At 73.5% G+C, this 57,671-nt stretch carries 36 protein-coding genes and 1 pseudogene (1 of these 37 running past the window's edge); 14 read left to right on the top strand and 23 right to left on the bottom strand.

Annotation, left to right across the window (positions count from 1 at the left end):
• Positions 1 to 91 precede the first annotated feature (91 nt).
• The 3 genes from HUT16_RS28175 to HUT16_RS28165 form a co-directional block, all read right to left on the bottom strand.
• A complete protein-coding gene (locus HUT16_RS28175) occupies positions 92 to 313 on the bottom strand; it encodes a DUF397 domain-containing protein (RefSeq protein WP_176190851.1) in 222 nt (73 codons plus the stop codon).
• A gap of 179 nt (positions 314 to 492) precedes the next feature.
• The gene (locus tag HUT16_RS28170; protein WP_176190850.1) at positions 493 to 714 is read right to left on the bottom strand and encodes a DUF397 domain-containing protein; all 222 of its coding nucleotides are present in this window, start codon (positions 712 to 714) and stop codon (positions 493 to 495) included.
• Positions 704 to 1,537, bottom strand: a complete 834-nt coding sequence (locus HUT16_RS28165; protein ID WP_176190849.1) for a helix-turn-helix transcriptional regulator — start codon at positions 1,535 to 1,537, stop codon at positions 704 to 706. Before HUT16_RS28165 ends, HUT16_RS28170 begins: the two co-directional genes overlap by 11 nt.
• Before the next feature lie 129 nt (positions 1,538 to 1,666).
• Between HUT16_RS28165 and HUT16_RS28160 the strand changes: the two genes are divergently transcribed.
• From HUT16_RS28160 to HUT16_RS28150, 3 genes are all read left to right on the top strand, one after another.
• On the top strand, positions 1,667 to 2,149 hold the full coding sequence (locus HUT16_RS28160) for a hypothetical protein (protein WP_176190848.1): 483 nt from the start codon (positions 1,667 to 1,669) through the stop codon (positions 2,147 to 2,149).
• 63 nt (positions 2,150 to 2,212) lie between these two features.
• Positions 2,213 to 2,581 (top strand): hypothetical protein, encoded by a 369-nt coding sequence (locus HUT16_RS28155; RefSeq protein ID WP_176190847.1) that lies wholly within the window; start codon positions 2,213 to 2,215, stop codon positions 2,579 to 2,581.
• Positions 2,578 to 2,859, top strand: coding sequence for a hypothetical protein (locus HUT16_RS28150; RefSeq protein WP_176190846.1), 282 nt, complete (start codon positions 2,578 to 2,580; stop codon positions 2,857 to 2,859). Before HUT16_RS28155 ends, HUT16_RS28150 begins: the two co-directional genes overlap by 4 nt.
• A gap of 94 nt (positions 2,860 to 2,953) precedes the next feature.
• On the opposite strand, the gene HUT16_RS28145 is transcribed toward HUT16_RS28150, so the two are convergent.
• Positions 2,954 to 3,817 carry a LysR family transcriptional regulator gene (locus tag HUT16_RS28145; protein WP_176190845.1) on the bottom strand — a complete coding sequence of 288 codons (864 nt, stop codon included), beginning with the start codon at positions 3,815 to 3,817 and terminating at the stop codon, positions 2,954 to 2,956.
• 93 nt (positions 3,818 to 3,910) lie between these two features.
• Here HUT16_RS28145 and HUT16_RS28140 point away from each other — a divergent pair, with 93 nt between their 5' ends.
• From HUT16_RS28140 to HUT16_RS28120, 5 genes are all read left to right on the top strand, one after another.
• Positions 3,911 to 4,648, top strand: a complete 738-nt coding sequence (locus HUT16_RS28140; RefSeq protein WP_176190844.1) for an SDR family oxidoreductase — start codon at positions 3,911 to 3,913, stop codon at positions 4,646 to 4,648.
• A gap of 183 nt (positions 4,649 to 4,831) precedes the next feature.
• Positions 4,832 to 5,158 (top strand): DUF1330 domain-containing protein, encoded by a 327-nt coding sequence (locus tag HUT16_RS28135; RefSeq protein WP_176190843.1) that lies wholly within the window; start codon positions 4,832 to 4,834, stop codon positions 5,156 to 5,158.
• A gap of 316 nt (positions 5,159 to 5,474) precedes the next feature.
• The gene (locus tag HUT16_RS28130; RefSeq protein ID WP_217712101.1) at positions 5,475 to 6,716 is read left to right on the top strand and encodes a sensor histidine kinase; all 1,242 of its coding nucleotides are present in this window, start codon (positions 5,475 to 5,477) and stop codon (positions 6,714 to 6,716) included.
• Positions 6,701 to 7,369: a response regulator transcription factor gene (locus tag HUT16_RS28125; protein ID WP_176190841.1), complete on the top strand. Its 669-nt coding sequence runs from the start codon at positions 6,701 to 6,703 to the stop codon at positions 7,367 to 7,369. The genes HUT16_RS28130 and HUT16_RS28125 overlap by 16 nt, the downstream gene beginning before the upstream one ends.
• A 212-nt stretch (positions 7,370 to 7,581) precedes the next feature.
• Positions 7,582 to 7,863 (top strand): DUF6269 family protein, encoded by a 282-nt coding sequence (locus tag HUT16_RS28120; protein ID WP_176190840.1) that lies wholly within the window; start codon positions 7,582 to 7,584, stop codon positions 7,861 to 7,863.
• A 17-nt stretch (positions 7,864 to 7,880) separates the two neighbouring features.
• Here HUT16_RS28120 and HUT16_RS28115 read toward each other — a convergent pair whose 3' ends face one another.
• Together HUT16_RS28115 and HUT16_RS28110 are read right to left on the bottom strand one after the other, a co-directional pair.
• Positions 7,881 to 8,654, bottom strand: coding sequence for a LuxR family transcriptional regulator (locus tag HUT16_RS28115; protein ID WP_176190839.1), 774 nt, complete (start codon positions 8,652 to 8,654; stop codon positions 7,881 to 7,883).
• A gap of 95 nt (positions 8,655 to 8,749) precedes the next feature.
• Entirely contained in the window at positions 8,750 to 9,451 is a 702-nt protein-coding gene (locus HUT16_RS28110; RefSeq protein WP_254898020.1) for a helix-turn-helix transcriptional regulator, read from the bottom strand.
• Between the two features lie 707 nt (positions 9,452 to 10,158).
• Between HUT16_RS28110 and HUT16_RS28105 the strand changes: the two genes are divergently transcribed.
• The 4 genes from HUT16_RS28105 to HUT16_RS28090 all read left to right on the top strand — a co-directional run bounded on the left by HUT16_RS28105 (position 10,159) and on the right by HUT16_RS28090 (position 14,591).
• Positions 10,159 to 12,918 carry a non-ribosomal peptide synthetase gene (locus HUT16_RS28105; RefSeq protein ID WP_217712100.1) on the top strand — a complete coding sequence of 920 codons (2,760 nt, stop codon included), beginning with the start codon at positions 10,159 to 10,161 and terminating at the stop codon, positions 12,916 to 12,918.
• On the top strand, positions 12,915 to 13,910 hold the full coding sequence (locus HUT16_RS28100) for an NAD(P)-dependent oxidoreductase (protein ID WP_176190836.1): 996 nt from the start codon (positions 12,915 to 12,917) through the stop codon (positions 13,908 to 13,910). Before HUT16_RS28105 ends, HUT16_RS28100 begins: the two co-directional genes overlap by 4 nt.
• Positions 13,911 to 13,923: 13 nt before the next feature.
• Positions 13,924 to 14,352: a nuclear transport factor 2 family protein gene (locus HUT16_RS28095; RefSeq protein ID WP_176190835.1), complete on the top strand. Its 429-nt coding sequence runs from the start codon at positions 13,924 to 13,926 to the stop codon at positions 14,350 to 14,352.
• Between the two features lie 89 nt (positions 14,353 to 14,441).
• Positions 14,442 to 14,591 (top strand): hypothetical protein, encoded by a 150-nt coding sequence (locus tag HUT16_RS28090; RefSeq protein WP_176190834.1) that lies wholly within the window; start codon positions 14,442 to 14,444, stop codon positions 14,589 to 14,591.
• Between the two features lie 35 nt (positions 14,592 to 14,626).
• Here the strand turns inward: HUT16_RS28090 and HUT16_RS28085 are convergent, their stop codons facing one another.
• The 3 genes from HUT16_RS28085 to HUT16_RS28075 all read right to left on the bottom strand — a co-directional run bounded on the left by HUT16_RS28085 (position 14,627) and on the right by HUT16_RS28075 (position 18,419).
• Entirely contained in the window at positions 14,627 to 16,555 is a 1,929-nt protein-coding gene (locus HUT16_RS28085) for an AfsR/SARP family transcriptional regulator (RefSeq protein ID WP_254898019.1), read from the bottom strand.
• Between the two features lie 92 nt (positions 16,556 to 16,647).
• Positions 16,648 to 16,854, bottom strand: coding sequence for an acyl-CoA carboxylase epsilon subunit (locus tag HUT16_RS39870; RefSeq protein WP_368662746.1), 207 nt, complete (start codon positions 16,852 to 16,854; stop codon positions 16,648 to 16,650).
• A 23-nt stretch (positions 16,855 to 16,877) separates the two neighbouring features.
• Entirely contained in the window at positions 16,878 to 18,419 is a 1,542-nt protein-coding gene (locus HUT16_RS28075; protein WP_176192905.1) for an acyl-CoA carboxylase subunit beta, read from the bottom strand.
• A 318-nt stretch (positions 18,420 to 18,737) separates the two neighbouring features.
• Here HUT16_RS28075 and HUT16_RS28070 point away from each other — a divergent pair, with 318 nt between their 5' ends.
• Positions 18,738 to 20,891, top strand: coding sequence for an MMPL family transporter (locus HUT16_RS28070; protein ID WP_176190832.1), 2,154 nt, complete (start codon positions 18,738 to 18,740; stop codon positions 20,889 to 20,891).
• A 100-nt stretch (positions 20,892 to 20,991) separates the two neighbouring features.
• On the opposite strand, the gene HUT16_RS28065 is transcribed toward HUT16_RS28070, so the two are convergent.
• From HUT16_RS28065 to HUT16_RS28040, 6 genes are all read right to left on the bottom strand, one after another.
• Complete coding sequence (locus HUT16_RS28065; protein WP_176190831.1) at positions 20,992 to 22,035, bottom strand: polyprenyl synthetase family protein; 1,044 nt, start codon at positions 22,033 to 22,035, stop codon at positions 20,992 to 20,994.
• Positions 22,036 to 22,235: 200 nt separating this feature from the next.
• Positions 22,236 to 22,448: an MbtH family protein gene (locus tag HUT16_RS28060; protein WP_176190830.1), complete on the bottom strand. Its 213-nt coding sequence runs from the start codon at positions 22,446 to 22,448 to the stop codon at positions 22,236 to 22,238.
• 62 nt (positions 22,449 to 22,510) lie between these two features.
• Entirely contained in the window at positions 22,511 to 23,152 is a 642-nt protein-coding gene (locus tag HUT16_RS28055) for a 2-hydroxychromene-2-carboxylate isomerase (RefSeq protein ID WP_176190829.1), read from the bottom strand.
• A 135-nt stretch (positions 23,153 to 23,287) separates the two neighbouring features.
• Positions 23,288 to 23,998, bottom strand: coding sequence for an IclR family transcriptional regulator (locus tag HUT16_RS28050; RefSeq protein ID WP_176192904.1), 711 nt, complete (start codon positions 23,996 to 23,998; stop codon positions 23,288 to 23,290).
• Positions 23,999 to 24,071: 73 nt separating this feature from the next.
• Positions 24,072 to 24,821 carry a thioesterase II family protein gene (locus HUT16_RS28045; RefSeq protein ID WP_176190828.1) on the bottom strand — a complete coding sequence of 250 codons (750 nt, stop codon included), beginning with the start codon at positions 24,819 to 24,821 and terminating at the stop codon, positions 24,072 to 24,074.
• 253 nt (positions 24,822 to 25,074) lie between these two features.
• Positions 25,075 to 25,893, bottom strand: a complete 819-nt coding sequence (locus tag HUT16_RS28040) for a LuxR family transcriptional regulator (protein WP_176190827.1) — start codon at positions 25,891 to 25,893, stop codon at positions 25,075 to 25,077.
• A 1,283-nt stretch (positions 25,894 to 27,176) separates the two neighbouring features.
• Between HUT16_RS28040 and HUT16_RS28035 the strand changes: the two genes are divergently transcribed.
• A complete protein-coding gene (locus HUT16_RS28035) occupies positions 27,177 to 27,656 on the top strand; it encodes a YbaK/EbsC family protein (RefSeq protein WP_176190826.1) in 480 nt (159 codons plus the stop codon).
• 115 nt (positions 27,657 to 27,771) lie between these two features.
• Here HUT16_RS28035 and HUT16_RS28030 read toward each other — a convergent pair whose 3' ends face one another.
• The 8 genes and pseudogenes from HUT16_RS28030 to HUT16_RS27960 all read right to left on the bottom strand — a co-directional run.
• Entirely contained in the window at positions 27,772 to 28,962 is a 1,191-nt protein-coding gene (locus HUT16_RS28030; RefSeq protein ID WP_176190825.1) for a macrolide family glycosyltransferase, read from the bottom strand.
• Between the two features lie 40 nt (positions 28,963 to 29,002).
• Entirely contained in the window at positions 29,003 to 30,223 is a 1,221-nt protein-coding gene (locus HUT16_RS28025; protein WP_176190824.1) for a cytochrome P450, read from the bottom strand.
• 80 nt (positions 30,224 to 30,303) lie between these two features.
• Positions 30,304 to 31,092 (bottom strand): ABC transporter permease, encoded by a 789-nt coding sequence (locus tag HUT16_RS28020; protein WP_176190823.1) that lies wholly within the window; start codon positions 31,090 to 31,092, stop codon positions 30,304 to 30,306.
• Entirely contained in the window at positions 31,089 to 32,114 is a 1,026-nt protein-coding gene (locus tag HUT16_RS28015) for an ATP-binding cassette domain-containing protein (protein WP_254898018.1), read from the bottom strand. The genes HUT16_RS28020 and HUT16_RS28015 overlap by 4 nt, the downstream gene beginning before the upstream one ends.
• A 94-nt stretch (positions 32,115 to 32,208) precedes the next feature.
• Positions 32,209 to 33,207 (bottom strand): hypothetical protein, encoded by a 999-nt coding sequence (locus HUT16_RS28010; protein ID WP_176190821.1) that lies wholly within the window; start codon positions 33,205 to 33,207, stop codon positions 32,209 to 32,211.
• A 1-nt stretch (position 33,208) separates the two neighbouring features.
• On the bottom strand, positions 33,209 to 48,397 hold the full coding sequence (locus HUT16_RS39380) for a non-ribosomal peptide synthetase (RefSeq protein WP_303392108.1): 15,189 nt from the start codon (positions 48,395 to 48,397) through the stop codon (positions 33,209 to 33,211).
• Between the two features lie 40 nt (positions 48,398 to 48,437).
• A pseudogene (locus tag HUT16_RS27965) lies at positions 48,438 to 51,290 on the bottom strand (amino acid adenylation domain-containing protein); the annotation flags it as partial.
• A protein-coding gene (locus HUT16_RS27960) for a non-ribosomal peptide synthetase (protein WP_303392107.1) crosses the window boundary here: on the bottom strand, positions 51,287 to 57,671 show its 3' end. It continues 10,751 nt past the right edge of the window; the window shows 6,385 of its 17,136 coding nt (coding positions 10,752–17,136); its start codon lies off the right edge, out of view; it ends in the stop codon at positions 51,287 to 51,289. The gene HUT16_RS27960 and the pseudogene HUT16_RS27965, both read right to left, overlap by 4 nt.

Raw genomic sequence — 57,671 nt, 5'->3', positions numbered from 1 at the left:
CGCCGGGGGGCCCGATCCGCCAGAACCTCCCGGGCAGCAGAACGCCCCCTCCGAGGAGGGGGCGGCCCGGCTGAACGGAGTTGACCGGAGGTCAGATCTCGCCGAACTCACCGGCGGCGGTGGCGGCGCAAAAAGCGGCCCAGGCTGCCGCCGGGAAGACCAGCACCGGCCCGCCCTGGTCCTTCGAGTCACGCACCGGCACGATGCCGTGGGCCGCGTGCAGGTTCGTCGCCGGCTGGATGCACTGACCGCCGTTGTCGCTGTAGCTGGAGCTGCGGAACTCCGCACCGCTCAGGTCGTGGTCACGGTCCATGGTGTCCCTCCCGAAGGCCGTCGGCTGTCGCCGCGGAAGCCGACATGCCGTCGGCTCCCACCTGACGCCGATGCTAGTTCCTCCGCCGCACCGGGAGGGCCCGATCCGCCAGAACCTCCCGGACAGCAGAACGCCCCCTCCGAGAAGGGGGCGCCCGGCTGAACGGAGTTGACCGAAGGTCAGATCTCGCCGAACTCACCGGCGGCGGTGGCGGCGCAGAAGGCGGCCCAGGCCGCCGCCGGGAAGACCAGCACCGGCCCGCCCTGGTCCTTCGAGTCACGCACCGGCACGATGCCGCGCGCCGCGTACAGGTTCGTCGCCGGCTGGATGCACTGACCGCCGTTGGCGCTGTAGCTGGAGCTGCGGAACTCCGCACGGCTCAGGTCGTGGTCACGGTCCATGGTCTTCCTTCCGAAGCCTGCTGATCTTCGCCACGGAAGCCGACGTGCCGTGGGCTTCCACCTGGAGCCGATGGTAGTCCCTCTCCCACGGTCGGACGGTCTCGATTTCACGCGTGAGGATGCCCCGGTGCTGGGATTCCGTGTACGCGAGTACGGATCGATCGGCCATGGTCAGCAGGGTCACCGACATGTAGAACGGCACAATCTCTCCCAGGCTGTACGGGGCGAGCTGCAGGGTGACGTTCGGTCGGTCCGACAGCTCCACGAGATGGTCGAGTTGAGCCGCCATCACCTCCCGGCCGCCGATCGGACGCCTGATGCAGCTCTCGTCCAGGACGACGTGCAGCAGCGGCGGCTTCGACTGGTCGAACAGGCGTTGGCGGGCCGCGAGGAAGTCCATCCGCTCGTCCGCCTGCGCCTGGGTGATCGCGCCGCGCTTCACAGCGGCCTGAGCCACCGCCCGCGCGTAGGCCGAGGTCTGTAGCAGCCCCGGGACGATGCCCAGTTCGAACAGGCGGATCTCCACCGCCTTCGCTTCCTCCGCCGCGTACTCGGGGAAGCCCTCCAGCAGGCTCTGGTTCTTGAGGCTCCACCACATCAGCCCCAGCGTCCCGCCGGTGGCCAGCGCCTCGTCGGCCCGGGCCGCGAAGTCAGCGGTGGGACTGCGGGTAGCTCTTTCGATGCACGAGATGAGGGTGTCGCTGTACCCCATGAGGTCGCCGAGCTGCACCTGGGACAGGTTCCGTATCTCCCGCGACCTGCGGAGCTGTAGGCCGAAAGCAGCAGCGGGAGATGACGAGGGGTCAAGTTCCGTACGACGCATGCTCGATCACTCTTTCGACGCCGAGTCCCCCACGGGACAAGAGTCAAGTGCGGAAGGCTTCCGATGCTACGCCCGAATGCCGATCCTGATGACACATTGGCGAGAACAGGGAACGGGCGGTGACCATCGGTGGGCAACTCCCTGCTTGACCGGCTGGACAGGAGCGAGCGCGCCTTCGCGTACAAGGTGCGCGACGCGGTCCGGGACGCCTTCAACTCGGCGGGCCTCAGGCTGCCTTCGCTGGCGGTGGAGAAGACCGCCACCGGCGCCTACCTGGTGCAACTCGGCGGCGTCGCCCCGTACGTGGCGGGCGAGTTGGCCACCCTGGTCTGGACGGGCGCGCCCTACGTGCACGCCGTGCGCGGCGGGGAGTTCACCGGGGCGGCCGGGGTCGAACGACTTTACGAATATGGCGAGTTGCTGTTCGACACCGCGACCGGCCGCATCGGCGAGCTCTCCCGGGTGACCGAGCAGGGCGAACTGCTGCTGCGCCCCGTCGGCCCGGACGGGGGCGAGCCCTGGCCGGTCGGCCGGGGCGGGGTGCGCCATCCGGCGTTCGCGGACCTGGTGCGGGCGGGAATCGTCCGGCCCGCGGGTCGGCCGTCGAGCTGACCGGCCTCCATCCACATCCACACTCACATCCACATCGACACCGACATCGAGGCGAGGAAGCACGTGCGGTACACCGGACAGCCGTTGGAGGAGGGCGACGTCCTCCAGCGGTTCCTGCGCGGCAGGTTCACCGAGCCCGAGCAGGCCGCCGATCTGCTGGAACAGGCGTTCAGAGCAGCCCGGTTGGACCCGCCGGCCGGGTTGTCGCCCGTCTACCGGGACGACGTGCTGCCGGAGTTCGGGGCCCTCGCGCTGGGGTGCGTCGGCCTGCCCTGGGTGCAGAAGCTGGCCGAGGCCCTGGCCGAACTCGCCTACCTGCGCGGCGAGTTGCCCGCCGCTCCCCCACCGGAGCGCTCACCGGCGCGCCCGCCGCTCGGCCCCGCCGCCCGTCCCGCCCGTCCCGCCCGTCCCGTCCTGGGCGCCGCCTCATGAGCGGCACCGCACGACAGCGCGCCTGGGAGATCGCCGAACGGCTCTCCCGGGCCGGCGGCGGCGACGCCAAGCTCGCCACCACCCCCACCGGCTACCGGATCGAACTCACGATCACCCGCCCCGACGACACCGCCGACCACCGGGCCGTCCTGGACGCCCTCGCCCTCGGCGACCACTGGGGGCACCACTACTCCCCGCCCTCCCGCAACAACGGCACCGCCCGCGAGGTCGTCTGGGCCGAGGTGCACAGCAACCCCGGCGAACGGGAAGGGAGTTGACCCGCACACCGGGCGGTCGCCCGTCCCGCGCAGGCCGGGCGGTGACCGGCGGGCCGGGGCCGGGTGGGCCGGGGCCGGGCGGGCCGGGGCCCGGTCACAGCCGGGTGGCCGTGCGGACCAGGCCGGCCAGGGCGAGGGAGCGGCTGTGCGCGGGCCAGGCGAGGTGGGTCACGACGAGGGGCGCGTCGGTCAGCGGGACGGCCGCGTGCTCGGCCCAGAGCCAGGAGCGGGCGGAGTCGGGGACGACCGCCACCGTGCGTCCCAGGGCGATCAGTTGGGCCAGCTGGGTCTGGTCGCGGATCTCCGGGCCCGGGCCGGGGGCGTAGACGCCGTGGGAGGGCCAGCGGGCCAGCGGCAGGTCGGGGACGTCCCCGATGTCGGCCAGCGACAGGCTCGCGCGGGCGGCCAGCGGGTGCCCGGCCGGCAGCAGGGCGACCTGCCCCTCGGTGACCAGTGGCTCGCTGTCGAATCCGGCCAGGGAGTTCCACGGCGTGTGCATGAGCGCGGCGTCGGCGCGCCCGTCGCGCAGCAGTTCCTCCTGCTCGCACATGCCGCACAGCAGCACCTCGACCTCGGCGCCGCCGGGTTCGGCCGCGTGGGCGTCGAGGAGCTTGCGCAGCAGTTCGTGCGAGGCGGCCGCCTTCACCGCGAGCACCAGCCGCCCGCCGGGGCCGCCCGGGCCGTCGGCGCCCCCGGCCCGCCGGGTGCGGCGGACGGCGGCGGCCGCCGCGTCGAGGGCCGCCCGGCCCTCCCGGAGCAGCACCTCCCCGGCGCCGGTCAGCCGGACACCGCGGCGGTTGCGCTCCAACAGGCGTACCCGCAGCCGCCGTTCGAGCTGCTGGATGGCCCGGGACAGCGGCGGCTGGGCCATCCCGAGCCGCTCGGCGGCGCGTCCGAAGTGCAACTCCTCGGCCACGGCCACGAAGTACGCCAACTCGCGGGTCTCCACGGTGTCCACGGCCGACAGCCTACGCGGTGATACCCGCCGGGTATCACAGGGCACCGTACCGGTGTTGGCCGCACCGCCCGCCCAGCGGCCAGCATCGTCGGCATGAGCGAAACGAAGACCGCGCTGGTGACCGGCGCGAACAAGGGCATCGGCTACGAGATCGCGGCCGGACTGGGCCGCCTCGGCTACCGCGTCGGCGTGGGCGCCCGCGACGCGGCCCGGCGCGAGGCCGCCGTCGACCGGCTGCGCGCCGACGGCGCGGACGCGTTCGGGGTGCCGCTGGACGTGACCGACGACCGCAGCGTCGCCGCCGCCGCGGCCCTGCTCGAACGGCAGGCCGGACGGCTGGACGCCCTGGTCAACAACGCGGGCGTGTCGGGCGAGATGGGCCCGGGATGGTTGCAGGACCCGACCGTGCTGGACCTGGAGGTGGTGCGCGCCGTCGTGGACACCAACGTCCTGGGCGTGGTCCGGGTGACCAACGCGATGCTGCCGCTGCTGCGGCGCTCCGCCTCCCCCCGGATCGTCAACGTCTCCAGCAGCGTCGGCTCCCTGGCCCGGCAGGCGGACCCGGACACCGAGGTCGGCCCCGTCATGGCGGCCTACGCGCCGTCGAAGTCCTTCCTCAACGCCCTCACCCTGCAGTACGCCCGGCAGCTCGCCGGGACCGGCATCCTCGTCAACGCCGCCTGCCCGGGCCTGGTCGCGACCGACTTCACCGGCTTCCACGGCCCCCGCACCCCCGCCGAGGGCGCGGCCACCCCGATCCGGCTCGCCACCCTCCCGGACGGCGGCCCGAGCGGCGGCTTCTTCGAGGACGCCGGCGTCGTCCCCTGGTGATCCACCGGCCCGCCGGGGGGCCGTGAAGGGTCTCGCGGGGTGTACCGATACGTGACCGATTCGCCGACGGGCCCGCACCGCCTACCGTCGGAGGCAGCGGACGGCACACCCCGCGAGACCCTTCACGACAGCCCTCCCGACGCCCTTCCCGACACCCCTCCCGACACACCCCAGGAGCGCCGCATGACCGCCTACGCGCTGGCCCAGATCCACTCGGTCGAGTTCGGCCCCGACATCGTCGAGTACCTGGAGCGGATCGACGCCACCCTCGACCCCTTCGGCGGCCGGTTCATCGTCCACGGCGGCAGGTCCGAGACCGTGGAGGGGAGTTGGGGGCAGGGCGGCACGATCGTCATCGAGTTCCCCGACCACGAGCGGGCCCGCGCCTGGTGGGACTCCCCCGCCTACCGGGAGATCCTGCCGCTGCGCACCCGGCACATGACCGCCGACATCGTCCTCGTCGAGGGCGTGCCGTCCGGCTACCGCGGCGCGGACTCGCTCGGCCACTGACCGGCCCCGCGCACTGACCGGCCCCGCGCGGGATGCGGCCGGGGCTGCCCGTACGCGGAGGTGGGGCCAGGCCCACCTCCGCGTACGGGCAGCCCCATGTCCGGGACGGGCGGGCGGTCCGTAGCCTCGGGAGCGCGCCGTTCGGGCCCTTCCGACCGGCGGCATCGGTGACCGCGGCGAAAGGAGCCCTCCGATGGGCGGGGCGGACAGGGCGGACAGGGTGGGCAGGGCGGACCGGACGGGCCGGGCGCCGGGGGGCGGGCCCGCGGAGTGGGCGGCCGCGGTCGGGACCGGGGCGTGGCGCTCCGCCGTACTGGTGGGGCTGACCTGCCCGTTCGCGCTGGTGGCGGTGCCGGTGGGGTGGGCGGGGTCGGCGCTGGCGTACTCGTGGTCGGCGGGGACGACGGCGGCGTGGCCGCTGCGGGCGCTGGCGGTGTTCGGGGAGACGCTGCTGGTGGCGGTGTGGGTGGCGGTCGCGGTGTGGACGGTGCACCCGTTCACCAGCCGGGCGCTGGCGGGGGCGGCCCGGCGGTGCGCGGGGCGCTGGCTGGGGCTGGAGTCGGCAGTGGTGTACCGGGAGCCGAAGCCGGTGACCAGGATGGCGACCGGCTTCTGGTGGGACGGGCAGGAGTACCACCGCTCGGAGCGGGAGGCCCGGCGCCGGGCCCGGGTGCACGCCAGGTTCCACGACCCGCAGCTGCACTGGGACGGGGTGTGGGTGCTGGCGGCGTCGGTCACCGTGCTGCCGGTCGCGGCGCTGCCGCTGCTGGCGCTGGTGCTCGGCGCGCTGCTGGCGGCGGACCGGCCGGTGTCCGGGGCGGTGCTGTGCGCGGCGGGGCTGGCGGCGGCGCCGTTCGCCTGGCGGGTGCTCGGGCCGGTCGGACGGTGGCTGCTGGGGCCGGTGACGTCGACCCGGCTGGGCTGGCGGGTGGCCGAACTGGAGGAGATCCGGGCGGACTTGACGCAGACCCAGGCCGCCGAGCTGGAGCGGATCGAGCGCGGCCTGCACGACGGCGCGCAGGCCCGGCTGGTGGCGCTGGGCATGTCGATGGGCGCCGCCGAGCACCTGGTGGACAGCAACCCGGAGGCGGCCAAGCGGCTGCTCGCCGAGGCCCGGGCCAACTCCGCCGGGGCGCTGGCCGAACTGCGGGCGCTGGTGCGCGGCATCAACCCGCCGGTGCTGGTCGAACGCGGCCTGGTCGACGCCGTCCGGGCGCTGGCGCTGGACGCGGTGGTCGAGGTCGACGTGGTCAGCCGGGTGCCGGCCCGGCCCGAGCGGCCGGTCGAGGCGGCGCTGTACTTCTCGGTCGCCGAGTTGCTCACCAACGCCGTGAAGCACGCGCACGCCGACCGGGTGGGCGTCGAACTGTCGTACGCCGGACGGACGCTCACTGCTAGCGTGAGCGACGACGGGATCGGCGGGGCCACCGCGGCTCCCGGCTCCGGACTGGACGGCGTGCGGCGCCGGATGGCGGCCTTCGGCGGACGTCTGGAGATCGACAGCCCCACCGGGGGACCGACTCGCGTCACTGTGGCGGTACCGTGCGAATTGTCGTAGCCGAGGACCTCTTCCTGCTCCGGGACGGGATGGTGCGCCTGGTCGAGGCGTACGGCCACCAGGTGGTGGCGGCCGTGGACAACGGGCCGGCCGCGCTGGAGGCGCTGCTCGCCCACCGGCCGGACGTGTCGATCGTCGACGTCCGGCTGCCGCCGGCCTTCTCCGACGAGGGCCTGCAGGCCGCGCTGACCGCCCGCCGGGCGGTGCCCGGGCTGCCGGTGCTGATCCTGTCGCAGCACGTGGAGCAGCTGTACGCGCGCGAGCTGCTCGCGGACGGGCACGGCGGCATCGGCTACCAGCTCAAGGACCGGGTGCTGGACGCCGGGCAGTTCATGGACGCGGTCCACCGGGTCGCCGACGGCGGGACGGCGCTGGACCCGACGGTGGTCGCCAAGCTGCTGGGCCGGCCGCTGCGCGCGGACCCGCTGGCGGCGCTGACCGAGCGGGAGCGCTCGGTGCTGGCGCTGATGGCCGAGGGACTGTCCAACGCGGCGATCGCGGGCCGGCTGTTCCTCTCCGAGGGGTCGGTCAGCAAGTACACGACCGCGATCTTCGCCAAGCTCGGCCTCGCCGACGACCAGGACACCAACCGCCGGGTGCGGGCCGTGCTGGCGTACCTGGCGGTGGAGCGGGGCGCCGACCCGGCGCCCTGACCGCGGGCGGGGGCGCGCCCGTTCACGGTGCGCACCGGAACGAAGTCCGCGGGAACGGGATTCGGGATTGAATCCGTCCTGCTTCTGGGAGAACAATGTGCGGTGTCCCGACGTCTCGATACAGAACGGCTCCAGGCGACGCATAGGGCGGACGTCGACAATGATCCGGATGGGGGTCTTACCAGGGACGGGCGCCGCTACCAGGAGATTCCATGAACCAAGACGAGCGCGACCCCGCTCGGGTCCACCACCCGCTGTGCGTCCTGCGCCAGATCGAGCAGGCGCACGAGGATCAGGAGACCGCCCAACTGCGGGCCAGTGAGCTGCCGTGGGGCGAGGTGCTGGCCGCGTACATCGACGCGCTGACCGAGCTGATCACCCTGCACGCCGAAGCGGAGCAGCCCGACGCGGAGCAACCCTTGGGGCAGTCCGAGACGGGGCGACCCGACCCGGAGCGGCCCGACGCCGGCCCGGCCGGGGGCGGCCTCGGGTGAGGACGCCCCCGGCCGGGTCAGCCGGAGCCCGGAGCGGCACCGGAACCGGAGCCGGGGCGGGTCAGCGGCAGCAGGCCCAGCTCGGCCGCCCGGACTCCGGCCTGGAAGCGGGAGTTGGCGCCCAGCAGGGTCATGATCTCGGCGACGTAGCGCCGGTAGGTGCGCACCGAGATGGCGAGGTCGCGGGCGGCGACCTCGTCGGTGACGCCGGCGCGCAGCGCGGCGAGGATCTGGCGGGCGAAGGCCGCCCGCGCGCGGTCCCCGAAGACGATGCGGTCGGCGGCGGGCAGGGCGCCCCGCCAGACGTTGTCGAAGAGGATCTGCAGGGTGTGGATCACCTCGGGCACCCAGATCACCGCGGCGCGCCGGTTGGCGGCCACGCCGGTGACCACCAGGGCCGACTCCCGGTCGACCAGGATCGCCTGGAGCGGGGGGACCCGGGCCACCCGGATGTCCACCGGGTCCGGCAGGTCGACCTGTTCGCTGACGAAGCCCTCGTCGATGAGCTCGGGCGAGCAGAGCAGCCGGACCTGGACCGACGGGTCCGTCCGGCCCAGCAGGCCCCGTTCGGCGCGCTCGGCCCGGTCCTCCTCCTGGAGGCGCCGGGCGTGCACGATGTCGATGCTCCGGCGGGCGCCGGCGATCATCCGCTCCGCCGTGTCGAGGACCCTCCGGTAGGGGCCGGTGAGCGTGGTGACGAGCCGGTCGGCCGAGTAGCGGTCGCGGTTGATCGCGACCGTCGACTCGATCAGGGCGCTCACCCCGAGCAGGGCCTCCTCCAGCTCGTCCATGGCCCGGTCGGGTGCCGTGTCCCGGTGCTCCGCGCCGTACCCGTCCGAGGACGGGTACGGCCCCGGTGGACGGTCGCCCCCCGGGCCGTCTCCCTTCACGCCGACCTGGGCATGAGGCCCAGCTCGACCGCCCTGAACCCGGCCTGGAAGCGCGAGTTGGCGCCGAGTTCGCGCATGATCTCCGCCACGTGGCGGCGGTAGGTGCGCAGCGAGACGCCCAGCTGCTGGGCGGCGGACTCGTCGGTGCGGCCGTCGCTGAGCATCTCCAGCACGCGCCGGGCCTGGTCGTGGTCGAGGCGCGGGCGGAAGTCCAGGTGGCGCGCCAGCGGGCGGGCCCGGGACCAGGCTCCGGCGAAGAGCAGGTCGAGGGCGCGCACCACGGCGGTGTCGTGGACGGCCACGGCGGCCCCGTCGGCGTGGCCGGCCGCGGAGCGGACCAGGGCGCCGCGCCCGTCGACGACCATCACCTCGCGCAGGTCGGTCTCGGTCACCCGCACCTCGGTCTGCGGCAGGTACGGATTGGTCAGCAGTTCGACGGCGTCCCGGGTGGCCGCGCCGACGCAGAGCACGCGCAGCACCGGAGCGGGCGAGCCGGGGACGCGTTGCGGGCGGGCGGCGAGGATCCGCCGGGCCTCGGCGGCGAACTTGCCGTCCGCGACCAGGGCCAGGCTCACCGAGCGGCGGGCTCCGGCGATCAGCTGTTCCATCGTGTCGCCGACCGCCCCGGCGTCGGTGCGCGACACCGGGGCCGGCCCGTCGCTGCGCCGGCGGTGCATCGAGACGGTGGATTCGATCAAGGCTCTGGCTTGGAGCAGAGTCTCTTCCACACGCTCCGCGTGCACTTTCGAAAGATCGCCTTCCGATTTCGTCAAGTTCCCAAAAAGCATGATGTCCTGCCCCCGTTGATCCATCCCGCGCTTATCCGTTTGTGCACGTTCCGGAACGACCGGAAGCCCCTGCCGTCCGGGGCGAAAACCCCTTCGATGGGAGGCGCACAAATGGAACAGAGATCACTCACACCCTAGTTCGACGGCCGGTCCCGGTCAACGAAACTCCTTTCGCCCCGCTCATCCTGCCCGCCGCCACCGACAGCCCGGCCGCCGGGTGCCACCGGCGCGGCACCGACCCCGGCGAACCGGCGGACGCTCCGTCAGATCGCGTGCCGCACGGCCCATATAACAGAACATCAGCTCGATGGAGGGCCCGACACCATCGCGACAGCAAGATGCCGAGCAGCCGCCCAAGCAGTGCCCCCGCCCTCCGCTTCCGGCACCCTGCGCCGCACTGCCGTGACCAGCCGTAACGGACGCGCGTCTTCTTCAGGCCACCGGCTGTCCCACCAGGTGGGCCGCACCTACCGTTTCACCACAGCAGCCCCGGTGGTCACCGAGGGCCCCACAGCTTCCCCGGCCCGATGGTTCACCTCCTCCCCCGCCCGTTCGGACGAGGGCCTCCTTCCCCACCCGCCAGCCGGGTACCACGAGAGCCACGCGATGGAGCAACCATGACGAACCCCCCGCGCACCAGCGTCGACCTGCTGCTCGGAGCCGCCGAGCAGCAGCCGGAGAACGGCATCCGCTACTGCTCCGGCGGCGCGGGCTCCGATCACCGGGAGCAGAGCCACGTCCAACTCCTGTACGAGGCACGCCGGCTGCTGGCCGGGCTGCGGGCCCGCGGGCTGCGGCCGCAGGACAAGGTGGTTCTGCTGCTGGAGGACCAGGCGCAGTTCCTGACCGCGTTCTGGGCCGCGCAGCTCGGCGGTTTCGTCCCGTGCCCGATGACGCCGGTGCGCACCGACCGGGAGCGCTGGGCGGCGCAACTCGCCCACGTCCGGGACCTGCTGGACGGGCCGCTGGTGGTCACCGACGGGGAACTGGCCCGGGAGCTGCCCGAGGTGCCGGGCCTGGTGGTGGCCACCGTCGACGGACTGCTGCCGACCGGCGGCGACCCCGCCGCGGAGCCGGTGCACCGGGCCGCGCCGGAGGACGACGCCGTACTGGTGCTGACCTCGGGGTCGACCGGCCTGCCCAAGGCGGTCAGGCTCAGCCACGCCAACCTGCTGGCGTCGATGGCCGGGAAGAACGGCTACCACCGGCTCACCCCCGCCGACACCTCGATGAACTGGGTGTCCTTCGACCACGTCGCCGCGCTGCTGGAGTGCCACCTGCTGCCGCTGTGGGCGGGCTGCCGCCAGGTGCACGTGCAGCCGGGGACGGTGCTCGGGGAGCCGCTGGAGTTCCTCCGGCTGGCCTCCGAGCACGGCGTGACGATGACCTTCACCCCCAACTTCCTGCTCGGCCTGCTGGTCTCGGCCGCCGAGCGGCTCCCGGCGGTCGACCTGGCGGGGCTGGACCTGTCCCGGCTGCGGCACATCGTCAGCGGCGGCGAGGCCGTGGTCCGCGCGACCGGCCGGGCCTTCCTGGCGCACTACGCCCCGTACGGCCTGGACCCGGCGGCGCTGTGGCCGGCCTTCGGGATGACCGAGACCTGCGCGGGCAGCGTCTACTCGCTCGCCTTCCCGGAGGGCGACGGGGGCCGGGAGTTCGCCGACCTGGGCACGCCGGTGGCGGGGCTGCGGATCCGGGTCGCCGACCCCGCGGACCGCGCGCTGCCCGAGGGCGAGGTCGGCGAGCTCCAGCTGACCGGCCCGATGATCACCTCCGGGTACCACAACGACGCGGCGGCGACCGCGGCGGCGTTCACCGCCGACGGCTGGTTCCGCAGCGGCGACCTGGGCCGGATCGACGGGGGGCGGCTCACCCTGGTCGGGCGCAGCAAGGACAGCGTGATCGTCAACGGGGTCAACTACTTCAGCCACGAGCTGGAGAGCGTGCTGGAGCGCCTGGACGGGGTCAGCCCCTCGTACGTCGCCGCGTTCCCGGTCCGCCCGGGCGGCGACACCGAGCAGCTGGTGGTGGCCTTCCACTGCCCGCTGCCCGAGGAGGACGCCGCGGGGCGCTACCGGGCGATGGTGGCGGTCCGCAGCAGCACCGTGATGACCTGGGGGTTCCGGCCGGCCCTGGTGCTGCCGCTGCCGCTGGAGGCCTTCCCGAAGACCAGCCTGGGCAAGATCCAGCGCTCGCTGATGCGCCGGCGCCTGGAGTCCGGCGGGTACGAGCGGGAGCTGCGCGCGGCCGAGGAGCTGACCGAACTCCACCTCGGCGGGCACAGCGCCCCGCAGGGGGAGGTGGAGACGGCGCTGGCGGAGATCTACGCCGAGCTGTTCGACACCGCGCCGGAGCGGATCAGCGCCACCGCGAGCTTCTTCGACCTGGGCGGCACCTCGCTGGACATCCTGCGGCTGCGCGGCCGGATCACGGCCCGCCTCGGCGTCGCGGACCTGCCGGTGATCACCCTGCTGAACGCGCCGACCGTGCGCTCGCTGGCGAGCCGTCTCACCCAGCCGCGGGGGCTGGGTGAGACGGCGTACGACCCGGTGGTGCCGATGCAGACCGGTGGCGACCGCACGCCGCTGTTCTGCGTCCACCCGGGGGTCGGCGAGGTGCTGGTCTTCGTCAACCTGGCCCGGTACTTCGTCGGGGAGCGGCCGTTCCACGCGCTGCGGGCCCGCGGCTTCAACGAGGGCGAGAAGCCGTTCCGGACCTTCGAAGAAATGGTCGACAGCTACGTGGCGGCGATCCGGGCCCGGCAGCCGCACGGCCCGTACGCCCTCGCCGGGTACTCCTTCGGCGCCGCGGTGGCCTTCGAGATCGCCAAGCAGCTGGAGCGGGCGGGCGAGCGGGTCGGCTTCCTGGGCAGCTTCAACCTGCCGCCGCACATCAAGTACCGGATGGACGAGCTGGACTTCGTCGAGACCGCCGTCAACCTGGCCTTCTTCCTGGCGCTGGTCGACAAGCGGCAGGCCGGGGAGCTGCCCGGGCAGCTGCGCGGCCTGCCGCAGGACGAGCAGATCGACCGGCTGCTGGCCCTCGCGCCGCCCGCCCGGATCGCCGAACTCGACCTGGACCGGGAGCGGTTCGCCAACTGGGCCGACCTCGCCGACCGGCTCACCGACCTGGGCCGCTCGTACCGGCCGGAGGGCACGGTCCGCGCGATGACGGTCTTCCACGCCGAGCCGCTGCGCGGCACCAGGGCCGACTGGCTGGAGAAGGAGCTGCGCCGCTGGGACGACTTCACCGAGGAGGACACCCGGTACGTGGCGGTGCCGGGCGAGCACTACACCCTGATGGGCCCGCAGCACGTGGCGGCCTTCCAGGCGATCCTGCGCGAGGAACTGGACCGGGCGATGGGGGCGGACGCGTGAGGGGCAAGAAGATCCTGGTGACCGGCGGCACCGGGCAGGTCGCCCGGCCGGTGGCGGAGGCGCTGGCCGAGCACAACGAGGTGTGGTGCCTGGGCCGCTTCGGCACCCCCGGCGTCGAGGAGCAGCTGCGCGCCCGGGGCGTCACCACCTGGCGGTGGGACATGGAGGACGACTCGGACGGCGCCTACGCGGGCCTGCCGGAAGACTTCACCCACGTCGTCCACTCGGCGGTGCGGCGCGGCGACGACGGCGACTTCAACCGGACGGTGCACGTCAACACCACCGCCACCGGCCGGCTGATGGCGCACTGCCGCTCCGCCGAGTCCTTCCTGTACGTGTCGACCGGCGCGCTGTACGCCCGGCAGACCCTCGACCACGCCTACACCGAGGACGACCCGGTGGACGGCGTCGCGGACTGGCTGCCCGCCTACCCGGTCGGCAAGATCGCCACCGAGGGCGCGGTCCGCGCGCTGGCCCGGGTGCTCGGGCTGCCCACCACCATCGCCCGGCTCAACATCGCCTACGGGCCCGGGGGTTACGGCGGCGTGCCGATGCTGTACTTCCGGCGGATGCTGGCCGGGCAGCCGGTGCCCGTCCCGCTGGAGGGCCAGAACTGGTGCTCCCCGATCCACACCGACGACATCGTCCGGCAGGTGCCGGCGCTGTGGGAGGCCGCCTCGGTGCCCGCGACCCTGGTCAACTGGGGCGGGGACGAGGCGGTCGGGATCACCGACTGCCTGCGGCACCTGGAGGAGCTGACCGGGGTGCCCGCGCTGCTGGAGCCCAGTGCGGTCACCCGGGAGACCTACCGGTTCGACCCGGCGCTGCGCCGCCGTCTGACCGGCCCGTGCCTGGTCGACTGGCGCGAGGGCATCCGCCGGACGCTGGAGGCGCTGCACCCCGACCACCTGCGGCCCGAGCACCTGACGCCCGCGCCCGCCGCCGCGCCCGCGCCCGCCGGGGCCGCCCGCCTCGACCCCGTCCCCCGCTGAGGAGCCCGTCCCCATGCCCGTTCCCACACCCGTCCCCGCGCCCGTCGCGCACGACAACCTCGCGGCCGTCCGCGCCGCCTACCGCGCCTTCCACGACCGGGACGTGGCCGCGCTGCTGGCCACCATGGACCCGGAGATCGAGTGGGTCCACCCCGAGGGCCTGGCCGGGTACGGCCTCGGCGGCACCAAGCACGGCCACCGGGGCGTCCGGGAGTTCCTCGGCCGGGTCCCGTCCGTCCTGGGCGGGATGCGGCTGGAGCCGCGGGAGTTCCTGCACTCCGGGGACCGGGTGGTGGTGTTCGGCGTCCGCGACGTCACCTCGCTGGGCGGCCGCACCGAGAACCTGTCCTTCGTGCACTCCTGGACCTTCCGGGACGGGCTGGCCGTCCGGATGGAGGACGTGTTCGACACCGTCGCGTTCGCCCGGCTGATCGACGGCTGACCCACCGCCGGGCGGTCCCGGCACCGCCGAGGACCGAAGACCCCGCCAGCGAGACCCCGTAGAGAGACCCGCAGAGAACCGGAGGAACCATGGAGACCACCACCGACCCCGCCGCCGTCCAGGACGGCCCGGAGCACCTCGACCTCGAACTGCTCCTCGCCGACCCGGAACTGCTGGCCGCGACCGCGCCGATGCCCGCCCGCAGCCTGGACTTCGGCCACGCCGGCGGCTGCGGCTGACCCTGCCGCGACCCCGCCCGGGGGCAGCCGTCCGCTCAGGCCGCGAGCGCGGCGGCCGGCTGCTCCCGGACCACCAGGCGGACCAGCGACGCCATCCGGTAGCGCAGTTCGGCCGGGCCCGGGTCGACGGTCAGCAGCCGGGCCGCGGTGAGCAGCTCCAGCGCCTCCTCGGCCTCCCGCTCGCAGCAGCGCAGCACCCCGGCGGCCTCCGCCGGGGTGACGCTGTCGGCGCCGGACCTCGCCAGTGCCCCCAGGGCGGTGCGGACGGCCGGTCGGAGCCCCGGCAGGTCCTCCGCCAGGGTGGCCCGGACGTCCAGTTCGCCCAGGCGCAGTTCGTCCAGCCGGCGTTCGTCGGGGGCGAGCCGGTCGGCCAGCCGGGCGGCCGTCCAGTGCGGCTGGGCGGCCAGCCGGGACGCGCAGATCCGCAGGGCGAGCGGCAGCCGGTCGCAGAACTCGACGATCCGGGCGGTGGCTTCCGGGTCGGCGCCGGCCCGTTCCCGTCCGGCCGCGACGAGCAGCCGGTACGCCTCGGGGAACTCCAGCGGGCCGACCTGGAGGCGCTGCGCCCCCTCGATGGTGGGCAGGGCGCAGCGGCTGGTGACGATGGTGCGGCCGCAGGCGTCGGGGGTGAGCAGCGGGCGGACGGAGCGTTCGTCGCGGGCGTTGTCCAGCACCACCAGGATCTTCCGCCCGGCCAGCCTGCTGCGGTAGAGGAGGATCAACTCATCGGTGCCGGAAGGGAGTTCGCGCCCGTCCGCGCCGAGGGCGCGCAGGAAGGAACGGAGCACCCCGGCCGGGCCGCGGGCGGGGCCGCCGGGGCCGCGCAGGTCCGCGTAGAGCACGCCGCCGGGGAAGGCGGACCGGGCCAGGTGCGCGGCCTGGACGGCGAGCGCGGACTTCCCGCACCCGGCGCCGCCGGTGAGCACGACCGGACCGGCGGGGCCGACGGGCCGTCCGGACCGGGCCCGGCGGCCCGGTGGCCCGCCGACCACGGCGGCCCGCAGCGCGGCCAGGTGGCCCCGGCGTCCGGTGAAGTCGGCGGCGGCGGGCGGCAGCATCGCCGGGACGAGCCCGTCCCACGCGCCGGGCCCGGGCACCGGCCCGGGCGGGGCGGGCGGGGCGGAGGGGGCGGACAGCCGGACGGCGGGCCGTTCGGCGGCGGCCGGGCCGGACAGGGTGTTGGTGAGGATCCGGCCGTGCAGTTCCTGCAGGGTCGGGCCCGGGAAGACGCCCAGCTCCTCGGCGAGCAGCCGCCGCCCCCGGTCGTAGACCTCCAGAGCGTCGCCCTGCCGGTCGCAGCGGTACAGGGCGGCCATCAGCTGTCCGCGCAGGCCCTCCCGGGTGGGGTGCTCGGCGACCAGGCCGCGCAGTTCGGCGACGACGCGCCGGTGGCCGCCGAGGGCGAGGTCGGCCTCGATCCGGTCCTCCAGGGCGGCGAGGCGGTCCTCCTCCAGCGCGGGCAGTTCCTTCGCCGCGAGCTGGGCGGTGGCCCCGGTGAGCGGGGTGCCGCGCCAGTGCGCGAGCGCGCCGGAGAGCAGTCGGGCGGCGCGGGCGTACTCTCCGGCCGCCAGGGCCCGGCGGCCGAGTTCGGCGCCCTCGCGGAACTGGTACAGGTCGACCCGGCACTGGCCGATGTCCAGCCGGTAGCCGGGGGCGCGCCGGGCCAGTTCGACCTGGGGGCCGAGCCGGCAGCGCAACCGCGAGGCGTAGGTGTGCAGTTGGGCGGTCCAACTGGCCGGCGGGTCCCAGCCCCAGATCAGGGCCCGCAGTCTCTCGTCGGGCAGCATCCGGCCGTCGGACAGCAACAGCGCGGCCAGGACGGAGCGCTGTTTCGCGCCGTCCAGTCCGATCTCCCGGCCGCCGGCCACCGCCTCGACCGGTCCGAGCAGCCGGAACTCCAGGTCGGGTGCGGTCTGCCGGGTGTTCGGCCGCTCGACGCCCCTCGTTTTCTTGGCGCGCAACATGACACATCCATTCGCGCGGCCGGCACCCTGGTCGCGCGACTGCACCGCACCACCCCCCGGTGCCGGCCATCGGCTCTTCGGTCTCGCTAGGGTCAGATCGTTGGTACCGCCAGGACCCCACCGGGCCAAGCGGGCGGACAGGAAGCTGCCAGCCCCCCGCCCGCCCGCCGCGGCGCGGCCCGCTCCCAACGGGCGGCCCGCACCGGCCGGGCCGCCGCGTCGGCCTCCGGTCTGCGGCGCGCCGTCAGAGCCGCGACGAGCACGGCCAGTTCGGTGTCGTCCGGCCGTCCGCGCACCACCCGCAGCAGCGGGTCCGCCCCGCTCACTGCGGCGGGTTCCCGTGCTTGCGGCTGGGCAGCACCGCGTGCTTGGCGGACAGCACCTCCAGCGCCGCGACCAGCACGGCCCGGGTCTCGGCCGGGTCGATGACGTCGTCGACCAGGCCGCGTTCGGCCGCGTAGTACGGGTGCATCAGCTCGGCGGTGTACTCCTTGACCAGCTGGGCGCGCACCGCGTCCGGGTCGTCGGCGGCGGCGATCTCGCGGCGGAAGATCACGTTGGCGGCGCCTTCGGCGCCCATGACGGCGATCTCGTTGGTGGGCCAGGCGTAGGAGAGGTCGGCGCCGATCGACTGGGAGTCCATCACGATGTAGGCGCCGCCGTAGGCCTTGCGCAGGATCAGCGAGATCCGCGGCACGGTGGCGTTGCAGTAGGCGTAGAGGAGTTTGGCGCCGTGCCGGATGATGCCGCCGTGCTCCTGGTCGACGCCGGGCAGGAAGCCGGGCACGTCGACCAGGGTGACCAGCGGGATGTTGAACGCGTCGCAGAACTGCACGAAGCGGGCGGCCTTCTCGCTCGCGTGGATGTCCAGCACCCCGGCCAGCGACAGCGGCTGACTGGCCACCAGGCCGACCGTCCGGCCGCCGAGCCGGGCCAGCGCGCACAGCACGTTGCCCGCCCAGTGCTCGTGGACTTCGAGGAACTCGCCGTGGTCGACGACCTCCTCGATCACCTTGCGCATGTCGTAGGGGCGGTTGCCGTCGACCGGGACGAGTGTCAGCAGCGGGTCGTTGCGGCGCTCGACGGGGTCGTCGGCGGCGACGACGGGGGGCATCTCGCGGTTGTTCTGCGGGAGGAGGGAGAGCAGGTAGCGCACTTCCTCGATGCAGGAGGGTTCGTCGTCGTAGGCGAAGTGGGAGACGCCGGAGACGGCGGAGTGGACGTCGGCGCCGCCGAGGCCGTTCTGGGTGATCTTCTCGCCGGTGACGGCCTGCACGACGTCGGGGCCGGTGATGAACATCTGCGAGGTCTCGCGGACCATGAACACGAAGTCGGTCAGCGCCGGGCTGTAGGCGGCGCCGCCGGCGCAGGGGCCGAGCATCACGGAGATCTGCGGGATCACCCCGCTCGCGCGGGTGTTGCGCTGGAAGATGCCGCCGTAGCCGGCCAGGGCGGTGACGCCCTCCTGGATGCGGGCGCCGGCGCCGTCGTTCAGCGACACCAGCGGCGCACCCGCCGCGATGGCCATGTCCATGATCTTGTGGATCTTCTGCGCGTGCGCCTCACCCAGCGCACCGCCGAAGATCCGGAAATCGTGCGCATAGGTGAACACCGTGCGCCCGTGCACCGTGCCCCACCCCACGATCACACCGTCGGTGTGCGGCTTCTTCCCCTCCAGACCGAAACCCTGCGCCCGGTGACGCCGCAACGGCTCCACCTCGTGGAACGAACCCTCGTCCAACAGCAGATCGATCCGCTCCCGCGCGGTCAACTTCCCCTTGGCGTGCTGCGCCTCGGTGGCCTTCCGGTCTCCGGCCCGGACATCCGCCAGCAGGCTTCGGAGCTCCTCGGACTGGTCGCGCATGGTGGACCCGGCATCGGACACCGGCCATCCCCCCTCTGAGTGTTCGGCGGTGGGTCCCGACCGTAGGCAGGGCCCGGACCGGCCCGCCACCGTCCGCCCGGGGGCCGACCACAAGCTGAACCGTCCCCGCCCGGGCGGGCGGTGTGATCCGGGCGGGGTGGCCACAAGCTGCCACGGCCCGGGTGGGGAGGGGGGCGACGATGCGATGCTGCATCCTCACCCTCCGCGATCACGGACTTTGATCGTACGCAATCAATCGGTTCGGGTCGCCCACCCGGCACCGATCCGGCGCCGGGGCTTCGAAACGCTAGGAGTGTCATGTTCACACGGATCGGACGGTTCGTCGTCCGCCGGCCCTGGCTGGTCGTCGTGGCCTGGCTGGTGGCGACGGTCGCGCTGACCGCGCTCGCGCCCAAGCTCGAATCGACCACCGACCAGGCCGACTTCCTGCCCTCGCACTACGAGTCGGTCCAGGTCTCCGGCGTCCAGGAGCGGGCCTTCCCCGGGCCCGACCAGCCCGCCGCGATAGCCGTCTTCCAGCGCACCGACGGCGCCGCGCTCACCGACGCCGACAAGGCCGACATCGCGAAGGTCTCCTCCGCCCTGGAGGCCAAGGGCTACGCCCACCTCAAGCAGGTGCGCACCAGCCCCGACGCGGTCTCCCCCGACGGCAAGGTCGGCCTGGCGAACGTCTACGCCGACACCAAGGACGTCTACGACGACCCGGTCACCGACGACGTCAAGCAACTGCGGACGGACGCCGGGCAGCTGCTGAACGGCACCGCCCTCAAGCTCGGCGTCACCGGCCAGGCCGCCACCGCACTGGACACCAAGGACTCCGGCAGCAACACCGACGGCATGATCATGATGGCCACGCTGCTGCTGATCGTCGTCCTGCTCGGCGTCATCTTCCGCAGCCCGCTGATCGCGCTGCTGCCGGTGCTCGTGATCGTGATGGTCTACCTGACCGCGACCGGCCTGATCTCCACCGCCAGCTCCGTCTTCGGCCTGACCGCCGACCCGTCGGTCTCCACCATGCTGATCGTGGTGCTGTTCGGCGTCGGCACCGACTACCTGCTGTTCCTGCTCTTCCGCTACCGCGAGTTCCTGCGGGCGGGGATGGAGCCGCGCCCCGCGATGGCCGAGGCCGTCGCGCGGGTCGGCGAGACCATCGCCTCCGCCGCCGGCGCCGTGGTGGTGGCCTTCCTCGCGCTGACCCTGTCCACCATGGGCATGCTGCGCGCCATGGGCCCCTCGCTGGCCATCGCGGTCGCGGTCAGCCTGGTCGCCGGGGTCACCCTGGTGCCCGCCGTGTTCGCGCTGCTCGGCCGGGCCGCCTTCTGGCCGTCCAAGGCCTGGAAGCGCGAGCCCAAGGGCGCCCTGGCCCAGAAGGTCGGCGGCCTGACGGCCCGTCGCCCCGGGCTGGTGGCGGCGGTCTCCGGCGGTCTGCTGGTGGCGCTCGCCGTCGGCCTGTTCGGCTTCAAGGCCGACTTCGACAGCGGCGGCTCGCTGCCCGACAAGCTGGAGTCCGTGCAGGCGATGAACACCCTCCAGCGCAGCTTCTCGGCCGGGCAGGCGGACCCGACCCTGGTGTTCCTGGAGAACACCTCCGGGGGCCGGCTCTCCGAGCAGCAGCAGTCCGCCTACCGGGACGCGCTGACCCGGATCGAGGGCGTCGCCCAGGTCTCCGCCCCGGACGCGTCGAGCGACGGCACCGTCGCCCGGTACAGCGTCTCGCTCACCTACAAGCCGTCCGAGGAGAAGGCGATCGACCTGGTCGGCGGCGCCCTGCGCACCCAGGCCCACGCCGCCGCCCCCGACGGCAGCCGCGCCCTGGTCGGCGGCACCAGCGCCGTCCTGGCCGACATCCGCACCGCCGTCAACCACGACTACACCGTGGTGTTCCCGGTCGCCGGGATCGCCATCATGCTGATCCTCGGGCTGCTGCTGCGCAGCGCGGTCGCCCCCTGGTTCCTGATGCTCTCGGTCGGCCTCGGCTTCGCCGGCACCCTGGGCGCCACGGTCTGGCTCTTCCAGGGCGTCAAGGGCGCCGACGGCATCCTGTTCACCCTGCCGATCCTGGTCTACCTGTTCGTGGTGGCGATCGGCACCGACTACAACATCCTGATGATCGCCCGGCTGCGCGAGGAGATCCGCGCGGGCAACGACCCGCGGGCGGCGATCAGGCACGCGGTGGCCCAGTCCGCGCCCACCATGGGCGCCGCGGCCGTCATCCTGGCCGGCACCTTCGGCGTCCTGATGCTGGCGGACAACTCGATGCTCCAGCAGATGGGCTTCGCGGTGGCCTCCGGCATCCTGCTCACCGCCTTCGTCATGGCGCTGTTCCTGGTGCCCGCCGTCACCACCCTGCTCGGCCGCCGGGCCTGGTGGCCCGGGCTGAAGGAGCAGCCCGCCGCGGCGGCGGCCGGAGCGCGGCCCGACCTGGTGGACAGCGGCCGCAACGGCGGCTGACCCCGGCAGCGACGGGGCAGTGACGGACGGGGGCCGTCGGGTCGGATCCGACCCGGCGGCCCCCGCGCACGTCCGGACACCCGCCGGGGTGCCCGCCGCCTCAGGACGCGCGGTGCTCGACCACGCCCACCAGCGCGGCCAGCGCGTCCCGGGCCGGCCGGTCGGGCAGGGCGGACAGCGCCTCGCGGGCGTCCGTCGCGTACGAGTGCAGCAGTTCCCGGGCCCGCGCCGCCGCGGTCGAGCCGCGCAGCAGTTCCGCCGCCCGGCGGCGGTCGGCCTCGTCGGTGAGCGGCCCGCCCTCCAGCAGGCCGCGCAGTTCGGCCGCGCGCGGCCCGTCCTCGCTGAGGGCCAGCAGCACCGGCAGGGTGCGCACCCCGACGGCGAGGTCGGTGCCGGGGTCCTTGCCGGACTCCACCGGGTCGGCCTCGAAGTCCAGCAGGTCGTCGGAGAGTTGGAAGACGGTGCCGAGGTGCTCCCCGTACTCGGCCAGCGCCCGGACGGCCGGGGCGGGGGCGCCCGCCACGGTGGCGCCCGTCCGCAGGGCCAGCGAGATGAGCGAGGCCGTCTTGTCGGCGATCACCTCGAAGTGGTGGGTCAGCGGCGACTCGCCCTCCGCCGGGCCGGTCAGCTCCCGCAGCTGGCCGCGCACCAGGCGTTCGGCGGCGGCGCCCTGCAGGCCGGACACCTCCTGGCCGAGCTCCGCGGCGAGCCGGGCGGCCCGGACCAGCAGCCGGTTGCCCAGCGCGACGGCCGTCCGGTTGCCCCAGCGGGCCGGGGCGCTCGGCACGCCGTGCCGGCTGCGGGCGCCGTCCATCACGTCGTCGTGGTGCAGCGAGGCCACGTGCACCAGCTCCACCAGCGCGGCGGCGTCCCGGGCCCGGTCGGCCAGTTCGGCCCGGCCGGCCGGGCCGAACTCGGCCGCGAGCAGCACCAGCAGCGGGCGCAGCCGCTTGCCGCCGGCCTCGATCAGGTAGCGCGACCACTCGGCGATCAGGGCGTCGGGCACGTCCGCCGCGACCTCGCGCAGCCGGGTCTCGGCCTCGGCCAGACCGTGCCGGAGGCGGTCGGCGAACTCCCGGTCGGCCAGGGCCAGCCGGGCCACCAGGGCGGAGTCCGGCCGGGGCCCGGCGGTCAGCGCGGTCATCGTTCCTCCGGGCGGGGTCGTCGGCACGGGCGTTCGGACCCGACCCTAGGTTCGCCGCCGGGGTGCGACCGGCTCCCCGGGCGCAGGCTGTCAGCAAGCTGCCAGCGGGCAGCGGTCCGGCCCCGGTCCGCACGGGGACGGACCGGGGCCGGGCAGGGGGGGGGGGACGGCGGTGACGGCCGCCGCCGGACGGCGGCGGGTCAGGCGCCCATCGCCTCGACGAGGCTCTTGGGGCGCATGTCCGTCCAGTGGGTGTTGACGTACTCCAGGCAGGACTCGCGGCTCTCCTGGCCGTGCACGACGGTCCAGCCCGCCGGGACCTCGGCGAAGGCGGGCCACAGCGAGTGCTGGTTCTCCTCGTTGACGAGGACGTAGTAGGAGGCGCTGTCGTCCTCGAACGGGTTGGTCGCCATGATGGTTCGGACTCCTGTCGGTCGGTTCGGGTGGTGCGGCCGCCGACGTCGGGTGACGTCGGTCAGCGGACGGCCGCGGGGGCGGCCGCCGTACGGTGGCGCACGGCGGAGACGAAGCCGGGCAGCCGGTCGACGCCCCAGAAGCGCTGGAAGCCGTCGATGAAGTACGGGACGCCGAACACCCCGTCCCGGTAGGCGGCGTTGAGCGCCTCCAGGCCCCGGGCGCGGACCTGCGGGTCCTGCCGGGCGCCGGCCAGTGCGGCCGGGTCGAGGCCGAGGTCCGCGCCGATCCGGGCGATCACCTCCGGGGAGGAGATGTCCCGGCCCTCCTCCCAGCGGGCCCGGTAGGCCGCGTCGGCGAACTGCCGGCCGCACCCGCCGTCCCGGGCCACCAGGTAGGCCAGGTGCGAGACCTCCCAGTCGGGCGCCCGGTCCACCGGCCAGACCATCCGCAGCTCGCGCTCGCGGGCCAGCCGGCGCACGTCCTGCAGGACGTAGGCGTACTTCTCCCGGGAGAGCTCCACGTAGGGCAGTTGCACCCCGGAGGACTCCAGGTCGTCGTGGTGGTCGTCGTTCGGCTCCCAGAACGGGATCCACTCGATCGCCTCCGCGACGTCCGGATAGCGTGTGGTCAGGTCCCGGTACGCCATCCAGGAGTACGCGCTGCCGAACGAGAAGTACCAGCGCGGCGGTTTCCTCGCCATCACCGCCTCCAATCTCTTCGGGTTTTCCGGAAGGAAGGGCCGGACGGATTTCTACCGACCCGGAGCGGGCGCGGACAAGACGTTCTGCAACTAACTGTCAGGAATTCCCGGGGGCGGGCGGAATTCCGGTCCGGTTCAGGTCAGCACGGCGCCGAGCCTGGCCGCCGCGTCGATCAGCAGGCCGCCGTACCGCCGCCCCGGGCTGCGGGACATCAGGGTGATCGGGCCGTCCAGGACGAGCGCGGCCACCACCCGCCCGGCGACGCCGCGCACCGGCACGGCGGCCGCGCCGAAGCCCAGCTCGCCGACGCCCAGGCTCTGCGCCCAGCCCTGCTGGCGGACCCGGGTCAGGGTGACCGCGCCGAAGCCGGCGCCCCGGATCGAGCGGGTGATCTCCTCCGGCTCCTCCCAGGCCAGCAGCACCTGGGCGCCCGCACCGGCCTTCATCGGCAGCGCCACGCCCTCCGCCGACCGGGCCGGCCGGCCGGTGCCGGGGCCCTCGGCGGTGGCCACGCAGATCCGCTGGCCGCCGTGGCGCCGGTAGAGCCGGGCGCTGGCCCCGGTGCGCACCCGCAGGTCGGCCAGTTCGTGCTCGGCGCCCTGCAGCAGCCGGTCGCGGCAGGACTCCACCGCCAGTTCGCCCAGCCGCGGGCCGAGCAGGAACCGCCCGCCCGCGTCGCGGGACAGCAGCCGGAGCCGCTCCAGGGCCAGGGCGAGCCGGTACACGGTCGCCCTGGACAGGCCGGTGGCCTCGCTCAGGGCCCGCAGCGAGGCCGGGCCCCGGGCCAGTACGGCGAACAGCAGCGAGGTCTTGTCCAGGACGCCGACGCCGCTGTCGGGCGGCAGGAGCGCGGCGGCGGCCGGAGCCGCGGCGGTCTGCGGGATCGCGGCGGTCTGCGGGGTCGCGGTGGTCACCGGGTCACGCGATCCGGGCGGCGAGGTCCCGCACCAGCGCTTCGCGGTGCTCGGTCAGGTAGAAGTGCCCGCCCGGGAACACCCGGAGGTCGAACGGCCCGGGCGCCGCGTCCGCCCAGGCCGCCATGTCGGCCGGGGTGATCCCGGTGTCCCGGTCGCCCACGTAGCCGGACACCGGGCAGCCCAGCCGCCGCACCGGCCGGGCCGGGTAGGTGCCGACGATCCGGAAGTCGGCCCGGATCGCGGGCATCAGCAGCTCGAACAGGTCGGGGTCGTCGAGCACCCGCATCTCGGTGCCGCCCAGCGAGCGCAGTTCGTCGAGCACCTCCCGGTCGCCGCCCAGGTGGGCGGGGTTCGGCGTGACCCGGTGCGGCGCCTTGCGGGAGGAGACGTACAGGCCGGCCGGGCTGACGCCGTGCTCCCGCTCCAGCCGCAGCGCCACCTCGTAGCCGAGGGTGGCGCCCATGCTGTGGCCGAACAGGTGCAGCGGCAGGTCCAGCAGGGGCAGCAGCGCCGCGGTGACCGCGTCGGCGAGGTCCTCCATGCTGGTGAGGCACTCCTCGGCGATCCGCTCCTGCCGGCCGGGGTAGCGGGCCGCCAGCAGTTCCACCCCGGCGCCGAGGTGCTCCGCCCAGCCGTGGAAGGTGCCGGCCGCGCCGCCCGCGTGGGGCAGGCAGACCAGCCGCCGGGTGGCCGGGCCCTGCGACACCGGGTAGCGCCGGAACCACCGGCTGCCGATGGTGCTCTCGATCATCTCTCCCTCTCCTGCCTCGCCGTCCGTCGTCCCCGTGCCTCCGCGCGGTCCCGGGCGGGACGCCGGCGGAGAGCGGGCCGGACCGTCCGGAACCCGGTGGCGTGCCGGAGCGGAGCCGTACCCGACGGGGGTGCGGGTCCGGCTCCGCCGCCGGTGGCCTCTCGGCCGGACCAGTTCTATCCGGCGGCGGGAAGCGGCGACAACGTCGGCTTCAGGAAGCTGCCACCGCCCGGCGGGGGTGCCGCGCCGCAGGTCAGCCGACCCGGCGGGCCTGCTGCGGGAGCCGGGCCGCGGTCAGCAGTCCGAGTTCGGCGGCCCGGGCGCCGGCCTGGAAACGGGAGTTCGCGCCGAGCAGTTCCATGATCTCGGCGACGTACCGGCGGTAGGTGCGCACCGACACCGACAGGTCCCGGGCGGCGGCCTCGTCGGTCACCCCGGCGTTCAGCCGGTCGAGGATGCGCCGGGCGAACTCGGCCCGGGCCAGGCTGCCGAAGTCGAGCCGGTCCTCGCCCGGCCGGGCGCGCCGCCACACGTCCGCGAACAGGTTGTGCATGGTGCGGATCACCGAGAAGTCCCGGATCACCGCGGCCTGCCGCTTGCCGACCACCAGGCCGGTGCAGGCGAGCACCACCTGGTGGTCGACCATGACCGTTTCCATCCACGGCAGCCGGCAGGTCCTGGCCTCCAGCCGGCAGCCCGCGTCGAGCAGCCGGCCGACGAACTCCCGGTCGAGGGTCTCCGGCACGCACAGCAGCTGGACGGTGACCTCCGCGCCGCGCCCGGCGAGCAGTTCCTCCAGCGCGCGGTAGACCGCCCGGGCCCTGGGGACGTCCGAGGCGAGCACCAGCCGGAGCCCGTGCCGGGCGCGCCCGATCAGCCGGGCGGTCTCGGCGGACAGCTCCGCCTCGTCCGGCGGCACCTCGGTGACGACGGCCGAGCGGGACACGAAGCTGCGGTGGCGCAGCACGGTGTCCTCGATCAGGGCCTGGACCTCCAGCAGCCCCTGCTCGATCTCGTCCCCGGCCCGGCGGCTGCGCGGTGCCGCCCCCGGTGTGCCCAACAGTTCCCTCATCGCTACCCCCTGGCGCGCCGCTCGATCCCCGCCATCGAACAGGGCGGCCCTCCCGGAGACCTACGCCGCTGTCAGCAAACTGCGCGCCCGGCCCGGCCCGGCGACGTTGCGCGCGCAGGCGGGCACGCAGGGTGGCAGCGGGGCTTCCGGGGGGCGCCCCGCTGACCGATTCCGGTCACGACGGTCGGCGGCGAACTACCGACGGGCGGACCACGGACCCCGGTCCGCGCGGGGTCGGCCGGGGCCCGCGTGCGGTACCGCGGCCACGGGGGCCGCCGACGTCGGGTGACGGCGGACGGCGGTCGGGTGACGGCGGACGGCGGACGGCCGCGAGAGCGCCCGGTCCGGTCGGACCGGCGCCGCGCCGCGTGCCGTCGCCGTGTCGATCGGCAGACCCGCGTGGAGCCGCCCGCAGGCGGTGGACGGCGCAGCCGCGACCGGTTCGCCGATCGCGCTCTCGACCGCCCGTCGGCGTCCGCTCGGTCCCGCCGTCCCCGGGCGCCGACCACGGCCGCTCCCGCGGCGCCGTCACGCAGCGCGCCCGCTTCCCCACGGCCCGGCCGCGACCATCGCCGCCCCCGTCCGACCAGGGCCGTGCCGGGCCGGCCCCGCCGGGGGTGTACGGGACCGGCCCGGTCCGTCGCCGCGAGCGGTGCTCGCGGGGCGCCGGCGGCCTGTCCGGGAAGGCGGCCGCCGGAGTCTTCTGGAACTTTCCGCGGGTCCGGACGAATCCACCGCGCGGGATTAAGAATTCGTCAACGAATCTCTTCCGGCCGGCCTTTCGGCGCACTTCCGTCCGGTTCCGGGAGAATTTCTAGCCGGGCGGCCCGAAGTGCTGCAACGACCGTTTCAGGAACCTGCCACCGGGTGCCGAGCCGCCCCGGGCGGCTCGGCACGTTCCGGGCAGCTCGGGAAATCCGCCGGACCGGCCGCGGATCCCGCTCCTCCGGCAGCACATCGGGTTCGACGCCCGAGCACCGGCCCGGAATCGGGAATTCGGGCCGGGCACAGCGGATCCGGCGGCGCCGGAGCACTCCGTGACCGATTCCGGACATCCCCGGTACCGGTCGCACCGGCCCCCGTCCGCACTACGGACATTCGCCCAATTCCCTTGCCGGATCTGACAGTTACCGGCCAGCGCCGAAGGGGGGACAGGCGGGGGCGCCCTAGCGTGCAGGGGGCACCTCAAGAAAGGGGATGAGATGAAGACAAGACCGACCCCGGTGAGCGTCGGGCCACCGGGCCCGGAGGACGGGGAGGAGCACGGCGTCTACCACCGCGTCATGGATCTGTTGGCCCACGGGCAGGTGCCGCACCGCCTGATCCACCACGAGCCCGAGGGCCGTACCGCCGAGGCGAGCCGGATCCGCGGCCACGCGTTGCGGCAGGCCGCGAAATCCATCGTGGTCCGGATCAAGAGGGCGGGCGTCCCGCCGCGGCACAGCGTCGTCGTGGTGCCCGGGGACCGCCGGGTCGACCTGCCCGCCGTCGCCCGGCTGCTGGGCGGCGATCGCGCGGCGTTCGCCGACCGGAGCACTGCGGAGCGGCTCACCAGCTGCCGCAGTGGGTCGATCGTGCCGTTCTCGTTCCACCAGAACCTGGAACTGCTGGCCGACCCCGAACTGCTCGAACAGAGCGAGATCTTCTTCAACGCGGGCCGTCTCGACCGGTCGCTCGCGGTCCCGGCGGCCGACTGGGCCGCGATCGCCAACCCGCTCCTGCAACCCGTGGCGGAGCGGCCGCCGGCCGTCCCGGTCGGCTGACCCACGGCCCGCGAACGCGCGTGCGGTGCACGGCGTGATGCCGTGCACCGCACACCCTCCCGCCCCGGCGGGCGACCCGGCCCCGGTGCTGTCACGAGGCGGCCGGATCGCCGTCTCAGGCGGGCAGTTGCCGCTCGATCAGGTCCGCGGCACGCATCGTGCCGCCGTGCGCCCGCAGCTCGCGCCGCAGCCCGGACAGGCGCTCGGCGACCGCGGGGTCGGACGCGAGCTCGACGACCGCGGCCCGCAGCCGGTCGGGCGTCACCGTGGCGATGTCGATCCGGCGGGCGATCCCCAGCCCGACCACCGACTCCGCGTTGGCGGGCTGGTCGTTGGCCTGCGGTGCGACGACCATCGGCACGCCGCTGAACAGGCCCTCCTGGATGCCGCCCATGCCGCCGTGGGTGACAAACACGTCGGCCTGCTCGAGCACGGCGAGCTGGGGGACCCAGTTGTGCACTTCCACGTTGGGCGGCAGCTCGCCGAGTTCGCCGGCGTCGACGTGCCGGCCGATCTGGAGCACCAGGTGCCAGTCCGGCAGCGCCGCGAAGACCTCCACGCACGTCTCGTAGAAGGGCAGCTGGTTGGTCAGGTGCGAGCCCAGGGAGACCAGGGCGACCTTCTCGGCGCCGGCCGGCCGCTTCCAGTCGCCCTGGTGGGCGCGCCTGCCCAGGCACGGCCCGATGAACGTGAAGCGCTTCTCGTCCACGTCGTCGGCGTCCGGCTGCAGGAACCTGGGGACGAGCACGAGGCTGCGCTCCGGCAGGTTGACGAGGTCCCCGGCGTCGATCCCGGGGACCCCGCTGTCCTCCAGCCAGGCGTCGAAGCGGCGGTAGTGCGCCGCGCCGCGCGGGTCCTGCTTCAGCTGCTCGACCACCGGGGCCATCCGCTCCCGGTACTTCTCCGGCATGACCCAGGTCGGTGAGATCTGGATCGACGGAATCCCCCAGTTCATGGCCAGCACCCGGGCCGGGTAGGCCAGGACGTCGTAGAGGAAGACGTCGGGCCGGTCCTCCTCGTACGCGGCGCGCAGCTGGGGCAGCATGCCGACGGCGTCGTCGAGGAAGACGTCCATCTGGGCGATCTGGTCCGTGACGCGGCCCTCGGTGGTGTCGGTGGAGGGCAGCGCCGACGTGTACGGGACCAGTTCGGCGCCGGTCTCGGTGACCGCCGCGGCGACCGACGGGTCGTTGGCGTACGTGACCCGGTGGCCCCGGGCGACGAGTTCCCTGATCAGCTCCAGGCTGGGGTGGAGGTGGCCGCGGGACGGGACGCTGACCATGGCGATATGGCCAGGACGGGGCATGGACTCTCCTCCGGGGACGGGACGGACGGGGGTGGCCGGGTCAGAGCACGACCGGCAGCGCGACCAGTCCGCGGACCAGCAGGCTCGGCCGGTACTGGAGCTCCTGGCGGTCCACCGCGAGGGAGAAGCCGGGGTGGCGGCCGAGCAGGGCGGTCAGTGCGGCCGCGCCCTCCAGCCGGGCGAGGGGGGCGCCCAGGCAGTGGTGCACGCCGTGCCCGAAGGCGAGGTGGCGGCCCGGACCGGCGGTGTCGAGGTCGAAGGCGCCGGAGCCGCCGAGGTGCCGGGCGTCGTGGTTGGCGCCGCCGATCGCGGTGAGCACCGACTCGCGGGCCGGGATGGTCACGCCGCCGACCTCGATCGGTTCGGTGGTGTAGCGGAACGTCGCGAGGTGGAACGGCGCGTCGTACCGGAGGGTCTCCTCGACCAGCGCCGGGACCAGGTCGAGGTCCTTCGCGACCCGCGCCTTCTCCTCGGGGTGGTCGATCAGGGCGAGGACCGCGTTGGTGATCAGGGCGTTGGTCGACTCGTGGCCGGCACCGAGCAGCAGGAAGATCATGGAGACCAGTTCCGCCTGGCTGAACGCGTCGTCGCCGTCGGACACCGCGATCAGCTCGCTGATCATGGCCTCGTCCGGGTTGCGGCGCTTCTCGTCCAGGAGCGCCGTCAGGTAGGCGACGAGCTCGCCCGCCGCCCTGGACATCTCCGCCGGGTCGGAGATGTTGGTGACCGTGTTGAACTGGTGGGCGAAGGACGCCTGGTCCGCCACCGGGATGCCGAGCATGCCGCAGATGGTCCGGACCGTCACCGGGAGGGCGAACCGCTCCACCAGGTCGACCGGTTCGCCGGTGGGCAGGCCGTCGAGGACGTCGGCCACGATCTCCTCGATCGCGGGCCCGAGCCCCTTGACCGGGCGGGCGGTGAAGGCCTTGCCGACGAGCTTGCGCAGCCGGGCGTGCTCCGCCTGGTCGCTGTTCAGCATGTGCCGGACCAGGGCCAGCTCCGGGTGGGCCTCGAGGTCGTCCTCGCCCTGCCCGCCGCCGCCGAGGATGTCCGGGGCGTTCCTGGGGTCCTTGAGGACGGTCGGGTCGGCGAGCACCTGCCGGACGTCCTCGTAGCGGGTGACGACCCAGGTCTCCGGCCCCCCGGGGTACATGGCCATCCGGGTCGGCCCCTGCTCGGAGAGCTGCGCGAACAGCGGGTAGGGGTTCTGGATGAAGTCCGGCGTCAGCAGGGTGGCCGAGGCAGTGTTGGTCTCGCTCATGACAAGAATTTCCTCTCCCGCGGCCCGCGGGCCGTGGACGGATCGGGATGACGGACTGGGTGCGGAGCCGCCGGAACGCCTCAGCGGGCGACGGCCCGGCGGTAGGCGCGCATCGACAGCGGCACGGTGACGACCAGCAGGACGGCGAACGACAGGATCGCGACCGGGATCGGGTGCTGCGCCGGGAAGGAGTCCGAGGAGATGCCGGTGGGGTTGCCCCACAGCCGACGGCAGGCGCTGGCGACCGAACTCACCGGATTCCACTCGGCGATGGTGCTCAGCCAGCCGGGAAGCCCGTTGAGCGGGATGAACGCCGAGGATAGGAAGGACAGCGGCATGGCCATGATGAAGCCGACCGAGTTGACCGCCTCGGCCCCCCTCAGCCACAGGCCCAGCAGGACCCCGAACCACGCCATGGCGAAACCCTGCAGCAGGAGCAGGCCGAACCCGGCCAGCGCGGAGAGCACGCCGGTGTGGATGCGCCAGCCGACCAGGAAGCCGACCACCGACATCACCAGACAGGTGATCGCGGAGAGCATCAGGTCGGAGACCGTTCGCGCCAGCAGGACCGACCCGCGGGACATGGGCAGCGAGCGGAAGCGGTCCACCAGGCCGTTGTTGAGATCACCGATGATCCCCAGCGAGGTGTTCCCCATGCCGGAGAGCAGCATCTGGACGAAGACGCCGGCCATGATGAAGTCGTGGTAGTCGCCGCCGGGCACCTGCATGGCGCTGCCGAACAGGTAGCCGAACACCAGGACGAAGGCGATCGGCATGAGGGTGACGCCGATGAGCTTGCTCGGCACCCGTCTGAGGTGCCGCAGGTGACGGCCGATCAGCACACTGGAATCGGCAACCAGACCGTTCACACCGCCACCTTCGTCCGCCGCCCGTTGCTTCCGTCCGTTCCGGAGTCCGCCTCACCGGCTCCGGCCGCCGTCTCCGGCGGCTGCTGCGCGGCCTGGCCGGTGATCGACATGAAGACCTCGTCGAGCGAGGGCTTGCGCAGTGCGAAGTCGTCCACCTCCAGGCCCGCCGCCTGGAACGCGGCCGCGACCGCCGCGACGGCGCCGATGCCGCCGCTGATCGCCGCGGAGACCCGGCACCCGCCCGGTTCGACCACGGCCGGACCGCCGGTGGCGGCGCTCAGCACCTCGGCCGCCCTCGCGGTGGCCTCCGCCCCGGCCAGCACCACTTCGACCCGTTCCCCGCCCACCCGCCGCTTCAGCTCGTTCGCCGTGCCCTCGGCGATCACCCGACCGGTGTCGATGACGGCGATCCGGTCCGCGAGGTGGTCGGCCTCCTCCAGGTACTGGGTGGTCAGGAGCACGGTGACCCCGGCGGCGACCTGTTCCCGGACCATCTGCCACAGCGCCATCCGGCTGGTCGGGTCGAGACCGGTGGTGGGCTCGTCGAGGAAGATCACCTCGGGCGAGACCAGCAGGCTCGCCGCCAGGTCGAGGCGCCGCCGCATGCCGCCCGAGTAGGTGGTGCTCGTCCGGTCGGCCGCGCCGGTCAGGTCGAACACCTCCAGCAGTTCGTCCGCCCTCGCCCGGGCCCGCTTCCGGCCCAGGCCGTACAGCCGGCCGATCAGGGTCAGGTTCTCCCTCCCGGTGAGGAGTTCGTCGACCGCCGCGTACTGACCGGTGAGCCCGATCCGCCGTCGCACCTCGACCGGTTCGCGGACGACGTCGAACCCCGCCACGCGCACCGTGCCCTCGTCGGGCTCCAGGAGCGTCGTCAGGATGCGGATCGTCGTCGTCTTGCCCGCACCGTTGGGCCCCAGGAGCCCGAGCACCGTGCCGGCCGGAACGGACAGGTCCACCCCGCGCAGCGCCTCGGTCTCCCGATAGCGTTTGCGGAGCCCCGCCACTTCGATGGCAACATCCACCAGCTTCCTCGCAATTCTCCCTGTCGGGCCGGGGTGGAAGGGAGCGTGAATCCCGGGCCCAGCCAACCAGCCGCGCTGTCGGAGGCGAACAGATTCACCGAGCATTGGCAGGTAGCTGTCGACGTTCCCCCCGCCCGCAGGCCCGGCACCGCCCGCGCGTCCGGTAGTGGTGGGCGATCGCGGCAGCTCCGAGACTCGTGCCCCACACCAGGAAGGTCGCGTACGTGAGCTGGTTCCCCGGGTGCTCGATGCCTCCCAGGCGCTCCGGCCCCGGCTCCACCAGGCCGGTCGCGTAGCCGATCGCCGCCGCCACCCCGTGCAGTCCGTACGGGGTCAGCGCCGCCGCGGCGACCAGCGGCGGGCCCTCGGCGAGCCACGGCGGCACCGGGCGCCCGGCGAGAGCGGGCACCCAGCGGGGGAAGCGTTCGCCCCAGGGACGGGCCAGCCCGACGGTCAGCACGCCCGCCCCGGACGCCAGCACGCCCAGCGTCGCCACCACCCCCGCGGTCCCGGGGGCGCTGAGTTCGGCCGCGCCCTGCTCGGGGATCCCGAACGGAACGCCGGCCGCCCAGAGCCAGTGCGGGACCGCGAAGCCGACCACCGGTACCGCCGCGGCCACGTACGCCGGCCAGCGCGGCACCCGCTCGGGCCGGTGGCCGGGTGGACGGCCGCACTCCGGGCACCCGCCGGTCCGGCCGCGCCGGTCCAGCAGCGCGGCCCGGGTCCAGGCCGCTCCGCCGGCCACCAGGCAGACCCGCCGGGCGAAGTCCGGCCAGGCCACCTCCCGGCCGTTCAGCGTGACCACCCTGGCGAGGTCCAGCACCAGCTTGCCGGGGCCCGCCGCGAGCAGCACCGCACCGGTCCCCCAGCCGAGCACCTCCCGGCCGCCGGCCCCCGGTGCCGGTGCGCGGCCCCTCGGCCCGGGCCGGTCGCCGGACCGGGCCCGGGCCAGCCGGGCCAGTCCCGTGCCCAGCGCCAGCAGTCCGGCCGCCTGTCCCGCGCCCCGCAGGGCGCGGCGGCCCGCCCGGGCCCGGACCGCCGCCGCGGTGGCGGCGGCCCGGGCGACGGAACGGGTGCGTTCGCGGTTCGGCACGTCAGCCCCGATCCCGCAGCCGGCTCGCCAGCACCTCGCCGATGACCGCGATCGGCTCCGGCCGGGTCATCCCGTCGTGCGCGCAGTCGACCAGGTGGCCGACCACCCGTCCGGTCACGTACGGCTGCCAGTCCGCCGCCATGGCCTCCGGCTTCTCCTTGCCCTCGGCGGCGACGAAGACCAGCGCGTCGCCGTCGAAGGTCCCCAGCCGGGCGCCCGGCAGGATGCGGCCGAAGTTCTCGCCGATGTCGGCGAGGGCCGCGATGTGCCGCTCCTCCAGCCAGGCGAGCGCGCTGTCGCCCCTCCGGAGCACGTCCATCACGTCGCCGTACGTCAGCAGGCGGTCGCCGAAGCCGCTCGGGTCGAACCCGAGGAACTGCAGCAGCGCGGCCAGCACACCCGCGGTGCGCTCGGCCGGGTCCTGCGGGACCTCCGGCCGGGGCGCGCCGTCCCGGTCCTCCTCGCGCAGCGGGTAGACGTCCAGCAGCGACAGCAGGGCGACCTCCTCGCCCTGCCGCTGCAGCTCGGTCGCGATCAGGTGCGCGACGATGCCGCCGAACGACCAGCCCAGCAGGTGGTACGGGCCGTGCGGCTGGACCGAACGGATCTGTTCCAGGTAGTCCCCGGCCAGCTCCGCCATGCTGCCCGGCAGGTCGTCCGGCCGGGCGAGCCCGCGGGCCTGCAGGGCGTAGACCGGGTGCTCCGCCGGGACGTACCGCAGCAGCCCGGAGTAGGTCCAGCCGATGCCGGCCCCGGGGTGGATGCAGAACAGCGGGCCGCGGTCGCCGGACGGCCGCAGCGGCAGCAGCACGTCGAGCGGGTCCTGCTCGCCGCCGGTGTCCAGTCGGGCGGCGAAGGCCGCCACCGTCGGGGCCTCCATCAGGGCCCTGATGCTGACCTGGACGCCCAGGGTGGACCGGACCCGGGTGACCAGCCGGGTCGCCTGCAGGGAGTCGCCGCCGAGGTCGAAGAACCCGTCCTCGACACCGACCCGCGGCACCCCGAGCACCTCGGCGAACAGCTCGCAGAGCAGTTCCTCGCGGGGGTTGCGAGGACCGGTGCCGTCCGACGCCGACTCGAAGTCCGGTGCGGGCAGCGCCTTCCGGTCGAGCTTGCCGTTCGCGGTGATCGGCAGCGTGTCCAGCGGCACCACCGCCGCCGGCACCATGTGGGACGGCAGCGAACCGGCCAGCCAGGCCCGCAGCTCGCCCGGCCCGGGCAGCACCGCGTCCGGGTGCGCCACGGGGTAGGCGACCACGCGCCGGTGCCCCGGCTCGTCCTCGCGGACGACGGCGGCCGCCCGCGCCACCGCGGGGTGCGCCGTGAGCGCGGACTCGATCTCGCCGAGCTCGATCCGGAAGCCCCGGACCTTCACCTGGCCGTCGGCCCGGCCGACGAAGTCCAGCTCGCCGTCGGGGCGCAGTCGGACCAGGTCCCCGGTGCGGTACATCCGGGTTCCGGGCCCGCCCGCCGGATCGGCGACGAAGCGCTCGGCGGTCAGCCCCGGCCGGGCCCAGTACCCCCGGGCCAGGCCCTTCCCGCAGACGTACAGCTCGCCCACCGCGCCGGGCGGCACCGGTTGCAGCTCCGGGCCGAGGACCCGCAGCGAAGTCCCGGGCAGCGGCAGGCCGATCGCCGGTTCCCGGCGTCCGGCCAGCGGCCGGCTCACGGTCGCCACGACCGTCGTCTCGGTCGGGCCGTAGGCGTTGATCATCCGGCGTCCGGGGGACCAGCGCGCCACCAGGTCCGCCGAGCAGGCGTCACCGCCCACCACCAGCGTCCTGAGGTCCGGCAGTTCGCCGTCCGGCACGGTCGCCAGCGCCGCCGGCGGGATCAGCGTGTGGCTGATCCGCAGGTCCGCCAGGGTCCGTGCCAGCGCCTCGCCGGCCAGCGGGCCCTCCGCCGGGACCACCAGGGCGGCACCCGACAGCAGGGCGGCGCACAGCTCCAGCACGGCGGCGTCGAAGCTCGGCGAGGCGAACTGCAGGACGCGGCTCTCCCCGGTGACCCCGTAGTGCGCGATCTGGCCGGCCGCGAACGCCGCCAGGCCCGCGTGCGGCACGACGACCCCCTTCGGGGTGCCGGTCGAACCGGAGGTGAAGATGACGTACGCCGGGTTGGCGGGCACCGGCCGCTGCGGCGCGGAGCCCGCCGACGGGTCCGCCGCGGACCGGAGGTCCACCTCGTCCAGCAGCAGCCGCGGCACTCCGCGGTCCGGCAGGCCGTCCGCGACCGCGCCGGCGGTGACCAGCAGGACCGGCCGGACGTCGTCGAGCATGAACGCGATCCGCTCGCGCGGGTAGTCCGGGTCCACCGGGACGTAGGCCGCACCGGCCTTCACGACCGCGAGGACGGCCACCACCGTGTCCAGCGACCGCGGCAGCGCCAGGGCGACGAACCGCTCCGGTCCGGCGCCCCGGGCGGCCAGCAGCCGGGCCAGCCGGTCGGCCCGGGCGTCCAGCTCCGCGTAGGACAGGACCGTCCCGCCGTACTCGACGGCCGGCGCGTCCGGAGTGCGCCTCACCTGCGCCTCGAACAGCTCGGGCAGCGTGGCGGCCGGTCGGCCGTCCGGCACCGGGACGGGCAGCGCCGCCACGACCCCGGACTCGCCCGCCGTCAGCACGTCGATCCGGCCGAGCAGCCGCTCCGGCTCACGGGCCAGCAGCTCGAAGAGCCGCACCAACCGGCCGGCGATCCGGTCGACGGCGTCCTCCGCGAGGACGGCGCGCTGGTGGCCGAGCTTGAGCCGCAGCCGGTCGCCGTCCATCATCGCGGTGAGGCTCAGCGGGTAGTGCGTTCCGTCCTGGGTACCGGTGCCGACGATGCGCACGCCGCCGTCGGCCGCCGGCAGGCCGGTCGGCACCGCCGGGTAGTTCTCGAAGACGGTCACCGTGTCGAACAGCTCACCGAGACCGGCGAGCCGCTGCACCTCCGCCAGCCCCAGCCACTGGTGCGCCATCAGCCCCGACTGCTGGTCCTGGAGCGCGGCGAGCACCGCCACCAGCGACGCGGCCGGGTCCAGCCGCACCCGGACCGGGAGCGTGTTGATGAACAGGCCGACCATGCCCTCGATGCCGGGGACCTCCGGCGGACGGCCCGAGACGGTGCCGCCGAACACCACGTCCTGACGCCCGGTCAGCCGGCCGAGCAGCACCGCCCAGGCGCCCTGGATCACCGTGCTCAGCGTCAGGCCGTGGCGCCTCGCGGTGGCGGACAGCTCGCGGGTGAGCGCCGCGGAGAGCGCCACCGTCGTCTCACCGGCGCCGTCGCCCTCCCCGCCGCCGGCCGAGGCGGCCGCGATCAGCGTCGGCTCGTCGAGCCCGGCGAGCGCCTGCCGCCAGGCCTCGCCCGCCGCGTCCCCGTCCTGCTCGGCCAGCCAGGCCAGGTAGTCCCGGTACGCGGTCGTCCGCGGCAGCTCGGCGTCGTCGCCGTGCCGGGTGTACAGCACGGCGAGCTCGCCCATCAGGAGCGGGACCGACCAGCCGTCCAGCAGGATGTGGTGGTTGGTCAGCAGGAACCGGTGGCGCTCGGCCGCGAGCTTGACCAGGGTGAACCGCACCAGCGGCGCGGTGGCCAGGTCGAACCGCTGCGCGCGGTCGGCGGCCAGCAGGTCGTTCCAGGCGGACTCCCGGTCGGCCTCGGGGAGCGTGCTCAGGTCCACCTCGCGCCAGGGCGTGTCGCCCTCCGCCGGGACGACCTGCACCGGCCGGGTCAGTCCGTCCCCCCAGAACGCGGCGCGCAGGTTCGGGTGGCGCCGCAGGAGGGTCCGGGTGGCCGCCCGCAGCGCCGTGCCGTCGACCCGGCCCTCCAGGTCCAGCGTCAGCTGCACGGTGTAGTGGTCGCTCTGCTGCTCGTCGTACAGCGCGTGGTAGAGCAGTCCCTCCTGGAGCGGCGAGAGCGGCAGGACGTCGGCGGCCCCCGGCCAAGCCCGTTCGATCCGCTCGACCTCCGGCTGGGAGAGCCGGACCAGCGGCAGGTCGGACGGCGTGCGGCCGCCGGCACCGGGCCGGGCCGCGTGGTCCGCCAGCGCCTGCAGGTTCCGGGCCCACAGCAGGGCCAGTTCCTCGACGCCCTCCTCGGCGAGCAGGTCCCCCGGCCAGGTCCAGGTCGCGATCAGCCGGCTCCCGTCGGTGTAGTCCTCCGCGAGCACGTTCACGTCCAGGAGGTGCGCGAGCGGCTGCCGCTCGCCGCTGCCCGGCGCCCCGCCCTCCGTCGGCTCGACGGCCGGCCGGCCGCCGTCCGGCGGGGTGGACACGGCGACCGGGAACCGGCCCAGGTAGTTGAAGCCGACCTGGGGGGCCGGGAACGCCGCGAGTTCCGCCGCCGTCCGCGGGTTCAGGTAGCGGAGCAGGCCGAAGCCGAGGCCGTTGTCCGGCACGGCCCGGATCTGCTCCTTGATCCGCTTCAGCGCGGCTCCCACCGCCGGTCCGCCGGCCAGGACCTCGTCGTGGTCGACCGTCCCGGGGTCGAGCCGCAGCGGGTACACGCTGGTGAACCAGCCCACCGTCCGGGACAGGTCGACTCCGGCCACGACCTCCTCACGGCCGTGGCCCTCCACCTCGACCAGCAGGTCACGGGCGTCGCCCAGACCGCGGCTGCGGCGCCACTGCCCCACCGCCAGGGTCAGCGCGGTCAGCAGCACGTCGTTGGTCCCGGCGTGGAACGCCGCCGGCACCGTGCTCAGCAGCCGCGCGGACAGTTCGGCGGGCAGGCTCAGCCGCAGCTCCCGCGCGGCCCCGGCCACGTCCCGCGCACCGTCCAGCGGTCGCTCGGCCAGCTGCGGATCGGCGCCGTCCAGAACCGACCGCCACAGCGGCAGCTCGGCGACCCGGGCCGGCTCCTGGGCCAGCCCCCGCAGCAGCCCGGTCCAGCGGCGGAACGAGGTGCCCACCGGAGCGAGCTCCGGCTGCGCGCCCGCCTCCAGCGCCTCGACCGCGGCCTGCAGGTCGGGCACCAGGATCCGCCAGGAGACTCCGTCGACGACGAAGTGGTGCAGGACCAGCAGCAGTTGGCCCGGCTCGTCGGCACCGGCGTCGAAGTACACCGCGCGGACCATCCCGCCGTGCTCCGGGTCGAGCCGCTTCTTGGCCGCCCGGAAGTGCTCCGCGACCACCGTCCGGCGGGCCGCCGCGTCCAGCCCGGACACGTCGACCCGGTCGATGCGGTCCCGCGCGTCGACCGAGCCGCGCGGCCCGATCTCGAACCGCCACGGGCCGTCCGCCTCGGAGCGGTTCGCGACCGTGCGCAGGGCGTCGTGGTGGTCCAGGACCGCCTGGAGCGCCGCCGCGAGGATCCCCGGTTCCTGTCCGGGCCGCACCGGCACCGGCATCGACTGGTTGAACTCGTCGACCGGACCGCCCAGTCCGTGCAGCCAGTGCACGATCGGGCCGGGCTCCACCGGGCCGGTGCCGACGTCCTCCGGCTGGTCCTGCTCCCCGCCCACCGGCACCGCCACCGCGGCCAGCGCCGCCACCGTGCGGTGCCGGAAGACGTCCCGCGGTGTCAGCACCAGACCGGCCCGGCGGGCCCGGCTCACCAGCTGGATGGAGACGATGCTGTCGCCGCCCAGGTCGAAGAAGCTGTCCTCGACCCCGGCCTCCGGCAGGCCGAGCGTCTCGGCGAACAGCCCGGCGAGGATCCGCTCCGGCTCCGTGCGCGGCGCGCGGCCCGGGCCGACCGGGGTGAACTCCGGCGCCGGCAGGGCCCGGTAGTCGAGCTTCCCGTTGGCGGTCAGCGGCAGCCGCTCGAGCGTGACGAGGGCCGCCGGGACCATGTAGTCGGGCAGGGTCCCCGCCAGGTGGTCGCGCAGCTCGGCGTGCGGGAGCCCGGCGCCCGGGGCCGCGACCAGGTAGGCCGTCAGCCGCTTGTCGCCCGGACGGTCCTCGCGGACCACGACCGCCACCTGGGCGACCGCGGGGTGGGCGGCGGCCGCGGCCTCGATCTCGCTCAGCGCGATCCGGAAGCCGCGCACCTTCACCTGGTCGTCGCCGCGGCCGAGGAAGACCAGCTCGCCCTCGTCGTTCCACCGCACCAGGTCCCCGGTCCGGTACATCCGCTCACCGGCCGGTCCGTGGGGGTCGGCGACGAAGCGGTCGGCCGTCAGCCCGGGCTGCTGCCAGTAACCGCGGGCCAGACCGGCACCGGCGATGTACAGCTCCCCGGCGACGCCCGCGGGGACCGGCTGGAGCCCCCGGTCCAGGACGTACAGGCGCATGTTGTCGAGCGGCCGCCCGATCGGGATCGAGTTCGGCAGTTCGCGGTCGGGCAGCAGCCGGTGGTGCGAGGCGAACGTCGTCGTCTCGGTCGGGCCGTAGCCGTCGACCACGAGCGTGCCCGGGCAGGCCGCCCGCACCCGCCGGACGGCGGCGGCCGGAACGACGTCGCCGCCGGTCCAGACCTCGCGCACGCCGGTGAGCGCCTCCGGGGCCTCCTCGGCCAGGACCCGGAAGAGTCCGGCCGTCAGCCACAGACCGGTGACCCGGTGCCGGGCGACGGTCCGCCCGAGGGTCGTCACGTCGAGGTCGCCGTCCGGTGCGACCACGACCTCGCCGCCGTTCAGCAACGGCACCCAGAGTTCGTAGGTCGACGCGTCGAACGCCTGCGGCGAGTGCAGCAGCACCCGTTCGTGCGCCCCGCCGCGGAACGCCCGGTCGTGGGCGAGGTGGAGGACGTCGCGGTGCCGCACCGCCACGCCCTTGGGCACACCGGTCGACCCCGAGGTGAACATGATGTAGGCCAGACCGTCCGGATGCCCCGGGACGGTCGGAGTGCCGACGGGCCGCTCCGCCTCCCGGTCCTCCGCGTCGACGACGACCAGGCCGGCCCCGTGGGCGAACTGGTCGTGCCAGGAGGCCGTGTCGGTCAGCAGGACGACCGCACCGGTCTCCCGCACCACCCGCTCCAGCCGGGACGCCGGGGCACGGCCGTCCAGCGGGACGTAGACGGCACCGGCCTTGAGCACCGCCAGCACGGAGACCACCAGGTCGACCGCGCGCCGCTGGAGGATCGCCACCCGGGACTGCGCCTCCACGCCCAGCCCCAGCAGCCGGTCGGCCAACCGGTTCGCCCGGGCGTCCAGCTCCGCGTACGTCACCTGCTCGTCCCCGCAGCGCACCGCGACGGCGCCGGGGGTGCGGGCCACCTGCTCGGCGAAGCACCGCTGGATCGTTCCGGCGGTCTCCGGGACCTCGGTCGGAACCGGGTTCCACTCCGTGAGGATCCTGCGGCGCTCGGCGGGCGCCAGGACGTCCACCCGCCCGATCGGACGGGCCGGTTCGGCCGCCGCCGAGGCCAGGAAGCGGCCCAGCCGCTCGGCCAGCAGGTCCGCGGACGGCTGGTCGAACAGATCGCGGCTGAACTCCAGCCGCCCCTCGATGCCCGCCGCGGTGCCGTCCGCCGCCCGCTGCTCCACGAAGGTGAAGGAGAGGTCGAACTTGGCCGCGTCGGTGCGGACCGGCTGCTGCTCGATGCGCAGACCGGGCAGCTCGACCGCGGTGCCCGCGGTGTTCTGCAGGGTGAGGGCGACCTGGAAGAGCGGGTGCCGGGAGAGCGAGCGGTCGGGGTTGACCACCTCGACCAGGCGCTCGAACGGCACGTCCTGGTGCGCGAAGGCGGCCAGTCCGGCCTCGCGGGCCCGGGCGACCAGCTCGCGGAAGCTCGGGTCGCCGGAGGTGTCGGTCCGCAGCACCAGGGTGTTGACGAAGAAGCCGACCAGGTCGTTCAGGGCCTCGTCGGTGCGTCCGGCGATCGGGCTGCCGATCGGGACGTCCTCGCCGGCCCCCAGCCGGGACAGCAGCGCCGCCAGACCCGCCTGCAGCACCATGAAGACGCTGACCTGGTTGCGGCGTGCCAGCTCGGCCAGCCCCTGGTGCAGCTCCGCCCCCAACTCGATGTCCACCCCACCGCCGCGGTGGCTGCTCTGCGCCGGGCGGGGCCGGTCGGTGGGCAGCGCGAGCTCGTCCGGGATTCCGGCCAGGGCCTGCTGCCAGTAAGCGAGTTGACGCGAGATCGCACTGTCCGGGTCGTCCTCGCCGCCGAGCACCTGCTGCTGCCACAGCGTGTAGTCCACGTACTGCACCGGCAGCGGGGCCCAGGCCGGTGCCCGGCCCGCGGTGCGGGCGGCGTAGGCCGTCGCGAGGTCGTTCGCCAGCGGTGCCGTCGACCAGCCGTCGCCGGCGATGTGGTGCAGCACCAGCAGCAGCACGTGCTCCTGCTCGCCCAGGGCGAAGAGGTGCGCCCGCAGCGGGGGCACCCGCTCCAGGTCGAAGCCCTCCGAGGCGGCCGCGGTGAGCTGGTCTTCTAGGGTCTGCGCGGTGGCGTCGAGGACGACCAGCCCGGGGCGGGCCTCGTCCAGGGGAAGGACCCGCTGGTGCGGGACGCCGTCGGTCTCGGGGAAGACGGTGCGCAGGCTCTCGTGCCGCTGCACCACGTCCGCCAGCGCCGCCTCAAGGGCCGCCCGGTCCAGCTCGCCGTCGAAGCGGACGGCGATGGGGATGTTGTAGGTAGCGTTCGGTCCGTCGAAGCGGTTGATGAACCACAGTCGGCGCTGGGCGAACGACAGCGGCACCCGCTCCGGACGCTCCACCGGCACCAACGCCGCCCGAGCCCCCTCCGCATCACCGATCCGCGCCGCCAGACCGGCCACCGTCGGCGCCTCGAACACCGCCCGGATCGGCACCTCCACCCCGAACACCGAACGCACCCGCGACACCAGACGCGTCGCCAGCAGCGAATGACCGCCCAGCTCGAAGAAACCGTCGTCGACACCGACGCCGTCGACCCCCAGCACCTCGGTGAAGAGGCTGCACAGGATCTCCTCCTGCGGCGTGCGCGGTGCCCGGCCCTCGGTCGTGCCGGTGGTGTCGGGAACGGGCAGGGCCTTGCGGTCCAGCTTCCCGTTCGGCGTCAACGGCAGCGCCGCCAACTCCACGAACACCGACGGCACCATGTACTCCGGCAGCACGGACTGCACGTGCGCCCGCAGCTCCGGGACGGCCGGTGCACCGTGCTTCGGCACCACGTAGGCCACGATCCGCTTGTCACCGGGCCGGTCCTCACGCACCAGCACCACGGCCTGCGCCACCGATTCGTGCGCACCGAGGGCGCTCTCGATCTCGCCCAGCTCGATCCGGAAGCCGCGCACCTTCACCTGGAAGTCCGCCCGGCCCACGAACTCCAGCACACCCCCCGCACCCCACCGCACCAGATCACCCGTGCGATACATCCGGGAGCCGGAAGGGCCGAACGGGTCGGCGATGAAACGCTCCCCCGACAAACCCGGACGGTTCAGGTACCCGCGCGCCACCCCCTCACCCGCGATGTACAACTCACCCACCACACCCGGCGCCACCAACCCCAGCACACCGTCCAGCACATACACCCGGGTGTTGCGGATCGGACGCCCGATCGGCGGCACACCCGCACCCCCCTCGAGCACCGCCGCCGACGACCACACCGTCGTCTCCGTCGGCCCGTACACGTTCAGCACCGAAGCACCCAGCGCCCGCATCCCCTGCGCCAACGCGGCCGGCACCGCCTCACCACCCACCAGCATCCGCAGCCCACGCAACGACTCCGGAACATGTGCCACCAACGCCTGCCACAACGAAGGCGTCGCCTGCAACACCGTCGCACCACTACCGACCAGCAACGCACCCAACGCCGACGGATCCAACACCGTCTCCCGCGACGCCAGCACCACACCCGCACCCGACACCAACGGCAGGAACAACTCCAACCCCGCGATGTCGAACGACACCGTCGTCACCGCCACCAGACGATCCACATCCGACAACGGCACCAACTCACCCATCCCGGCCAGGAAATTGTCCAGACCACCACGCGTCACCACCACACCCTTGGGCCGACCCGTCGAACCCGACGTGAAAATCACATACGCCGCATCCGCAGGAGACACCGCAACACCACCCAGCTCACCACCCGACAACCCGGACAGTTCCGCCACCACTCCCGGCTCGTCCAGCACCAGCACCGGAACACCGGCACCCGACACCACACCCGCCGTCGAACCCGACGCCAGCACCACCACCGGAGCCGAATCCTCCACCACCAACCCGATCCGCTCCGCCGGATGATCCGGATCGATCGGCACATACGCCGCACCCGACTTCAACACCGCCAGCAACGCCACCACCAGATCCACCGACCGCGGCAGCACCACACCCACCAACCCACCCGGCCCCACACCACGCCCCACCAGCAGACGCGCCAACCGGTTCACCCGGGCATCCAACTCCCCGTACGAGACCTCGACACCCCCACACACCACCGCCACCGCATCCGGAGACTGCGCCACCCGCGCCCCGAACAACTCCGTCACCGAACCCGGCACCACCGCCGCAGCCGTGTCATTCCACTCCACCAGGACCCGCTCACGCTCAGCAGACCCCAACACCTCCAACTCACCCACCGGCAACCGCGGATCAGCAACCGCAGCCTCCAACAGACGCGTCAACCGCTCCACCAACCCGACCGCCGACACCTCGTCGAACAGATCCAGACTGAACTCCAGATCCCCCCGCAAACCCGCCGGCGCACCATCACCACCCCGCACCTCCACAAACCCGAACGACAGATCGAAGCGCGAGCCGCTCAGCCCGATCGGCTGGTGCGCGATGCGCAGACCCGTCAGGTCGATGTCGATGTCGCCGGTGTTCTGCAGGGTGAGGGCGACCTGGAAGAGCGGGTGCCGGGACAGCGAGCGGTCGGGGTTCATGACCTCGACCAGGCGCTCGAACGGCACGTCCTGGTGCGCGTAGGCCGCCAGGTCCGCCTCACGGACCCGCACCAGGAGTTCGTCGAAGGACGGCCGTCCGGAGAGATCGGTCCGCAGCACGAGGGTGTTGACGAAGCAGCCGACCAGCCTGTCGAGCGCGTCGTCGGTGCGTCCGGCGATCGGGCTGCCGATCGGGACGTCCTCGCCGGCCCCCAGCCGGGACAGCAGCGCCGCCAGACCCGCCTGCAACACCATGTAGAGGCTGACCTGGTTGCGGCGTGCCAGCTCGGCCAGCCCCTGGTGCAGCTCCGCCCCCAACTCGATGTCCACCCGACCGCCGCGGTAACTGCTCTGGGCCGGGCGGGGCCGGTCGGTGGGCAGCGCGAGCTCGTCCGGGATTCCGGCCAGGGCCTGCTGCCAGTAAGCGAGTTGACGCGAGATCGCACTGTCCGGGTCGTCCTCGCCGCCGAGCACCTGCTGCTGCCACAGCGTGTAGTCCACGTACTGCACCGGCAGCGGAGCCCACGCCGGAGCCACACCATCGACCCGAGCCGCATACGCCGCCGCCAGATCCTCCGCCAACGGCCCCATCGACCAGCCGTCACCGGCGATGTGGTGCAGCACCAGCAGCAGCACGTGCTCCCGCTCGCCGAGCGTGAACAGACTCCCCCGCAGCGGCGGAGTCCGCTCCAGATCGAAACCCGTTCCCGCCTCCGCGGCCAGCAGCCCCGTCAGCGAAGCCTCCGACGCCTCCACCACCCGGAGCGCCGGAACGGCCTCCTGCGCCGCCAGCACCTGCTGGGACGGAATGCCGTCGGTCTCGGGGAACACGGTGCGCAGGCTCTCGTGCCGCTCCACCACGTCCGCCAGCGCCGCCTGCAGCGCCACCCGGTCCAGTGCGCCCGACAGCCGCATCGCCAACGGCATGTTGTAGGCGGCACTCTGGCCGTCGAAGCGGTTGATGAACCACAGCCGGCGCTGGGCGAACGACAGCGGCACCCGCTCCGGACGCTCCAGACGCTCCACCGGCACCAACGCCGCCCGGGCCCCGTCCGCATCACCGATCCGCGCCGCCAGACCGGCCACCGTCGGCGCCTCGAACACCGCCCGGATCGGCACCTCCACCCCGAACACCGAACGCACCCGCGACACCAGACGCGTCGCCAGCAGCGAATGACCGCCCAGCTCGAAGAAACCGTCGTCGACACCGACGCCGTCGACCCCCAGCACCTCGGCGAACAGCTCGGCCAGGACACGCTCACGCTCGGAACGCGGCGCCCGCCCCTCGGCCGCACCCGCGATGTCGGGAACGGGCAGCGCCTTGCGGTCCAGCTTCCCGTTCGGCGTCAACGGCAACGCCGCCAACTCCACGAACACCGACGGCACCATGTACTCCGGCAGCACCGACCGAAGATGACCACGCAAGGACTCCACCGGAACCGCACCACCCCCGGGCACCACGTAGGCCACGATCCGCTTGTCACCGGGCCGGTCCTCACGCACCAGCACCACCGCCTGCGCCACACCCTCGAAACCGGCGACCGCCGCCTCGATCTCGCCCAGCTCGATCCGGAAGCCGCGCACCTTCACCTGGAAGTCCGCCCGGCCCACGAACTCCAGCACACCCCCCGCACCCCACCGCACCAGGTCACCCGTGCGATACATCCGGGAGCCGGAAGGGCCGAACGGGTCGGCGATGAAACGCTCCGCCGACAGACCAGGACGGTTCAGGTACCCGCGCGCCACCCCCTCACCCGCGATGTACAACTCACCCACCACACCCGGCGCCACCAACCCCAGCACACCGTCCAGCACATACACCCGGGTGTTGCGGATCGGACGCCCGATCGGCGGCACACCCGCACCCCCCTCGAGCACCGCCGCCGACGACCACACCGTCGTCTCCGTCGGCCCGTACACGTTCAGCACCGAAGCACCCAGCGCCCCCATGCCCTGCGCCAACACCGCCGGCACCGCCTCACCACCCACCAGCATCCGCAGCCCACGCAACGACTCCGGAACATGCGCCACCAACGCCTGCCACAACGAAGGCGTCGCCTGCAACACCGTCGCACCACTACCGACCAGCAACGCACCCAACGCCGACGGATCCAACACCGTCTCCCGCGACGCCAGCACCACACCCGCACCCGACACCAACGGCAGGAACAACTCCAACCCCGCGATGTCGAACGACACCGTCGTCACCGCCACCAGACGATCCACATCCGACAACGGCACCAACTCACCCATCCCGGCCAGGAAATTGTCCAGACCACCACGCGTCACCACCACACCCTTGGGCCGACCCGTCGAACCCGACGTGAAAATCACATACGCCGCATCCGCAGGAGACACCGCAACACCACCCAGCTCACCACCCGACAACCCGGACAGTTCCGCCACCACTCCCGGCTCGTCCAGCACCAGCACCGGAACACCGGCACCCGACACCACACCCGCCGTCGAACCCGACGCCAGCACCACCACCGGAGCCGAATCCTCCACCACCAACCCGATCCGCTCCGCCGGATGATCCGGATCGATCGGCACATACGCCGCACCCGACTTCAACACCGCCAGCAACGCCACCACCAGATCCACCGACCGCGGCAGCACCACACCCACCAACCCACCCGGCCCCACACCACGCCCCACCAGCAGACGCGCCAACCGGTTCACCCGCGCATCCAACTCCCCGTACGAGACCTCGACACCCCCACACACCACCGCCACCGCATCCGGAGACTGCGCCACCCGCGCCCCGAACAACTCCGTCACCGAACCCGGCACCACCACCGCACCCGTGTCGTTCCACTCCACCAGGACCCGCTCACGCTCAGCAGACCCCAACACCTCCAACTCACCCACCGGCAACCGCGGATCAGCAACCGCAGCCTCCAACAGACGCGTCAACCGCTCCACCAACCCGACCGCCGACACCTCGTCGAACAGATCCAGACTGAACTCCAGATCCCCCCGCAAACCCGCCGGCGCACCATCACCACCCCGCACCTCCACAAACCCGAACGACAGATCGAAGCGGGACGTACCGATGCCGACGGGCTCCGGCGTGATCTCCAGCCCCCGGAGGCCGACGGCGGAGTCCGTCACGGTCTGCACGTTCAGCGCGACCTGGAAGAGCGGGTGCCGGGACAGCGAGCGGGCCGGGTTGACCACCTCGACCAGGCGCTCGAACGGCACGTCCTGGTGCGCATAGGCCGCCAGGTCCGCCTCGCGGACGCGGCCGATCAGCTCGCGGAAGCTCGGGTTCCCGGACGTGTCGGTCCGCAGCACCAGCATGTTGACGAAGAAACCGACCAGCCTGTCGAGCGCGTCGTCGGTGCGTCCGGCGATCGTGCTGCCGATCGGGATGTCCTCGCCGGCCCCCAGCCGGGACAGCAGCGCCGCCAGACCCGCCTGCAGGACCATGAACAGGCTCGCCTCGTTCTCGCGGGCGAGCTTGACCAGGGCGCCGTGGAGCTCCGGGCCGATCTGGAAGTAGTGCATGTCACCGCGGTTGGTCGGCACGGCCGGGCGGGGCCGGTCGGTGGGCAGCGCGAGCTCGTCCGGGATTCCGGCCAGGGCCTGCTGCCAGTAAGCGAGTTGACGCGAGATCGCGCTGTCCGGATCGTCCTCGCCGCCGAGCACCTGCTGCTGCCACAGCGTGTAGTCCACGTACTGCACCGGCAGCGGAGCCCACGCCGGAGCCACACCATCGACCCGAGCCGCGTACGCCGCCGCCAGATCCTCCGCCAGCGGCGCCATCGACCAGCCGTCACCGGCGATGTGGTGCAGCACCAGCAGCAGCACGTGCTCCCGCTCGCCCAGGGCGAAGAGGTGCGCCCGCAGCGGGGGCACCCGCTCCAGGTCGAAGCCCTGCGCGGCGGCCGCGGCGACCTGGGCCTCCAGGGTCTGCGCGGTGGCGTCCACCACCCGGAGCGTCGGAACGGCCTCCTGCGCCGCCAGCACCTGCTGGGACGGGACGCCGTCGGTCTCGGGGAACACGGTGCGCAGGCTCTCGTGCCGCTCCACCACGTCCGCCAGCGCCGCCTGCAGGGCAGCCCGGTCCAGCGCGCCCGACAGCCGCATCGCCAACGGCATGTTGTAGGTCGCGCTCCGGCCGTCGAAGCGGTTGATGAACCACAGCCGGCGCTGGGCGAACGACAGCGGCACCCGCTCCGGACGCACCACCGGCACCAGCGCCGCCCGGGCCCCGTCCGCATCACCGATCCGCGCCGCCAGACCCGCCACCGTCGGCGCCTCGAACACCGCCCGGATCGGCACCTCCACCCCGAACACCGAACGCACCCGAGACACCAGACGCGTCGCCAGCAGCGAATGACCGCCCAGCTCGAAGAAACCGTCGTCGACACCGACGCCGTCGACCCCCAGCACCTCGGTGAAGAGGCTGCACAGGATCTCCTCCTGCGGCGTGCGCGGCGCCCGACCCACCGGGCACCGGCAGCGCCTTGCGGTCCAGCTTCCCGTTCGGCGTCAACGGCAGCGCCGCCAGCTCCACGAACACCGACGGCACCATGTACTCCGGCAGCACCGACCGCACGTACGCCCGCAGCTCCGGCACCGGCACGACACCGTGCTTCGGCACCACGTAGGCCACGATCCGCTTGTCACCGGGCCGGTCCTCACGCACCAGCACCACCGCCTGCGCCACACCCTCGAAACCGGCGACCGCCGCCTCGATCTCACCCAACTCGATCCGGAAACCACGCACCTTCACCTGGAAATCCGCCCGGCCCACGAACTCCAGCACACCCCCCGCACCCCACCGCACCAGATCACCCGTGCGATACATCCGCGAACCCCCCGGCCCGAACGGATCCGCGACGAAACGCTCCCCCGTCAGACCCGGACGGTTCAGGTACCCGCGCGCCACCCCCTCGCCCGCGATGTACAACTCACCCACCACACCCGGCACCACCAACCGCAACGCACCGTCCAGCACGTACGTGCGCATGCCGTCCAGCGGCCGGCCGATCGGCACCACCTCCGGCACCGCCCCCACCGACTCCATCGGGAACGACGTCGCGAACGTCGTCGTCTCCGTCGGACCGTAGCCGTCCACCACCGTGGTCCCGGGGCACACCTCGAGAACCCGCTTCACGGCCTCCGCGGGCACGACGTCGCCGCCGGTCCACACCTGGCGGACACCGGCGAACGCCTGCGGCGCCTCCTCCGCCACCAGACGGAACAGACCGGCCGTCATCCACAGGCCGGTGACGTCCTCCTCTTCGATCACCCGGGTCAGCGTGGCCACGTCGAGTTCGCCGGGCGGAGCGATGACCGCCGTACCACCCGACAACAACGGCACCCACACCTCGTACGTCGACGCATCGAACGCATGCGGCGAATGCACCAGCACCCGCTCATGCGCCCCACCCCCGAACGCCGAATCCGACACCAACGCCAACACATCCCCATGCGCCACCGCCACACCCTTGGGCACCCCCGACGACCCCGACGTGAACATCACATACGCCAACGCCCCCGACTCACCCACCACCCCCAAACCCTCAGCCGACCACTCCGACAAACCATCACCCACACCCACCAACACCACCTCGGCCACACCACCCGCAGCCGCCACCACCTCACCCGCCACCGACAACGAACCCGCATCCGCCAACACCACCGACGCCGCAGTCCCCGCCACCACCGACACCAACCGACCCACCGGCGCACGACCGTCCAACGGCACATACGCACCACCGGCCTTCAACACCGCCAACGTCGCCACCACCACATCCACCGAACGATCCATCAACAACGCCACCAACGACTCCGCACCCACCCCCGAAGCCACCAGACGACGCGCCAACCGATTCGACCGCGCATCCAACTCCCCGTACGAAACCTCGACACCCCCACACACCAACGCCACCGCATCCGGAGCCTCCGCCACCCGCTCCGCAAACACCCCCTGCACCGAACCCGACAACCCCACACCCACACCCACACCAGCACCCACACCAGCACCCGACGACCACTCACCCAACAACCGCCCACGCTCCGACGGCAACACCACACCCACCCGACCCACCAACACCCCGGGCCCCTCCACCAAAGCCCCCAACACCACCCGCAAACGCTGGAGCATCCCGTCGACGACGTCGCGCTCGAACAGGTCGGGGCGGTAGGAGAGCCGCAGGTGCAGCCGCTCGCCCGGGATGGCGAAGAAGGTGATCGGGTAGTGGCTGAAGTCCGTGCCGTCGTTCCCGACGACGCTCAGCCCGGTCCCGGGCAGCTTGGCGGCCTCGGAGTCGATCGGGTAGCTCTCGAAGACGGTCAGGGTGTCGAACAGCTCGCCCCGCCCCACCAGGGCCTGGATCTCCGCCAGGCCGAGGTGCTGGTGGCTCAGCAGCCGGGTCTGCTCCTCCTGGATGCGGGTGGCGAGTCCGATCAGCGACTCGTCGGGCCGCATCCGGACGCACACGGGCAGCGTGTTGAGGAACAGGCCGATCATGTTCTCGATGCCGGGGATCTCCGGCGGACGGCCGGAGACGGTCGCGCCGAAGACCACCTCGTCCTGCCCCGTCAGCCCGCCGAGCAGCACCGCCCAGGCGGCCTGGACCAGGCTGTTGACGGTGATGCCGTTGCGCCGGGCCAGCCCGGTCAGGGCCGTCGTGAACTCGGGCGTGAGATCGGTGAAGACGCGCTCCGGCGTGGTCGGGGCGGGCACCGCGTCCGCCGGCCCGAGCAGGGTCGGTCCCTCCACGTCGCCCAGGGCCGTCCGCCACGCTTCCCTGGCGGCCTCGCGGTCCCGCTTGCCGAGCCAGGCCAGGTAGTCCCGGTACGGCGTCACCCGGGGCAGCGCGGTCGCGTCGCCCCCGGTGGCGTACAGGGTGAAGAGCTCGCGCATGAGCAGGGGTACGGACCAGCCGTCCAGCAGGATGTGGTGGTTCGTCATGACGAACCGGTACAGCTCGGGCGCGAGCCTGAGCACCAGGAAGCGGACCAGCGGCGGGCGCGCCAGGTCGAAGCGGCGGCCCCGCTCCTCCTCGCACAGGCGCTTGGCCTCCGCCTCCCGCTCGCTCTCGCCGAGGGCGGAGAGGTCGACGACGCTCCACGGGACGCGGACCTTGGCGGGGACGACCTGGACGGGGTTGACGAGCCGCTCGTGGCGGAATCCCACCCGGAGGTTGGCGTGCCGGTGGATCACCGTGTCGGCCGCCCCGGCCAACCGCTCGGTGTCCAGCGGGCCGGCGAGGTCGAGGCTGAACTGGGTCGCGTACAGGTCCGGGCCCTGCTCGTCGTACAGGGCGTGGAAGAGCAGCCCCTCCTGCAGCGGCGTCAGCGGCAGCACGGCCTCGATCTTCGACTTGCTCATTCCGAGTCCCCCATGTCGTCGTTCAGGAAGTCCAGTTCGATGTCGCTCAGCCCGGCCAGGGCGAGGTCGACACCGTCGTCCGGATCGGCCGCGCCGTCCGGTTCGGTGGCCTCCGGTTCCTCCGGTTCGGTCGCGACCTCCGCCAGGGCCTCCACGGTCTTCGCCGTGAAGACGTCCTGCGGCGAGATCACGAGGCCGGCCTGCCGGGCCCGGCTCACCAGTTGGATGGAGATGATGCTGTCGCCGCCGAGCTCGAAGAAGTTGCCGTCCACGCCGACCTCCGGCAGGCCCAGCACCTCGCAGAAGATCGAGCAGAGCACCTTCTCGCGGTCGGTGCGCGGAGGCCGGCCGGCGGCCGCCGCCCCGAAGTCCGGGGCCGGCAGGGCCTTCTGGTCCAGCTTGCCGTTCGGGGTGACCGGCAGGGTGTCCAGCGGCACGAAGGCCGCCGGCACCATGTACTCGGGCAGGCGCTCGGCCAGGAACGACCGGAGGGAGCGCACCAGTGCTCCGACGTCCCGGGAGGCCGCCGGGTCGTTGGTGTAGCCGGACAGCGGCGTCCCGGGGTTCGCGGCCGGGTGGCCGAGCCGCCAGGCGCTCGGATCGGCGCCGGGTGCGGCGGACGGGTCGGTGAGGACCACGTCCATGTGGCCGACCGAGCTGCCCGACCAGGCGATGCTCACCCGGTAGCCCAGCCGGTCACCGACCGCGTACAGCTCCTCCGGGTCGACGCCGTCACGAAGGGCGTGGGCGGTCAGGACGGCCTCGGCGTCCCGGCCGGAGTCCAGCGCCCGCATCGCGGCGACCTCGCCGACGAGCCGCAGGTCCGGCACGTCCAGCAGCCGCAGGCTGCCGGGCCGGGTGCCCTCCAGGTGCGCGACGAGCTCGCCCGGGCCGGTCACGTCGGTGCCCCACCGCCACTGCGGCACCGGCTGCGGGAACCGGTCCGGCTCGACCGGCCCGGACCGCTTCTTCAGCAGCACGTCGTACCGGTGGCGGCTCAGCTCGTTGTGGTGGACGCCGCGCTTGAGCTGGACGTCGACCGACTCCAGGCCGTCGACCAGGTCCTCGATCACCGCGAAGAGCTCCGGGTCGACGAGGAGTTCCTTCTCCATCACCACGCCCTGCTCGACGCTGCGGCGGAGTGCCCCGATCCCGTCCGAGGGCTGCCAGGTGTCGAGCTTGACGGCCGTCTGGAAGGCCCGCTGCGAGCGCAGGTTGCGCAGGTCGCCCAGGAAGACGGCGCCCCCGGGCACGATCAGGTCCACGGCCTGCCGGATCACGTCGACCAGGTAGTCGGCGTTCGGGAAGTACTGGGCCACGGAGTTGACGACGACCAGGTCGAAGTACCCGGTGGGCAGGCCGTCCACGACGTGGGCGGCCTGGGCCCTGAGCTCGACCCGGTCGACCAGCTCCGGGCGGCCCTCGACCTGGCCCCGGAGCGCCTCGATCGCCTCGGCGGAGAAGTCGGTCCCCCAGTAGGTCTCGCAGTGCGGCGCGACCTTGGCCAGGATCAGCCCGCTGCCGACGCCGAGTTCGAGGACCCGTCGGGGCCGGGTCTCCAGGATGCGGTCGACGGTGGCGGCACGCCACTCCCGCATCTCCTCCAGCGGGATCTCGGTGCCGTCGTAACTGCTGTTCCAGCCCGAGAAGTTCTCGCCCCACTCGGTCACGCCGTCGTCGCCGTACTCGGCTTCGAAGATCGCCTGCCAGTCGTCGACCTGCTGCCCCTCGCGGGCCTGGTCGCGCTCCGGGGAGGCGGTCCCCTCCGGGACGACGTACCCGACCAGCTGCCGCTCTCCGGGCCGGTCCTCCCGGGCCACGACCGCCGCCCGGGCGACCTGCGGGTGCTGCCGGAGCACCGACTCGATCTCGCCGCGCTCGATCCGGAAGCCGCGGATCTTGACCTGCTCGTCGGCACGGCCGACGAACTCCAGGACGCCGTCGGTCCGCCGGCGCGCCAGGTCGCCGGTGCGGTACATCCGGGAGCCGGCCGGCCCGTACGGGTCCGCGACGAAGCGCTCCGCCGACAGGCCGGGGCGCCCCAGGTACCCGCGCGCCAGCTGGATCCCGGCGACGTACAGTTCCCCGACCACGCCCGGCAGCACCGGGGTGAGGGCCGAGTCGAGCACGTACACCCGGGTGTTCGGCAGCGGCCCGCCGATCGGCGGGAGCTGTCCCGGCACGAGCGGGGAACTCATGGTGGCGCACACGGTCGTCTCGGTGGGGCCGTAGGCGTTGATCATCCGGCGGCCGACCGCCCACCCGGCGGTCAGCTCCGCCGAGGTGGCCTCACCGGCCACCACCAGGGTGCTCACCGACGGAAGGGCGTCCGGCTCCATCACCGCGAGTGCCACCGGCGGCAGCGTCGCGTGGGTGACGCCGTGCCCGGCCACGAGTTCGGCCAGCGGCGCTCCGGGCCGCAGCCGCTCGGCGGGTGCGGTCACCAGGGTCGCTCCGGAGAGCAGGCCCATGCACAGCTCCCAGAAGGCCGCGTCGAAGCTGGGCGACGCGAACTGCAGGACCCGGCTCCGGCCGTCGACCTCGAACGCCTCGATCTGCGCGCGGGCCAGGTTGGCCACACCCGCGTGGGAGACCACCACGCCCTTGGGCCGGCCGGTCGAGCCCGACGTGTAGATGACGTACGCCGCGTTCGCGGGCGACGCCGCCGACCGGGTGGCCGCGGCACCGTCCGCCGGCGCACCGGCGATCAGGCGCAGCTCGTCCCCGCCCTCCAGGACGGCGACCCGGGCCGTCTCCGCCGCGCTCAGCCGGTCCTGGCCCGCCGCGTCGGTGATCAGCAGGGCCGGGCGGGCGTCGTCGAGCATGTAGGCGATCCGCTCGGCCGGGTACGCCGGGTCCACCGGGAGGTAGGCCGCGCCGGTCTTGAAGACGGCGAGGACGGCGACCACGAGCTCCACCGACCGGGGCAGCGCCAGGGCGACGATGCGTTCGGGGGCGGCGCCGAGGGTGGTGAGCCGGTCGGCCAGCCGGGCGGCCCGCCGGTCGAGTTCGGCGTAGCCGACCTCGACGTCCTCGTACCGCACGGCGACGCTCTGCGGGGCCTCGGCGACCCGGGCCGCGAAGAGCTCCGCGAACGTCGCCGGGACGACGTCCCGCGCGGTGTCGTTCCAGTCCACGAGGGCGCGTCGGCGCTCGGCCGGTTCGAGCACGTCCAGCCCGCCGAGCCGACGGTCCGGGTCCGCCGCCACCGTGCGGAGCAGGCGCCCGAGGCGTCGTGCCAGCGCGTCGACGGTCGGCTGGTCGAACAGGTCCGTGCTGAACTCGATGAAGCCGTCCAGGCCGTCCGCGGTCCCGTCCGCGGCGTACCGTTCGCGGAAGCTGAACAGCAGGTCGAACCGGGCGACCTTCATGCCGATCTGTTCCCGGACGGTGACCAGCCCGGGCAGTTCCCAGCGCTCCTCGGCGACGTTCTCCAGGCCCAGCGCGACCTGGAAGAGCGGGTTCCGGGAGCTGGTCCGGTCGGGGTTGACGACCTCGACCAGGCGCTCGAACGGCAGGTCCTGGCGCGCGTAGGCCGCCAGGTCGGTGCTCCGCACCCGGTTCAGCAGTTCGCGGAAGGTCGGGTTCCCGGAGGTGTCGGTCCGCAGGACCAGGGTGTTGACGAAGAAGCCGACCAGGTCGTTCAGGGCCTCGTCGGTGCGTCCGGCGATCGCGGTTCCGATCGGGATGTCCGTGCTCCCGCCGAGGCGGCTCAGCAGGCCGGCCAGTGCGGCCTGCAGGACCATGAACAGGCTGGCACCGCTCTCCCGGGCCAGGGCGACCAGCGCGCGGTGCACCTCCGGGTCGATCCGGTGGAGGACCGCTCCGCCCCGGAAGCTCGACACGGCGGGCCGGGGCCGGTCCGTCGGCAGCTCCAACTCGTCCGGGATTCCGGCGAGTTCCTTCGTCCAGTAGGCCAGCTGCGCGGCCAGCGCGCTGTCCGGGTCGTCCTCGTCGCCGAGTTCCCCCTGCTGCCAGAGCGTGTAGTCCACGTACTGCACCGGCAGCGGGGCCCAGGCCGGGGCCCCGCCCGCGGTGCGGGCGGCGTAGGCCGTCGCGAGGTCGTTCGCCAGCGGCGCCATCGACCAGCCGTCACCGGCGATGTGGTGCAGCACCAGCAGCAGCACGTGCTCCCGCTCGCCCAGGGCGAAGAGGTGCGCCCGCAGCGGGGGCACCCGCTCCAGGTCGAAGCCCTGCGCGGCAGCCGCGGCGACCTGGGCCTCCAGGGTCTCCTCGGTGGCGTCCACCACCCGGAGCGTCGGAACGGCCTCCTGCGCCGCCAGCACCTGCTGGGACGGAATGCCGTCGGTCTCGGGGAACACGGTGCGCAGGCTCTCGTGCCGCTCCACCACGTCCGCCAGCGCCGCCTGCAGGGCAGCCCGGTCCAGCTCGCCCGACAGCCGCATCGCCAACGGCATGTTGTAGGTCGCGCTCTGGCCGTCGAAGCGGTTGATGAACCACAGCCGGCGCTGGGCGAACGACAGCGGCACCCGCTCCGGACGCTCCACCGGCACCAACGCCGCCCGAGCCCCGTCCGCATCACCGATCCGCGCCGCCAGACCCGCCACCGTCGGCGCCTCGAACACCGCCCGGATCGGCACCTCCACCCCGAACACCGAACGCACCCGAGACACCAGACGCGTCGCCAGCAGCGAATGACCACCCAGCTCGAAGAAACCGTCGTCGACACCGACGCCGTCGACCCCCAGCACCTCGGTGAAGAGGCTGCACAGGATCTCCTCCTGCGGCGTGCGCGGTGCCCGGCCCTCGGTCGTGCCGGTGGTGTCGGGAACGGGCAGCGCCTTGCGGTCCAGCTTCCCGTTCGGCGTCAACGGCAGCGCCGCCAACTCCACGAACACCGACGGCACCATGTACTCCGGCAGCACCGACCGCACGTACGCCCGCAGCTCCGGCACCGGCACCGGCACCGGCACCGGCACGACACCGTGCTTCGGCACCACGTAGGCCACGATCCGCTTGTCACCGGGCCGGTCCTCACGCACCAGCACCACGGCCTGCGCCACCGATTCGTGCGCACCGAGGGCGCTCTCGATCTCGCCCAGCTCGATCCGGAAGCCGCGCACCTTCACCTGGAAGTCCGCCCGGCCCACGAACTCCAGCACACCTCCCGCACCCCACCGCACCAGGTCACCCGTGCGGTACATCCGGGAGCCGGAAGGGCCGAACGGGTCGGCGATGAAACGCTCCCCCGTCAGACCAGGACGCCCCAGATACCCGCGCGCCACCCCCTCACCCGCGATGTACAACTCACCCACCACACCCGGCACCACCAACCGCAACGCACCGTCCAGCACGTACGTGCGCATGCCGTCCAGCGGCCGGCCGATCGGCACCACCTCCGGCACCGCCCCCACCGACTCCATCGGGAACGACGTCGCGAACGTCGTCGTCTCCGTCGGACCGTACACATCGACGACGACGGTCTGCGGGCATGCTTCCAGCACGCGGCGCAGCCCTTCGGCGGGCACCGCGTCGCCGCCGGTCCACACCTGGCGGACGCCGGCGAACGCCTGCGGCGCCTCCTCCGCCACCAGGCGGAACAGACCGGTGGTCATGAACAGTGCGGTCACCCGCTCCTGGGCCAGGGTCCGTTCGATCGTGGCCACGTCGAGTTCGCCGGGCGGGGCGATGACCGCCGTACCACCCGACAGCAACGGCACCCACACCTCGTACGTCGACGCGTCGAACGCATGCGGCGAATGCACCAGCACCCGCTCATGCGCCCCACCCCCGAACGCCGAATCCGACACCAACGCCAACACATCCCCATGCGCCACCGCCACACCCTTGGGCACCCCCGACGACCCCGACGTGAACATCACATACGCCAACGCCCCCGACTCACCCACCACCCCCAAACCCTCAGCCGACCACTCCGACAAACCATCACCCACACCCACCAACACCACCTCGGCCACACCACCCGCAGCCGCCACCACCTCACCCGCCACCGACAACGAACCCGCATCCGCCAACACCACCGACGCCGCAGTCCCCGCCACCACCGACACCAACCGACCCACCGGCGCACGACCGTCCAACGGCACATACGCACCACCGGCCTTCAACACCGCCAACGTCGCCACCACCACATCCACCGAACGATCCATCAACAACGCCACCAACGACTCCGCACCCACCCCCGAAGCCACCAGACGACGCGCCAACCGATTCGACCGCGCATCCAACTCCCCGTACGAAACCTCGACACCCCCACACACCAACGCCACCGCATCCGGAGCCTCCGCCACCCGCTCCGCAAACACCCCCTGCACCGAACCCGACAACCCCACACCCACACCCACACCAGCACCCGACGACCACTCACCCAACAACCGCCCACGCTCCGACGGCAACACC

Origin of the sequence: Kitasatospora sp. NA04385 (genome assembly GCF_013364235.1) — a bacterium.
GTDB lineage: Bacteria > Actinomycetota > Actinomycetes > Streptomycetales > Streptomycetaceae > Kitasatospora.
The sequence above is the reverse complement of the archived record's forward strand: the minus strand, read 5'-3'. Positions and strand labels throughout refer to the sequence as shown.

Coding starts and splice junctions, on each gene's coding strand:
- HUT16_RS28065 (WP_176190831.1), bottom strand. CDS start 22,035: ATGACCGCGCTGACCGCCGGGCCCCGGCCGGACTCCGCCCTGGTGGCC.
- HUT16_RS28135 (WP_176190843.1), top strand. CDS start 4,832: ATGACCGCCTACGCGCTGGCCCAGATCCACTCGGTCGAGTTCGGCCCC.
- HUT16_RS28060 (WP_176190830.1), bottom strand. CDS start 22,448: ATGGCGACCAACCCGTTCGAGGACGACAGCGCCTCCTACTACGTCCTC.
- HUT16_RS28170 (WP_176190850.1), bottom strand. CDS start 714: ATGGACCGTGACCACGACCTGAGCCGTGCGGAGTTCCGCAGCTCCAGC.
- HUT16_RS28165 (WP_176190849.1), bottom strand. CDS start 1,537: ATGCGTCGTACGGAACTTGACCCCTCGTCATCTCCCGCTGCTGCTTTC.
- HUT16_RS28120 (WP_176190840.1), top strand. CDS start 7,582: ATGAACCAAGACGAGCGCGACCCCGCTCGGGTCCACCACCCGCTGTGC.
- HUT16_RS28035 (WP_176190826.1), top strand. CDS start 27,177: ATGGATCTGTTGGCCCACGGGCAGGTGCCGCACCGCCTGATCCACCAC.
- HUT16_RS28085 (WP_254898019.1), bottom strand. CDS start 16,555: ATGTTGCGCGCCAAGAAAACGAGGGGCGTCGAGCGGCCGAACACCCGG.
- HUT16_RS28115 (WP_176190839.1), bottom strand. CDS start 8,654: ATGGACGAGCTGGAGGAGGCCCTGCTCGGGGTGAGCGCCCTGATCGAG.
- HUT16_RS28070 (WP_176190832.1), top strand. CDS start 18,738: ATGTTCACACGGATCGGACGGTTCGTCGTCCGCCGGCCCTGGCTGGTC.
- HUT16_RS28045 (WP_176190828.1), bottom strand. CDS start 24,821: ATGATCGAGAGCACCATCGGCAGCCGGTGGTTCCGGCGCTACCCGGTG.
- HUT16_RS28040 (WP_176190827.1), bottom strand. CDS start 25,893: ATGAGGGAACTGTTGGGCACACCGGGGGCGGCACCGCGCAGCCGCCGG.
- HUT16_RS28025 (WP_176190824.1), bottom strand. CDS start 30,223: ATGAGCGAGACCAACACTGCCTCGGCCACCCTGCTGACGCCGGACTTC.
- HUT16_RS28095 (WP_176190835.1), top strand. CDS start 13,924: ATGCCCGTTCCCACACCCGTCCCCGCGCCCGTCGCGCACGACAACCTC.
- HUT16_RS28030 (WP_176190825.1), bottom strand. CDS start 28,962: ATGCCCCGTCCTGGCCATATCGCCATGGTCAGCGTCCCGTCCCGCGGC.
- HUT16_RS28140 (WP_176190844.1), top strand. CDS start 3,911: ATGAGCGAAACGAAGACCGCGCTGGTGACCGGCGCGAACAAGGGCATC.
- HUT16_RS28075 (WP_176192905.1), bottom strand. CDS start 18,419: ATGCGCGACCAGTCCGAGGAGCTCCGAAGCCTGCTGGCGGATGTCCGG.
- HUT16_RS28055 (WP_176190829.1), bottom strand. CDS start 23,152: ATGGCGAGGAAACCGCCGCGCTGGTACTTCTCGTTCGGCAGCGCGTAC.
- HUT16_RS28150 (WP_176190846.1), top strand. CDS start 2,578: ATGAGCGGCACCGCACGACAGCGCGCCTGGGAGATCGCCGAACGGCTC.
- HUT16_RS28105 (WP_217712100.1), top strand. CDS start 10,159: ATGACGAACCCCCCGCGCACCAGCGTCGACCTGCTGCTCGGAGCCGCC.
- HUT16_RS28175 (WP_176190851.1), bottom strand. CDS start 313: ATGGACCGTGACCACGACCTGAGCGGTGCGGAGTTCCGCAGCTCCAGC.
- HUT16_RS28090 (WP_176190834.1), top strand. CDS start 14,442: ATGGAGACCACCACCGACCCCGCCGCCGTCCAGGACGGCCCGGAGCAC.